Below are 55541 nucleotides of genomic sequence, written 5' to 3' on the forward strand. Positions count from 1 at the left end.
CCCCTATGTCGCGGCACACTTCGTCTGTGGGCCGCTGACCGTCGTGCCCATGGTGACGCAGCGCCAGAGCGGCGCGCTGGCCTTCAGCCTGGTCGGCAACGCGCTCTACGCGTTGGCGCTGGCCGCGATGCTGGGCGCGGGGCGGCCGGTCACCGAAGCCCTGGGCGCGGTGTCGCTCGTGATGCCGCTGTATTTCGCGGCCTATCTGGCCTGGCTGTATCGCGGCGCCGTGCCGTCGACTTCTGCTGCGGAGAACTGATTCTTGAAACTCGTGTTGATCGGCGACGGCGAAAGCCCGCACCTGCTGAAGTGGGCGCGCATGCTGCAGCCGCGTGTGCGGCTGGCGGCCATCTCGTCGCGTGGCTTTGCGCCCGGCTGGGAGCTGCTGCTACCTGACGCCGACCGCCTGGCGCTGAACACCTCGCCCGACCACGGTGGCGGCAATATCGCCCTGGTCAAGATGCTGCCCAAGGTCGGCGCCTGGCTGGCCGATACCAACCCGGACTGGATACACGCCCACTACCTGACTTCGCACGGCACCCTGGCCTGGGCAGCCAAGCTGGGCTGGCGGCTGCGCGCGCAAATCGCCGGCTCGGCCTGGGGCAGCGACATCCTCGTGACGCCCCAGCGCGGAGGCGCCTGGCGCTGGCTGACCAGGAAGGCCCTGCGCAGTTGCGCGATCACGACGTCAGATTCGGTCTACATGGCCGAGCGCATGCGCGAGCTGGGCGCGGGCGAGGTCATGGTCTTCCCCTTTGGCCTGGAAGCCCTGCCCAAGCAGAACGCGAAGAAGCAGCCCTGGCTGTGCTTTGCCAACCGGGGGCTGGAGCCCATCTACCGGCCGCAGCTGGTCATCGAGGCCTTCGCGCGCATCGCGGCGGCGCAGCCCGAGGCGCGCCTGGTCGTCGCCAACGATGGCTCGCTGCGCCAATCGCTGGAAGCTGATGTCGCGATGCGTGGCCTGGCCGACAAGGTCAGCTTCGTCGGCCGCCTTGATGCCCAGGCGCAGGCGGGCCACTACGCCCGCTCGACCTGGTTCCTGAGCCTGCCGGAGAGCGACTCGGTGTCGGTCTCGGTGCTGGAGGCCATGGCCCATGGCTGCGTGCCGCTGCTGTCCGAACTGCCGGCCAATCGCGAGCTGATTGGAGACTCGGCGCGCGGCCTCATCGTCGGCTCGCTGGACGACCTGCCGGCGCGCATGGCGGCGCTGGACACCGCCCGGCTGGGCACGACGAATCGCGACTGGGTGGCCGTGAACGGCCTGTTCGAGCCCCATGTGCAGCGCTTCCTGACCCGTTTGAAGGAGCTGAGCCCGGCATGAGGATCCTGCTGGTCAACCACTACGCCGGCTCTCCTCGCCACGGCATGGAGTTCCGGCCCTACTACCTGGCCCGCGAGTGGGTCAGGCAGGGGCATGAGGTCACCATCGTCGCGGCCAGCCACTCGCATGTGCGCGCCGTGCAGCCCGAGATGGCCGGGCTGCCGCGCGAGGAGATCATCGACGGCATCCGCTACCGCTGGCTGCCCGTGCCCGCCTACCAGGGCAATGGCGTGGGCCGCTTGCGCAACATCCTCTCCTTCCTGCGCCAGCTGCGCGCCGACGCCTGGCGGCTGACGCGCGAGTTCCGGCCCGATGCCGTCATCGCGTCCAGCACCTATCCGATGGACGTCTGGGTCGCGAAGAAGCTGGCCAAACTGGCGAAGGCCAAATTGGTCTACGAGGTGCACGACCTCTGGCCGCTGTCGCTGATCGAGCTGTCCGGCATGTCGCCCCGCCACCCCTTCGCGCTGATGTGCGGCAAGGCCGAGGCGGATGCCTACCGCGATGCCGACGTCGTCGTCTCCATGCTGCCTTGCGTGCATGAACACATGGCCTCCAGGGGCCTGGACCTGAAGCGGCTGCGCATCGTGCCCAACGGTTTTGCGCCGGAAGAATGGCAGGGCGACAGCACGCCGCTGGGTGAGACGCTGAACGCCCATCTCGACGCCGAGCGCGCCGCCGGCCGCGTCATCGTCGGCTATGCCGGCTCGATGGGCCTGCCCAACGCGCTGGACGTACTGCTGGATGCCGCGGCGAGGCTGCGCGACCAGCCCATCAGCTTCGTGCTGGTCGGCAGCGGCCACGAGGCCGCGCGCCTGGCCCAGCGCGCTGAAGCCGAAGGGCTGAAGAACATGCGCTTCTTCGCCCCCATCCCCAAGGCCCAGATCCCGACGCTGCTGGGTCACTTCGACATTGCCTACATCGGCTGGCAGCGCACGCCCATCTACCGCTTCGGCATCGCCCCCAACAAGCTCATCGACTATCTGATGGCCGGCCGCGCGGTGCTGCATTCGGTGGAGGCGGGCAATGACCCGGTCGCTGAAGCCGACGCGGGTCTGACCGTCCCGCCGGAGGACGCCGAGGCCGTGGCCCAGGGCCTGCTGAAGCTGGCGGCACTGTCGCCCGCCGAACGCGCGGACATGGGGCAGCGCGGCCGAGAGTTCGCGATGGCGCATCACGCCTACCCCGTGCTCGCGGCCCGCTTCATCGAGGCCTTGTCATGAATGAGCTCGAACAGATCGCCGAGCGTTACGCGCGCCGTGACGCCGTCGACCGCTACAGCCTGCTGCGCCCCGAGGTCTGGCAGATGTGGCAGGAGCGCCAGCGCGAACTGCTGAAGCTGCTGGCCACCCGCCCGGGCCGTCCCGCCGACTGGCATGCGACGGAAGTCGGCTGCGGTGCCGGTGGCAATCTGCTGGATCTGCTGCGGCTGGGCCTGACGCCGTCTCATCTGAGCGGCGTCGAGCTGCTGCCCGAGCGCCTGGCAGCGGCCCGTGCCAGCCTGCCCGAAGGCGTGCGCCTGATGGCGGGCGACGCCGCGGTGGCCGACGTCGCGCCCGCGAGCCAGGACCTCGTGCTGCAGTCCACCGTCTTCTCATCCATCCTCGACGACGCCCTGCAGCAGCGCGTGGCCGACGCCATGTGGCGTTGGCTGAAGCCTGGCGGCGCCGTCGTCTGGTACGACTTCACCGTGAACAACCCGCGCAACCCCGACGTGCGCGGCGTGCCGCTGCAACGCGTGCGCGAGCTCTTTGCCCTGGGGCGCTTCACGGCCCGCCGCGTGACGCTGGCGCCGCCGCTGGCCCGGGCCCTCCCAACGGCCTACTCGCTCCTCAACCTCGTCCCCTGGCTGCGCACCCATCGCCTGGTGCTGATCGAAAAACCCTGATCGTCGAAAATCCCTTCCCATGAGTGCCCAGCCCTTCCTCCCATTTGCCCTGCCCGACCTCGGCGACGACGAGATCGCCGAAGTCGTCGACACGCTGAAATCCGGCTGGATCACGACCGGTCCCAAGGCCAAGCGCTTCGAGCAGGCCTTCGCCGACTTCCTCGGTGACCCGCAGATCGAATGCATCGCCGTCAACTCGGCCACCGCCGGCCTGCATCTGGCGCTGGAGGCCATTGGCCTCGGCCCCGGCGACGAGGTCATCACGACGACCCACACCTTCACGGCCACCGCCGAGGTCGTGCGCTACCTCGGCGCCGACGTGAAGCTGGTCGACGTCGACCCGGTCACGCTGAACATCGACATCGCCGCCATCGAGGCCGCGATCACGCCCAAGACCCGCGCCATCCTGCCCGTGCACTACGCCGGCCTGGCGGTCGACATGCTGGCCATCCTCGACATCGCCCGCCGCCACGGCCTGCGCGTCATCGAGGACGCCGCCCATGCGCTGCCGACGACGCTGGAGAAGGAGCTGATCGGCACCCTGGGCAGCGACGCCACCGTGTTCAGCTTCTATGCCAACAAGACGATGACGACGGGCGAGGGCGGCATGCTGGTGACGCGCAATGCCGAGCTGGCCAAGCGCGCCCGCGTCATGCGCCTGCACGGCATGAGCCGCGACGCCTTCGACCGCTTCACGGCCAAGGTGCCGTCCTGGTACTACGAGATCATCGCGCCCGGCTTCAAGTACAACCTGACCGACATCGCCGCCGCATTGGGCCTGCACCAACTCAAGCGCCTGCCGGCCTTCCAGGTGCGCCGCGAGCAGATCGCGATGCGCTTCAACGAGGCCCTGGCCGACCTGCCGCTGATCCTGCCGCCGCTGGCGCCCGAAGGCGACACGCATTCCTGGCACCTCTACGTCGTGCGCCTGTCCGACGCGGCCGGCATCACGCGCGACGCCTTCATCGAGGGCATGTATGCCGCCGGCATCGGCTGCAGCGTGCATTACGTGCCCCTGCATCTGCACCCCTATTGGCGCGACCGCTACGGCCTGACGCCAGAGCAGTTCCCGCATTCGCAAAAGGTCTTCGAGCGCACGGTCAGCCTGCCGCTGTACACGGCCATGAGCGATGCGGATGTCGAGCGCGTCATCGCAGCCGTGCGGGGCCTGCTGAGTTGACCAAACGGCTGTTCGATGTAGCGTGCTCGGCGCTGGGCCTGCTGGTTCTGTCGCCGCTGCTGCTGCTGACCGCCATTTGGGTCAAGCTCGACTCGCCCGGCCCGGCGCTGTTCCGCCAGATCCGCGTCGGCCGCCACGGCGTGCCCTTCACCATCCACAAGTTCCGCACCATGCGCGTCGAGCCGGGCGCGGCCATCACGGTCGGCGCCGACCCGCGCATCACCCGCTCGGGCCAACTGCTGCGCCAGACCAAGCTCGACGAGCTGCCCCAACTCTGGGACGTGCTGCGCGGCGCCATGAGCCTGGTCGGCCCGCGGCCGGAACTGCCGCGCTATGTCGAGTTCTATCCGGCCGAGCTGCGTGAGCGCGTGCTGGCGGTGCGGCCTGGGATCACCGACCCTGCCTCGCTCGCTTTCAGCCGCGAAGCCGAACTGCTCGCCGCCGCGGCCGACCCAGAGCGCGAATACCGCGAGGTCGTGATGCCGGCCAAGCTCCGGCTGTCGGCTGACTATGCGGCCAGCGCCAGCCTGGCGACCGACCTGCGGCTGATCTTCGCGACGCTGGCTCGCGTCGTTCGCGGCTGACAAGGCCGAGCGCATGAGCACGATGGACAACAGACTGCAGGCCGCTCGCGAGGCCGGCCTGCGAGGACAGCATCAGCAGGCGGTCGATCTGTGTGTCGCTGTCCTGCAGGAGAAGCCGGGTGACCCGACGGCGGTGGCTTTTCTAGGGCTCTCGCTTTGGCGCGCGTCAGCCTTCGCACAGGCTGTGGATGTGCTGCAGCAGGCCTTGCGGCACTTCACCGCCCAGGAAGAGTTGAACGTGGCTTTGCTGGACTCCTGGCGTGCCTTGGGGCAGCAAGAGCTGGCCTTGCAGTTCGCTGCCAAGCTGTCTGATGAACTTCTGGCGCGCCCGATGTTGAAGTCCTGGAAGGCCGCGCTGAAGCAGGGTGTTGACGCGCTTGGCCCTGGCGTTCTCGTCGAAGATCGGCTGAGCAGGCTGTATGACCATGGCCTGTTCGAACAAGCCGAGCAGGCACTGGCGCCTCAGATTCAGGCGCATCCGCGGTGGGGCAGGGGGCAGGTCCTGCGGGCCTGGCTGATGTTCGGCCGCAGCGGCCGTGGCGTACCGGCAGAGATCCTGCTGTTCCCGAAGGCTACGACGGAGGCTGCCGACGTCGAAGCCCGATGGAGAAGCGCGCTTGCGAATGCCATGTCGGGCTACCGCGGCAAGATCGTGGCGCAGCTTCAGACAGCCCTGAAGCTGTTGCCGGATGACCCGCAGGCCTTGTCGCTGCTGGCTCGCATGCGATTCGAAGAGGGGCAAGGCAAAGCCGAAGGCGCTGTGGTGGCGGCTCAACGTGGGAGCCAACTGCAGGGACCCTTCCCGCTGCGCGCTGCAATCGATCCGAGACTGGCGGGTGTTGCTGCGGTCAAGCTGCTCGAACCGGCCACGACCATGGTGATTCCCGAGCCAAGGAGCGCCGGCGCCCACCTTGATCTGACGGGCGCTGTCGGCCCCGCGTTGACCTGCGCACGCTATGTGGCCGACGCGCTTGATGCCAAGGTGGCCGCAGGCAGTGACGTCGTGTTGTTCAGGGACGGCTCGGCTCTCTGCGACCCCCTGACCCACGCCCTGGGCGAGCTCACCGACTATTTTTCGGACAGTTGGATCGCAGTGGGTTCGACCCGCGAGGTCATGTTGCGCGATCTGCCCGTAGTCGCAGTGTCTGGCACGGCCATCTCCCTGCTGGGCGCCTCGGCCAGGTTCTACGGCCATTGGTTGCTGGACCATCTGCTCAGGTTGCGAGCCATCGACCAGCACCCGGGTGCGACTCAGGCCAGCGTGCTGGTGGAGGACGGCATGCCCGCAAGCCACTACGAGGCGCTTCGGTTGCTGCTGGGGCCTGACGCCGTCATCCGGCGTATTGCGCCCGGCCATTGCGTGCAGGTCGATCGGGTGCTGTTTGCCGGACCGGACGTTTTCTTCCCGCATCTCATGCGCCGCGATCTGCCACCGATGGCGTCCGTGGCTCCGTCGTCTATCGATGGTCTGGCGTATCTGCGGGAGCGCATGCTGGCTGCGCTGGGCAGGCCGGGCCGGCAGGGCCGACGCATCCTGGTCAGGCGTCGCAGTTCGACACGCCGAGTGCTGAACGAAGACGAGGTGTGCCGCATGCTCGTCAGCCGGTGGGGCTTCGAGGAGGTCTATCCGGAGACCCTGGGTTTCGCTGACCAGGTGAGGCGTTTTCATGACGCTGATGTCGTGGTGGGCGCGCAGGGGTCAGCGCTGTCAAACTGCGTCTTCTGCGCGCCGGGAACACGGGTCATCGCGATGTGTTCGGCGTTAGCTGCCAATTTCCCCTCATGGGCGCACGCGCTCCAATCTTTGGGCATGCAGCACTGCTTCGTTGTGGGCGAGGCGCAGCAGAACTCCCACTTCCTGGCGATACAGTGCGACTTCCGCGTCGATCTCGAAGCACTGGGCAACGCCCTCGCTAGCCTTGGCGTGGCTCCTCTGACCGCATGAACTGGCAGTTTCTCGATACCCTGCTGACGCGCCTTCGCCCCCGCCGCGAGGCGCTGGCCCTGGCACTGGACGTCCTGGTCGTTGCCATCGCCTGGCAGGCAACCTATCTCTTTCGCCTGGGATTCGAACGCTGGTTCGCGGCGCGGCCCAATTACGACGGCTGGGTACTGCTGGGCCTGATGGCCATCTACGCTGCCATGCTGTGGCTGCTGCGCGTGCCCAAGGGCATGTGGCGCTTCTCGGGCTTCGGCGAGGTCAAGCGCCTTTCGGCGGCCTGTCTGCTGGCCGGGTTGATCGGTGCGGCAGCTGTGCTGATGGCCCATCTGCATGCCGTGCCGCGTGCCGTTCTGGCCCTGCATCCCCTCTTCACGTTGATGCTGCTGGCGATGATGCGCATGGGCTATCGCATGCTTTACGAGCACATGCGCAGCCGCATCAGCGGCAGCGCGCAGGAGCAGCGTCGCGCGCTGGTCATGGGTGCGGGCGACGCGGGCCGGCTGCTTGTGGCCGGCATCCAGCACAGCCAGGGCTGGGTGGTCGTCGGCTTCCTGGATGACGATGCCGCCAAGCTGGGCGGCCGCGTCGCCGGCCTTGCGGTGTTGGGTGATCTGTCCCAGGCGCGGCGCTTTGCGCAGCTGCATGGTGTCACCCATCTGATCGTGGCCATGCCGGCGGCATCAGTGGTGCAGCGGCGCCGGGCGCTGGACCTGGCCGGCGCCACCGGCCTGCCGGTGCTGACCGTGCCCAGCAGCACCGAGTTGCTGGCCGGTCGTCGCGTCAACGAGGTACGCGACATCGAGCCCGAGGATCTGCTGGGCCGACCGCCAGTGCAGCTTGACGAGGCGGGCATCTCTGAGAGCATCAACTCGCGCGTCGTCATGGTGACCGGCGCGGGCGGCAGTATCGGCAGCGAGCTGTGCCGCCAGATCGCCCGCTATGGCCCGCGGTCCATCGTGCTCTACGAGCTCAGCGAATACGCCCTCTACGCCATCGAGCAGGCCCTGGCCGAAGCCTTCCCGCACTTGCCGCTGGTGCGTGTCATCGGTGACGTCAAGGATCTGTCGCACCTGCGGGCCTGCTTCAAGCGCCACCGGCCTCAGCTCGTTTTCCACGCTGCCGCCTTCAAGCATGTGCCGCTGATGGAGGAGGCCGACAACTCGGCCGCCTGCATCCGCAACAACACGCTGGGCACTTTCAATGCGGCGCTGGCGGCGGCCGAGGTGGGCGCCGAGCGTTTCGTGCTGATCAGCACCGACAAGGCCGTCAACCCGACCAATGTGATGGGCGCCACCAAGCGTGCCGCCGAGATGGCGCTGGCGGCACTGGCCAAGCGGCATCCGGCCACGCGTTTCATGGCGGTGCGCTTCGGCAATGTGCTGGGTTCCAGCGGCAGCGTGATCCCGAAGTTCAAGGAACAGATCGCCCGTGGCGGGCCGGTCACGGTCACGCACCCGGACATCATTCGCTACTTCATGACCATCCCCGAGGCGGCCCGCCTCGTCATCCAGGCGGCCGCCATCGGCGAGAGCGGCCAGGTGCTGGTGCTGGACATGGGCGAGCCGGTACGCATCGCCGACCTGGCGCGGCAGATGATCCGCATGAGCGGGCATTCGACCGACGAGGTCCGCATCGAATACACCGGCCTGCGGCCCGGCGAAAAGCTCTATGAAGAGCTGCTGGCCGACCAGGAGACCAGCCTGCCGACGACCTGCGTCGGCGTGCGCGTGGCGCGGCTGGTGGACGATGGCGCCGGCGAGCGCGTGCTGAGCGACCTGGCCGGTCTCGATACCTCCCAGCCGAGGGCCCTGCTGGGTACCTGGCTTGGTTCTGAATTCCACGCCTCCCATTCGGAGCACTGATGATGTTGATCTCTTCTCGCCGGCCGCATTGGGCTACTCGTTTGCTGGCATCGCTGTCGGTGGTGCTCACGGCTGTCGGTGTCACGCCAGCGAGCGCCGCGCAGACCCAGGCAGGCACCGAGGCGGCGCAACCCAGCCTTCTGCTGCCGGCCAAGCCCAGCGAAATGTTGCGAGCGCCCGCCGCGACCTGGAAACCCTTGCTAGCGAAGGTCGGTGCTGCGCTGGACGAACGTGGCAAGGCGGTGCTCTTGCTGAGCAAACCAGCGTTGATCGAACTGAATGTGCAGCGCACGGTCTATGCGCAAGCGCAGCTGGACTGGCCAGTCGTGTTCGATGCCGTCAAGAAAACGCGCCAACTGCAGGACAGCGTGTCGGGTCGGCAGACGGCGGGCCTGCTCAATGAGCTGCTGGCCCGCCAGGCCGCCAGCCGCGGCGACGCGGCCTGGTTGCAGCGACATTTGCGTGATCAGGTGCTCGCCATGCCTTGGGCGGAAGTCGAGCCCACGATCCGCTCGCTGCGGCAGCAATTGGCCCTGATGAAAGCCGAGGCCGTCGAAACCTATGTGCTCAGCAAGCTGGACCCTTCCGCCGGCGTGGCAGAGAACAAGGCGAACCTCGGTTTTGTGATGCAGTTGATGGCCATGCGCTTCCAGCTGCTGGAGGTGATGCCTCGCCAGGACGCCTTGATCGCGGGCCTGGATGAAGCCATTGCGCAGCGCAGCGCCGCCGCGGCCAGCGCCGCCAGGAAGTGAACTGATGATGGCCTCTCTTCATGCACCCCAGGTGCTGTGGCTGACCGGGCTGTCCGGTGCCGGCAAGTCCACGCTGGCGGCGACCTTGCACCGCCGCTTGGTGGATGCCGGCGTCATGGCGGCTGTGCTGGACGGCGATGCCGTGCGTGCCGGCTTGTGCCGTGGCCTGGGCTTCAGCCCCGAGGACAGGCGCGAGAACATCCGCCGCGTGGCCGAGGTGGCCCGGCTGATGCGAGAGGCCGGCCTCGTCGTCATCTGTGCGCTGATCTCGCCGCTGCGCGAAGACCGCGCGATGGCGCGCGACATCATCGGCGCAGAGAACTTCCGTGAGGTGCATGTGGCGACGCCGCTGGAGGTCTGCGAGCGGCGCGACCCCAAGGGGCTGTATCGCAATGCGCGGGCCAATGCACTGACCCAGTTCACGGGGGTGTCGGCGCCCTACGAGGAGCCGCTGTCGCCCGACTTGCGCATTGACGCCAGCCGCGACGATGCGAGCGAGGCCGTGACGTCGCTCGAGGCCTTGCTCAGGACCTGAGCAGCTGCGCCGCCAGTGCCGCGGCGTGCTCGCGCAGCTCGGGCACGGCGGTCGCTTCCCAGCGCTGGGCGCGCAGGTGGGGGCCGAGGTAGTGGAAGCCGGGCTGGCCCTCGCCAGACGCATCGCGGATGCGATAGCCCTCGTCCACGAGCAGGCCCAGGCCATGAGGGCAGGGTGTCAGGCGCCCTGCCTGCTGCAGTCGCCACAACAGCGGCGACGAGACGCCATCAATGGCCGAGCTGGGCCCCGAGCAGTTGACGACTCGATCCGCATCGAAATGCTCGACTACCGACTTGGCGCGCCCACGCCAGCCGAGCCGCAACTGGTTGTCGAGGGCTTGGACCGACGCGATGCGGCCCGCTACATGGCGCAGGCGTCCGCTGGCGAGGTCTTCTTCCAGCACCGCGCGCGCCTGTGGGGCGGCGCGATGGCGATGCACGTCCCAGTAGGGCAGCAGATGGCGCAGGAACTGGCCGCGGCCGCGTGCGTCCAGCGCCTGCCAGGCCGTGGGCGTCTGGGCGCGAAAAGCCGCCCAGACGTCGCGCCAGTCCACGCCTGCGGCCTGAGCGCGGGCAAGCTCGGCGCGGAACAGGCGCAGTTGCCGGCGCAGGGGTTGACTGTCGGCGATGGCGGGGTCCAACGCCCAGGGCGTGGGCGGGCCCTCGTTGCGGCGGTGCCCCTGCGGCAGCAGGCCGCGACGCGACAGTGCGAGCACAGGACCGTGGTGGCCGCGGGCACGCAGCGTGATCAGCACGTCCAGCATGGTCAGGCCGCTGCCGATCAGCGCGATCGGGGCGTCGGAGGCAAGGTCGTTCAGCGCGCTGCCGGCCCAGGGGTCGGCCACATAGCCAGGTAGACCGGCGAGATCAGCGTGTGGGTGGCGAGGTGGCAGGTGTCCGATGGCGAGGATGACGGCATCGAAAGCCGCCTGTGAGCCATCGATGAAGTTGAGCTGCCAGCCCTGCGGTGTCGGTAGGCAGTCGTCGACCAGGGCGACGAGTTGTCGCAGTTCGACACCTGCGCAAGTGGCCACGCGCTGCTCCAGCGCCGACTGCAGATAGTCGCCATAGCGCTGGCGCGAGACGAACTCATGGCCGTCGATGGCCGCATCGTCACGGCGCAGCCAGTCGACGAAGTGCCCCGGCTGGGCCGGGTCCAGGCTCATGCGCGCCGCCGGCACATTGAGCAGGTGGTCGGCCGAGTGCGTGCCGTAAGCCAGGCCGCGCGCGAAGCGGCCCGAGCCGTTGATCATCGTGATGCTGCTGCCGGTCGGCAGGCGGCCCAGCAGCTGCCAGGCGGTGGCGACGCCGCTGAAGCCGGAGCCGACGACGGCGACGTGCATGCCGGGATCAACCGCCCGTTTCAACCGGCTTCACACACCAGGTAGATGGACGAGCAGAGGTCCGGGTATTGCTGGCCGAGCTGGAAGCAGCCTTCCAGGTAGGCCGGCGTGATGATGTCGGTCTTCAGCAGGCGGTCCCACTGGAAGTTGGCCAGGGCCTTGAAGAAGATGCCCGAGCGGTGGATGACCTTCAGCCCGGCGCGGGTCGCGTCGCGCTCCAGCGTGTCCAGCGCATAGGTGATGCGGTGGCCGTGCTCGGCCTCTGCCGGCGTGACGGCGGCGTTGTGGTCGATGAGGCCCATCTTGACGGCGATCTGGCGCGACGGCGCGTTCGCGTTGGGGCAGGCCAGGAAGAAGCGGCCACCCGGGGCCAGCCATTCGCGATTGATGCGGCCCAGCACGGCGACGGGGTCGTCCAGGTGCTCCAGCACATGCGTCATGACGATGTTGTCGTAGCGGCGCGGCAGCTGCACGTCCTCGAACAGCGAGTTGAAGTACTGCACCTTGTCGCCCAGGCGCTGGCGCGCTTCTTCCATGGCCACATCGGAGGCCTCGACGCAGCTCAGGTCGCTGAAGTGCTCAGTCAGGCGGGCCGTGAAGTCACCCTTGAAGCTGCCCAGCTCCAGCATGCTGCCCGGCCGGAAGAAGGGCGCGAAAGAGCGCACCATCAGCGGATGCATCACGTCGAAGTCGAAGCCGTAGGCGTACTGGCGCGCGTTGTCGACGTGCTCGGCGTTGTAGTCGCGGGAATTGCTCATCAAAGCTCTCGATGCAGAAAGAGGGTGGGGCCGGCGGCGGCCGAGGCCTCGGCACTGAAACCATGCCGGCGGTAGAGCGCCAGCGCGGCCGTATTGTCGGCGTAGACCTCCAGGCGCAGCCGCGGCAGGTCCAGCTCGGCGGCCAGGGCCAGCGTGCGCGTCAGCAGCTTGCCGGCGATGCCTTGGCCTTGGTGGCCGGGCAGCACGCTGACATTGGTGATGAAACCGCCCTGAGCCGCGTCGTTGGCGTACATGGCGATGAGGCCGACGAGGACGTCGTCCTGCCAGGCTTCGACGCGGCGGGCGTGGGCGGCCAGCTTGTCGGCATAGGCGGCGAGGTCGATGCGTGTGCTCAGCGGCGGCGCGAAGCTCGTGTCGGCCGCGCGCAGATGGGCCAGCAACGTACTGGCGTCTGCACTGTCGAGCAGGAAGTTCATGCCTCGAGCACGGCTGCGCCAAAGCCTTCGCGGCCAAAGGCGTTGCCGTTGTAGAGCAGCACGATGCGGCCGTCGATCTCGGTCAGGTGGGGGTAGCAGACCATGTCGCCGTCCCAGGCGCCGGCGTCGCGGTCGAAGCGGGGCAGGTCGTCTGCGCGCGTCCAGGTGCGCAGGTCGTCAGACCAGGCCTGGCCCAGGCGGTAGCCGCGCGACGGGTCGGTGCGAAAGCCCGAGGCCTCGCGATAGCAGAACACCATCAGCCAGCGCTCGCCGACGCGGATGACGGCCGGCAGGGCCTGGCATTCGTCGGGTCCGAGGCGATCGGGCACCAGGGCCTGGCCTTCGTCCTTGCTCCAGTGGATGCCGTCGGCCGAGGTGGCGTGGCCGATCTTGTAAATGCGGTCGGGCGCCGCCTCGCCGGGGAAATGCTTCCAGCCGGTGCCGAACATCGTCCACATGTGGAAGCGGCCGTCGAACTGGCGCACGAAGGCGTCGCCGACGAGGCAAGGCTCATGGACGCTCGGGCCCAGCACCGGACCGGGACCGGCGCGCTCAAACGTCGCGCCACCATCACGGCTGATGACCAGCCCCACGGCCGTCTCGACGGAGACGGCCACGCGGCGGGCCCAGCCGGTGGTGTAGGCCCAGATCTCTTTGCCGACCGGCGTCGGGCTGAAGGGGAAGATGCCGTGCTCGTCGAAGCAGCCCAGGCCGCCGAGGCCCAGCACCGGTTCAGTGTTCACGCGCAGCACCTGTTGCAGGTCCTTGCTGAAGTCGGCGAAGGCGACCTGGCTGAGGAACTTGCCATCGGCGCCCTTGGCGCGGGTGGAGAAGTAGATGCGCACGAAGTCGTCGAAGACGACGGCCTGCGGCGACTGCGCAAACCCGGCGCCCGCCCCGGGCAGTTCGTGCTCGAAGGGGTTGAAGATGCGGCCGAGCTTGCGCCAATGCATCAGAGCTCCCCTTCCAGGCGGGCCAGGCCGAACCCTTCGCGGCCCACGCCGTTGCCCAGATAGCCCATATAGGTCACGCCGTCGACCTTGAAGATGTGCGGGTAGGCAATCATCTCGCTGTCCCAGCCCTCGGCGGACAGATCCAGGCCGGCCTTGGCGTCGTCGCGTGTCCAGTGCTTCATGTCCGTGCTGGACGCATAGCCGATGCGGTAGCCCTTCTCCTTGCCACGGAAGCCCGCGCTGTAGCGGTAGCAGAAGAACATGTGGAAGCGCCCGCCCGACTCGAAGACGTCGGGGCTGGCCTGGGCCTCGTCGGCCTCGATGCGGCTCTCGATGAGGTCGCGGTCTTCGCGCTGCCAGTTCAGGCCGTCATCGGACGTGGCCATGCGGATCTTGTAGACCGGCTCGGCGCGGCCGTCGACCATCTTCCAGCAGCGGCCGGCGATGTAGAAGAGCTGGTACTGGTTGCCGAAGCGGCGGATCTTGGGGCCGCTGATGACGAAGGGTTCGTTCAGGCTGGCGGCCAGCACCGGGCCGTCGCCCTCGCGCTCGAAGTGCTTGCCGCCGTCGCGGCTGATGGCCGTGCCGATGGCGGTGTCGAAAGGCACGGACTCGCAGCGTGTCCAGCCCGCGTAGTAGGCGCGCAGCACGTCGCCCTGCTGGATCACCGACACCGGGTAGGTGCCGAACTCGTCGAAGCAGCCCAGGCCGCCGAGAGACAGGATGGGCTCGGTGGCCATGTCCAGCACGCGCATGGGGTCGCGGCGGTCCAGGTCCACCCAGGCCGAGTAGCTGACGAACTGGCCGCGCGCATCGGGTTCGGGCCGGCAGGAGAAGTAGACGCGGATGCGGTCGTCCAGCAGCAGGGTGTGGGGCGCCTGCGCGAAGCTGCGCAACCAGGGGCGGCCCTCGACTTGCTGGGGCACGAAGGGGCGGCCCAGCTTGGTCCAGCGATAAGAGGTCACAGCAGGTCGAACTGGTGGCGCACGGCGTCGTCGACGACCGCGGCGGGGTTGAACATCAGCACGTCGAGGATGGACAGCCAGGGCACGAAGGCGGCGCCGAACTGGGCGTACTCGAAGGGGCGGGCCTTGTGGAAGCGCAGTTCCACGCCTTCGGCCGCAAAGGCCTCGCGCTCGTAGAGCTCCATGCCGCCGATGGCGTTGACATAGGTCGTGGCGCCGAGTGCCTTGCAGATGGCCAGTACCTTGTCCTGGGCCTTGAGGTCTTCGTCATGCGGCACTTCGGACGACACGATCAGCCGCGTCGTCAGGCCGAGATGGTCGCGCGTCTTGACGATGGACTGCCAGAGGTAGTCGAACAGGTTGTTGGCCGGGTCCAGTACGACGTTCTGAAGCCACGGGCGCAGCGTCTCGTACTGCGGCGCCTTGCGGTAGCAGCCGTCGAACTGCGCCAGCAGCTTGCGGCGGTCGAAGGTCGACGCCAGATCCCGTTCGCAGACCATGAGCTGGTCGGACCCCGCCGCCAGCGGCAGCGAGAACATGGCCGCATCGCCGTTTTGCAGCATGCGGTTGCGGTTGATCCAGCCCTTCTTGGTGTACTTGATGCGGTCGTAGACGACGAAGGCATCCACCGCCCCCATCAGCTGCCAGTAGCCGATGTAGGGCAGGAAGTAGGGCTGCATGATGGCCAGCCGCATGGACGCTTACTTCCGCTGCGAGCGGATCATGTCGACGATCTGGTCCTGCTGCTCCGGCGTCAGGCCGGGGTAGATGGGCAGGCACAGCACCTGCTCGGCCGCGCGCGAGGCCACCGGCAGGTTGGCCGGTGCCGCCGATGGCAGGGCGCGGTACATCGGGAAGCTGCTGATCAGCGGATAGAAGTAGCGGCGTGCGTAGATATTCTTGGTGCGCATGGCCGAGTACAGCTCGTCACGCGTGGCGCCGTATTCCGGCTTCACCAGGACGGGGAAGTAGGAGTAGTTGTGCTTGCTGCCGGGGCTGGGCGGCAGGCATTCGATGCCGGGGACGTCGGCCAGCATGGCGCGGTAGCGCACGTCCACTTCGCCGCGCTGGCGCAGGGCTTCGTCGACATGGTTGAGCTGCAGCAGGCCGAGGGCGGCGTTGAACTCGCTCATCTTGCCGTTGATACCGGGTGCGACGACGGTGGTCTCGTCGACGAAGCCGAAGTTCTTCAGCTGGTCGATGCGTAGCTTGGTCTTGGCGTCCTTGCAGACGATGGCGCCGCCTTCGAAGGTGTTGAAGACCTTGGTGGCGTGGAAGCTCAGCACCGACAGGTCACCGGCATTCAGCACGCTCTGGCCGTCGGACTCGACGCCGAAGGAATGCGCCGCGTCGTAGATGACCTTGAGGTTGTAGTTCTCGGCGATCTTCTCGATGGCCGCCACATCGCAGGGGTGGCCATAGCAGTGCACCGGCATGATGGCCGTGGTCTGCGGCGTGATGGCGGCTTCGATCTTGGCCGGGTCCAGGTTCAGGTTGACCGGGTCCACGTCGACGAAGACGGGCTTGATGCCGTTCCACAGCAGCGAGTGGGCCGTCGCGACGAAGGAATAGGGCGTCGTGATGACTTCACCCGTGATGCGCAGCGACTGCAGCGCCGTCAGCAGCGCCAGCGTGCCGTTGGAGAACAGCGCGATCTCGGGCACGCCCAGGTATTCGCACAGCGCCCGCTCGAACTTCTGGTGCATCGGCCCGCCGTTGGTGAGGAACTTGCTGTCCCACACCTCCTTCAGATAGGGCAGGAATTCCTCCAGCGGCGGCAGGTGGGGCTGGGTGACGTAGATGGGTTTCTGGCTCATGGGATTCAGGCGGGGATGGGCTCGCCGACCTTCAGCAGATGCTGCGAGCTGGCCTGCAGGGCTTCGTGGTTCTGGTACATCCAGTCGAAGGCGTCGACGAATTCGGTCGCGTCTTCGGGGCTCGGCGGCTGGAAGAGCTTGGCCTTGACGTTGGTGGCCTTCAACTGATCAACGATGGCCTGGCGGGCCTCGTCATCGTGGATCACCTTCATGGCGGCCTGGAAGTAGGCCTCATCGTTGTCCGACACCAGCCAGGTAGGCAGGCCGACCATGCGCATCACGTCGCGGTCGCCAATGCTGAGCACCTCGTTGGCGTAGTAGGCCACCGTGGGCACGCCCAGCAAGCAGGTGTCGACGGTGCTGTTGGTGTTGCCGAAGGGGAAGGCGGCCAGAGCCAGGTCGCAGCGCTTGAGCTGGTGCAAGAACGACGCGTATGGGCGCGAGGGCTCCAGGGTGAAGCTTCTGAAACGGCGCTCGAACACCTGCCGGATGCGGTCATACATGACACCCGCAGCACTGGCAAAGAAATGGAAATGGATGGGTCGGGTGGATTCCTTTTCCAGGCGTTCGCACAAGGCCAGGAATCTGGGCGACAACTTCATCAAGGAGCTGTTGACGGCGATATGGAGGGCGCCATCATCAAACGGCAGCTTTTCGATGCCGAAGTCGATGTCTTCGCTATAGGGCGCAAAACTGCCCCAGGCCTTGCGTTCCAGCACCTTGGCACCGAATTCCAGGGATGCCTCGCCGTGGCCGGCTTGCACGAGGGTGTAGTCCATCGTGTCCATCATCGCTGGCGCCGGATGTCCCAGTGTCATGACCTGAATCGGCGCATATCGCAGGTTGGCGACCATCTGCGTCCATTCCGACATGCCCAGACTCGGGTAGTAAATGATGTCCGGCGCGATTTTTACGATGTGCGCGCCGATGTCTTTCATATTGGTGCCCTGTTCGAGCAGGATGACATCGTCGAACAAATCAAACGCGGATTCCGAGACAAATCCCTTCACCGCCATGCAGACCGTGTTGTAGCGCGTCTTCAACTGGCGGATGCTGGCCGCATAGCTGCGATACATCGCATGGCCGGTGGACATCCGCTCCGCCGCAACCAAGACGGTGGGCCGGTCAACGATCCTGTAGTTGCTGCTTCGGGATTTGAGCCCGCCCGTCTTGTCGATTCGCAACCAGACGGCGTTGAGGGATTTCTTGAGATTGTGCTTGTGCGCGTGATCGGCATAGCTGCAGTGCATCCAGGCCGACGTCAATGCCTGGATGATGCCCTGCGTCGGCACCGCCTCCTCGATGAGGGTCGAGTTGTCGATCAGCAGGCCGCGGTTCGTTTCGCCCTGGGCGTTGTGGACGAACGGAGCGGTAAACCACCCCAGCATCAGCGGCAGGAGTTGATCCGGCGGCAGTTTGAGCACCCCCGACATCAACTCCGCCGGCATATCGTCCAATGAATAAAACAGCGACAGCACGAAGACCTGATTGGGCTTCAGCGTCAGGCTGCCATTGGCATTTCGAATGCCGTGATAGCGCAGCAAATGGAACGGGCCCTCGTAGCCACTGAGCTCAAAAATGGCTTCGAGTGCGGGCTTGCGGCCCGCCAGAAATTCGATTTGCCCGAGATCAATTTGAAAGTCCGGGCTGCACAGCAATGCCGAGATCATCGCGGCGATCCGCGTGTACGCGGCGCGACGCTGCTCTGGCGTGCAGGTGGGGGCAAGAATCCCGAAGGGGTTGCGTGTCTGGCTGATGTAGCTCAGCAGGTTCAGCAGCAGCGCAACGCCCTCCCGTGTCTGACGTTGAAATACGGCTCGTTCCAGCTTGTCGAGGGTCTCGTCGACCAGGACGGGGTTATCTGCAGTGGTCATATCGCGAGGAAGAGCGTGAGCTGTAGCGGGGAAGCGGTGACTTGACGCTTCAGGTGCGGGGTGGGCGACGCGCCGGGCTGGCCAGATCGCTCAAGTGAGCCTAGGATTCTAAAGGGCGGGTCAGGCCGGATCTGTCTGTGGTGCGGTCAGGTCAGTGCTGCCGACGCGGCATTGACTGAGCCAAACGGGCGAGGGGAAAGCGCCGTCATAGGCGCTGACTACTGATGTGAACAAGCAACGCATCTGGGGCAAACCCCGACCCGCGACCGATGCCGGACGGACAAACGCCTGTAATCGTCTGCTATGCTGCCGGACAACCTGCTGAGCTGGAGGGTATTGAGCCGTGCCAGTCATAGTAGGGGAGGCGAAGCATGAGCGCTTTGTGTCGACGCAGTGGTCGCCGCGTTGGTGGCTGCGGCGGTCCGGAAACGGGCCGAGGCAATCGACCCAATGCGGTGTCTGAGTGTTCAGCTTCGCTTGTGTTCGGTTAATTTGTTGCAACAACGATCCGGAAGGTTCATTTAATGAAGAACTTCACCTACAAGGCCCTGGCCGTCGCGACCGCTGCGGTTTGTGGTGCTGGTGCTCAGGCAGGCTCGGTGTCCTCGACGACGGCGAAGTATGCTGTCGAGGCCATCACTTCGAGCAGCCCCATCACCCTGTCTCCCGTCATCTACACGATGGGCGTCTCCCGCGTGGTGTCGCAGCCCTTCACCATCATCGTGCGTGAGCCTGCTGGCGCCACGACGACCCTGAGCTGCGGCGCTGTGCCGACGGTTTCGGGTGGCGGTGCTGCCAACATCACCGTCAAGCGCACCTCGGCTACCGAGTGCGTGTGGGACGTGAACGTCACGACCGACATCAACGTCGGTGGCAACATCACCTTCCCCAACCTGGCCATCAACGCTCACAGCCTGGCGACGGTCGGTGCGATTGAGAAGCTGAACGTTGCGCTGTATGACACGGGTGAAACCGCCCGCGTCGACAACTCCAACGACATCACCGCCACGGTTGCTACGTCTGCCCGCGCTATCACGCTGACGGCTACGCAAGACACCGGCACCAAGGCCGACGTCAACTTCAACGCCGGTAACCAGCCGCTGTTCGGTTTCGTCGCTCAGAACGACGACACGACCACCAACGCCAGCGCCAACTTCACCATTGGTATCAATGGCTCGTTGCTGAATTCCAGCGGCATCGCCGTGACGGCCAACAGCATCCTGACGAACATCGTCGTGACCGTTGCTGGTGACTTCTCCGGCCTGATCACGAGCTTCAACGGCGCTGGCAACAGCTCCGTGATCGTCAGCAATGGTGCCGTCGGCGCTCCTGCCGTGACGTACAACGCCACCGCTGGTACCGCCGTGTTCACGGTGACCGGCCCGCAACTGAACCAGACCGGCAATACCGCCGTTCAGGTCAGCCTGAGCTCCGCTCTGACGCAGTCGCTGGGTACCGCCCGTACCTTCGGCGTGTCCGCTGTTGCGAACCCGGCTCTGGCTGGCGTTGGTGCCCAGGCCCTGGCTGGCAACGCCAGCTGGTGGGTGTGGGGCGCGAACGGCATCGAGCTGCGTTCGGCGTTCTTCAACAACGACAACACCAACGGCAACCTGACCCGCTTCTTCTTCCAGAACACGGGTTCGCAGATGGCCGACTACTCGGCAACCTGCCAGGCTGAAACCGGCGTCACCGTGACGTACGGCACCGCCAAGTCGGGCAAGCTGGCGACCGGCACGACCGCTCTGAACGCTGCTGACATCTGCACGTTCAGCACCGGCAAGCGTGGTTCGATCACCTTCACGATCAACGCCAACATCGGCGTCGTCAAGGGCGTGTACCAGCAAGCCATCAACGGCGCTGCTGCTGGCTACATCCCCCTGGAGCGTCCGTACGGCGCCAACACGTACTAAGCAAAAGCGCTTTCGCGCCGAGCAAAAAGGGCACCTTCGGGTGCCCTTTTTTCATGGCCAAGGCCATCACTTACACTGCCGACCTCTTGCGAAACTGCACCCCCATGGTCCGCTCCAATTCTGATTCTCAGCTGCGTTCGCGCGGTTTCACTCTGCTTGAAATGCTGGTGGTGCTCGCCATCATCGGTTTGATTGCAGGCTTGGTGGGTCCGCGGCTTTTCAGGAAGGTTGATCAGTCGCGCATAACGGCGGCGACGATCCAGATCAAGCAGTTGCGTGGGGCGGTCGAGAATCTGCGCTTGGACATCGGTCGCTATCCAACCGCTCAGGAAGGTTTGGCCCTGCTGAACAAGCCGCCCGCCGATCCCGCCTTGGCTTCACGCTGGCGCGGCCCCTACCTTGAAGAAACCGTGCCGCTGGACCCCTGGTCCAAGGCCTACCAATATTCGCTGCCCGGCCGTGATGGTCAGCCTTTTGCCCTGTATTCGCTGGGTGCCGACGGCCAGCCCGGTGGCGAGGGCGATGCTCAGGATCTCGGCGTTCTGCCGGCCAACTGAGCTATCCATCCATGGGCCGTGCCAAGCCGTCGATGACGGTCCCGGCATCAATGACATGAGCCTCAGCCGCCACCGTGGTTTCACGCTGCTGGAGATGCTGGTCGTCCTGGCGCTTATGGCACTGGCAACGGGCATCGTGCTGCCGCGGGCGGCGGGGTGGCTGGACAGCGTGCAGGAGCGCGGCTGGCGTGCCGACCTGCGCGCCTACATCGAAGCCATGCCCGTTCGCGCCTTCCTGTCCGGGGAAGAAAAACGGCTGGATGCGGCCGCCATCCTGGCTGCCGTCCCGGGAGGCCCACCGGGACTTGAGCTGCAATTGCCTGAACCTCTGACCTATGACCCGACCGGCGCTGCAAGCGGCGGCCGCATGCAGTTCAAGCGTGGCGGCGTGCGCGAAGTGTGGGTGGTCGAGCCTTTCAGTGGCCGTGTCGTCGAGGGACCCTGACGCGATGTCGAGCAGGCCTCGCTTCCGTCGAAGCTGCCGCGTCGGGGCCCGGCCGCGCGGATTCACCCTGCTCGAGGTGATCGTTGCGCTGGTCATCCTGTCCACCGCCGGGCTGGTGCTTTTCGGCTGGATCAACCAGAACCTGGCGACGGCCACACGGCTGCGTGAGTCGCAGGCCCGCTCCCAATTGCAGATCGAAGGCGTGTCCTGGCTGGCGACGATCAACCCTGTCGCCGAGCCTGAAGGGGAGCGAGAAATGGGCGGCTTGCGTCTGACCTGGCGTGCGACCCTGCTGGAACCGATGCGTCCCGAGTTCGATTTTGGCGGTGCCATCGTGCCGCGCTGGATGATCGGGCTGTACCGCGTGAACGCAAGCATCACACGCGTGGACGGCGGCATGCGGACCGAATGGGAGCAAGTCTCCACCGGCTGGAGGTCCGTCTTTGCCGCTCCGGCGACCGCGCCGAAGATTGGCGTTCCATGAAGAAGCCTGCTGGGTTCAAGCTTGAGCGCGCCCGACGCGGCTTCACGCTGGTCGAGATGCTCGTGACGCTGGCGTTGATGGCCATGATCTCGTCGCTGCTCTGGGGGGCCCTGCAACAGGTGCTGAGAGTGGAGCAACTGCTGCAGCGGTCGGGCGTTGACGGGCAACTGGACGTCGTGCGCCGCGAATGGTTGCGCGGCTTGATTCAGGCCAGCTTGGTGGAGCAGACCGGTGCACCGCGGCAATTGGAAGGTGACAACCAACAACTCACCATCGCCAGCGCCGAAGCTCAACGCCTGCCGGGTATGCGGGCCACAAAGTTGTTGATCCGCTTTGAGTCCGATCCCAGCTCGGGGCGACAGCGGTTGATGCTTTCCGAGGCCCCTGCTACCGACGCTTTCGCCCAGGGTTTGCGAACCCCTGCCGCGCCGGTTGAAGTGCTCGCCTGGCAGGGCAAGCCTGGCGCCATCCGCTTTCTTGATGCGAGCGGGCAATGGCTCGATCAGTGGCCTCCGCCACTCTCGACGCGCCTGGCCGCCGCGGGAGGCGAAGACGACGACATGCGGGCGGCACGAGCCGGCGTGCCGCGCCTGCCACGGGCCGTGTGGCTGGAGATGGGTGGCGACGTCGGCGGAGCGCTGGTGACGGCCTTGAGCGTCACCGAGCCTGGCCGCATGCGCCGGGCTCAATGGGAGCGGCAGTGAGAGCCATGCAGTCCGGTGCGAGGGGCCAGCGGGGCTACGTGTTGTTGATGGTGCTGGCAGCTCTCGCGGTGATGGCATTTGTGGCGCAGCGCTTCGCCCTGCGCAACGACGAACTGCGTCGCAATGCGCTGGACTTCAGCCAATACGCACAGGCCCGCGCGGCAACGGCGAGCGCGTTGTCGGCCACGCTGTACTGGAATGCCACGCGCCAGCTGATGCCGGCAGGTCGCGGCGTGCTGGACAACCAACTGCGACACGACGGGCGGCGCTACACCACGACTGAAGGCGCTTTCGTCGCCGTGCAGGATTTCCGCGGGCTGCTTGCGATCAACGGCGTGAGCCGCCCGCTGCTGAGCAACCTGTTGGTCCAGGACGGCGTGCCGCTGCCGCGTGCGCAGGCCATGATCGATGTGCTGGACGACTACATCGACACTGACAACCTCAAGCGGCTCAACGGCGCGGAGCGGCCGGAATACAAGGCGCTCGACTTGCCTGGGCCACGCAACGACTGGTTGGTCACCCCACGCGAGTTGGAAGCCATGCCGCTATGGCGCGATGATCCAGCCCAGTTGGCGCGATGGATGCGGGTGTTCAGCGGCGATATCGGCCACTCGATCAATCCCTCAACCGCACCACTGGCCGTGTTGAAGGCCGTGCTGCCCACCGCCAACCCTGCCCAGCTCGAACTGGTGCAGACGCTGAGCCACTCCGACCAGTTGCGGGACGGGCGCGCCGCCCAGGCCCTGACGGGCCTGCCTTTTGACAGCGACGACTTCGTTTTCTCGCCGGGCTACGAGAGTCGCATCACCATCTGGGCGCCCGGGCTGCCAAGGGCCCTTGAGTACAATGTCCGGTTGATACCTGCAGGGGAGCTTGGCCCGTGGGTGATCACAGAACAGCACAGCATCTCGCGGCTTACATTCACTGATGAAGCTCCCCCAGCTCTCCCTTTCCCCCTTGCGCTCGGTACTCGGCCCCAGGCCGCAAGCAGTCCTGCGCCTTGAGGGCTTGGACGCGGCGCCGCGTGCAAGTTGGTGGGCCCGCACCACCGTCATCGTTTCCCGAAGCCGCTGCCGCCTGCGCTGGTTTCGCCTGACAGGTCTTCAGTCGGCCGAGAGGCTGGCCGCGTTGCGGCTGCAGGTCGAAGCTTGGCGACCGTTCGAGAACACCGCGGCTCGACTCGTGCTGCTCGGCGAAGACGGCCTGGCCGTCGCCTGGGATGCCACGTCTGCCCACCAGCAACTGCTGGGTGACGGCATGCAGCCCGAGCGCTGCCAGTTCATTCCCGAAACCCTGATGCAACCTGTTGGCCCGGATGGGCTGCGCCTGCTGCGGGGCGCCGAAGGCTTCGAGGCGCAATGCTGGCGAGACGGATTCCTGCGCGCCAGCCGCTGGTGGGCCGAGCCGCTCACGGCACAAGACTGGCAGGAGTTCGTCCACGCCAGCGGCGCGGGGCCAGACGCCGGCGGTGCACTGCCGCAACCGCAGCAACTCGCGCTGGACAGCGCGTGGATCAAGCACTACCCCTTGCATGCCGCCGCGGAAGGGGCCGAGGGCGTGGAACAGCGTCTGGTGTTCGTCGGCGCCTTGGCGCTCACGCTGGCGGGCGGCGTGCTGGCGCATCAGCTCTGGGATGCGCGCCAGCAAGGCCAGGCGCTGGCCCGGCAGATTGCCGATATCAGGACTGCAACGGCGCCAGTGCTCACGGCGCGTGACGCCACCATCGCCGCCGTCGACGAAGTCGAGAAGCTTGCCGCCTGGTTTGCGCTGCCACTGCCCGTGGATGTGATCGGCTATCTGAATGACACGCTGGGCAGGTCCGGCGTGCAGGTCAAGGACCTGGACCTTGAAGGCAACAAGCTGCGCCTCGGCCTGCAGCTCACGCCCAGCGCGACGCGCGCCGGCATCGTGAAGGACCTTCAATCCGGCGGCTGGTTTGTCGACGTGAACGAAGTGCGCGCCGATAACGCGCGCGGCCTGTTGACGATGGAGATGCGCATCGTCGGCTTGCGTCCGCCGGCGGCTGGCAGCGCTGAAGCCACGGTGACTGCCGCAGTTGCCGCACCGCAACCCGCGCCAGCAACGGCTGCGCCAGCGCCGATCGCGCAGGCGCCCATGCCCGCCCCGGCGCAGGTCTCGCCCGCGCCGGCGCGACCGCAGCCCGTCCCGCAGGGACCAGCCAAGCCCATCATCGCCAAGCCGGATGCGAACGGTCTGCCGCCCCCGGATGTTTTCAATGCCATACCGAACCGCTGATGAGTCGTGACGCTGTGCTGACGCCATGGGCGCAATTGCGCGAGCAGTGGCAGGAATCCCGCCTGGTCCGCCTGGGTGCCTGGCTGGGCGTCGCGCTGCTGAGCGTCTACCTGCTGCTTGCCGGCTTTGATGAGGTCGATGCGCTGCTCGAGCGCAACCGTGGCTCGGTGGTTGAGCTGGCCCGCCTGCAGGCGCTGGCCAAGGAAAAGGACTGGCCCGAGCGCCGTCGCGAGGCCACGGCCCTCAAGGTCGCCTACGACACGGCCGTCTGGATGGAGCCGGACATCGCGCTGTCCGAAGCCGGCCTGCAGGACTGGTTGCGCAACGTGACGCAGCGCCTGGGCCTGAAGGTGCGCGAGATCACTCTCGTACGCGCCGAACCTTCTGCCAAGCCCGCGGGGAATGTGCCGGCGGGCTATGTCGAGCTGCATGCTCGCGTCAGCGTCGAGCTGCAGCGCACGCCGCTGTTCGTGCTGCTGGCCGAAATGGCCAACCAGGAGCGGCGCATCGTCGTCGAGCGACTGTCCATCCGCAGCCAGAGTCAGCCGGCGGTCGCTGACATGGACCTGCGCATCCTTGCCAGGCCGGGGGGTAAGCCATGAAGGCCATGCCCTGGGTCTTGTTGGCGGTGGCACTCGGCCTGGGTTGGCTGATCGCGCCGGCGCCCGAGGCCGATCCTTCGCTCATCCAGGCTCGCAAGGAAAGTTGGAGGCTGCCCGACCTGCCGCAGCGCCCCGACCAGGCAAGCCGCGCGATGGCCTTGGCTGCCTCGCCCATCTTCGAACCCGAAGCGGCTGTTTTGGCGGCCGCTGCGGCCGACGCAGCAGCCAAGGCCGAAGACAAGCGTTGGCGTGTCGCCGGCGTGTTCGGGCGTGGGCAGGAGCGCAAGGTGCTCATCAGCTTTGTCACTGCCGGCAAGGCGCCGCTGCGACTGGCCGTGGGTGACAAGGTTCCCAGCGGTGAGCGCATCACCCTGATCCGCGACGGCGAGGTGCTGATCCGCGTCGGCAACAAGCAGGTTCCGTTGGGAGCTGATTACCGTGAGTGAAAACAAAATGTTCCTGACGCTGCGACCGATCGCCCTCGCGGCCGGTGCCATGGTCGCCCTGAGCGGCTGTGCACCCATCGTGCCCGTATTGCCCAAGCCGCTGCCCGTGGCCAGCCTGGCCCCCAATTCCGCTACGCAAGGGGAGACTGGCGGCCGTGATGCAACGCGCGTTGTCCCCGGCCCCAAGGCGCCCGAGGTCGACACGCCCAGCCTGGCAGTCACGGCCCCGGTGGCCCAGCCCCGGGACGAGGTCGTTGCTGCGGTCAACCTGCAGCAGGTGGCCCTGCCCACCTTCATCCAGGTCGTGTACGCCGATGTGCTGAAGAAGAACGTCAGCGTCGACCCGGCCGTGATTGCCCGGCCTGATCTCGTCACGTTCAAGGCCGGTGGCGGCCAGACGGCGGCTCAGGTCGAGACCGCGGTGCGCCTGCTACTCAAGAGCTACGGCCTCTCGGTGATCGAGGTGGGCGGACTCGTGCGCGTGGTGCCTGACAACGCCAACCAGGGCGGCGACCTGCCGGGCATCCGTTATGGCGCCGCACTTCCGGAAGTTCCGCCGTCGCTGCGTCCGGTCTTTCAGCTGATTCCGTTGGAGTCGGTCCGCCAGGTCGACGTGACGGGCTGGCTGCGCACGCTGTTTGGTGACCGCATCAGGGTGCAGGAAGACTCGACCCGCAATGCGGTGCTGATCAGCGGCAACCCCGACAACGTCAAGGCGGCCATCGAAGCCCTCGCGGTGCTTGACCAACCCGCGCTCAAGGGACGCACCAGCCTGACGCTGACGCCCGCCTTCTGGTCCGCCGAGGAACTGGCCCGTCGTCTTGGCGAGGTGCTGTCGGCGGAGGGCTATGCGGTCCACCCGGTAGGCTCTGCGATCACCCAGGGGGGCTTGCGCAGTCCGATCATCCTGCTGCCGATCTCGAGCCTGAACCAGGTCTTCGTCTTCGCCGCCGGTGACAAGGTGGCCGCCCATATCGCCGAATGGGCCAAGACCCTGGACCGACCCAACGAGCGCGGTGTCGGCAAGAACCTGTTCACCTACCCCGTCAAGCACAAGGACGCCGAGCAGCTCGCAGTGACTCTGGAGCGGGTGCTGGGCGGCGGTGGGTCGGTCGCCAGCACCACCCAGGCAGCTGGCGGCACATCCCCCACTGGCAGCACCGCCACCACGACGACGACGGCCAGCCGCTTGTCCAACGTCGTGGTCGACAAGGCCAGCAACACGCTGATCTTCCAGGTCAACCCTGAAGAGTTCGGGCAGGTCTCGGCCCTGCTGCAGACTCTGGACAAGCCGACCAAGTCCGCACTGATCGAAGTGACGGTCGCCGAGCTGAAGCTCGAGGATGGTGCGCAGCTGGGCGTGCAGTGGCTCACCAGTCATCTGGAAGGCAAGGCGGGCTTCACGGCCAATGCTGGCAGCGGTTCGGGCGCCGTCGGCGGCTTCAACATTTCTGTCCTCAATTCGCTGGGCGGCCAGCGCGTGGCCATCGATGCATTGGCCAGCAACTCTCGCGCCACCATCCTCTCCAGCCCGCGCCTGATGGCCCGCAACGGCGAGACGGCTTTGATCCAGGTCGGTGACGAGGTGCCGGTGCTGAGCCAGCAGATCGCTACGCCCAGCACCACGGGCGGCTCCGCCGGCAATCTGCTGGCGACCTACCAGTACCGCTCGACGGGCGTCATCCTGAAGATCAGGCCCGTCATCCACTCGGGCGACCAGATCGACATCGATCTTTCCCAGGAAGTCAGTCAACCCGTGCAGACGACCTCGGGGATCACCACGACGCCGACCATTTCCACCCGCCGCGTCGAGACCAAGCTCACGCTGCGCAACGGCGCGACCATGCTGCTGGCGGGCCTGATCGACGGCACCTCCTCCGATGGCAACGGCGGCGTGCCCTTCCTCAAGGACATCCCCATCCTGGGCAGCCTGTTTCGCAACCAGACGGTCAAGAAGACACGTCGCGAGATGATCATCCTGATCACGCCCTACATCGCCAACGACTCCACCGAGGCCGAGGCGATCACCGAGAGCTTCCGCAAGAGCCTGGGCGACTGGGCCCGTGTGCCGGCGCCTGAAGCCGGAAGCTCTGCGCCGAAGCCATGACCGAATCCGTCGCTCCGCGCCTGATCGGCGAGCTGCTGCTCGCCCGGGAGCAGATCCGCCCCGACGATCTGAACGCGGCGCTGCGCTTCCAGGCGGAGCAGGGCGGTCGCATCGGCGCGGTGCTGCTGCGCATGGGCGCGATCACCGCCGAGCGGCTGTACGCCGCGCTGTCCGAGCAGCTCGGCATGGGCTGGCTGAGCTTTGACGAACTCGACGAGGCGGCCCTGCGCCTGGGGCTGCAGGAGCTGCAGAGCAGCTCGGCGCAACTGCTCAGGCTGGGCGTGCTGCCCTGGCTCGACGAGGCGGGCTGGCAGCTTGCCTGTGCCGATCCTCTGGAGGCCGAGGTGCGCGAGTTTGCGCAACAGCAGCCGGCGCTCAAAGCGGCGCGATGGTGGCTGATCGCCCCTGATGACGCCCAGCGCTGGGTCCAGCGCCTGCAGCAAGGCGACCTCGCCATGCAGATGCTGGACGAGCGGACCCTGCGCGAGATGGCCGAGGACGCGCCCGTCATCGCCTGGGTCAACAACCTCATCGCCCAGGCCGTCGAGTCGCGCGCCTCGGACATCCACCTGGAGCCCGGCGAGCGCGAGTTCGAGGTCAGGCTGCGCATCGACGGCCAGCTGCACACGCGACTGGCCCTGGGCATGGACCGCTATCCGGCCGTCGCCTCGCGCATCAAGCTGATCGCCGGCGTCGACATCGCCGAGCGCCGCCTGCCGCAGGACGGCCGCATCTCCACGCGCGCCGCCGGCGCCGAGATGGACGTGCGGGTCTCGTCCATCCCGGCCGTCTATGGCGAGTCCATCGTCATGCGCCTGCTGCCCAAGAAGCGCGCCGACCTGACGCTGGAGCGGCTGGGCCTGCGGCCCTCGCAGTTGCGCCAGTTCAAGCGCTGGCTGGGCCTGGCCAACGGCCTGGTGCTGGTGACGGGCCCGACCGGCGCGGGCAAGAGCACGACGCTGTATTCCGCGCTGGCCGCCACCAACGACCAGACGCGCAAGATCCTCACCGTCGAGGACCCGGTCGAGTTCCGCCTGCCGCAGGTCATCCAGGTGCAGGCCCAGCCCGAGATCGGCTACACCTTTGCGCGGGCCCTGCGCGCCTTCCTGCGCCACGACCCGGACATCATCATGGTCGGCGAAATCCGCGACCGCGAGACGGCCGAGATCGCCATCCAGTCCGCGCTGACCGGCCACCTGGTGCTGGCGACGCTGCACACCAACGACGCGCCCTCGGCCGTGACGCGGCTGGTGGACATGGGCGTCGAGCCCTTCCTTGTCGGCGCCTCGCTGCGCGCCGTCATGGCCCAGCGCCTGGTGCGACGCCTCTGCGAGGTCTGCGCCGTTCCCACCGACGAAACCCCGGCGCTGGGTGATGCCGACCTGACACGGGCAATCGCCGATGCACGCGCCGAGGACGGCGCCGCGGAGCTGCCGCGCTGGCGCCGCCATGTCGGCTGCCCGGCCTGCCAGAACACCGGCTTCAAGGGCCGCGTCGGCATCTACGAGATGCTGGATGTGGGCGCCGAGATGCAGCACGCGATCGCCCGCGAAGTGGGCCTGCCCGAGCTGGTCGCTATGGCGCGCCAGACCGGCTACCGCTCGCTCGCCCAGGAAGGCGCGCTCAAGGTCGTGCAGGGCGTGACGACGCTGGATGAAGTGCTGCGCGCCACCGGCACGGCTGACGCCTGATGCGCTTCGACTACACCGCACGCGACGTCGCGGGCCAGCCCCACAGTGGCCAGCTCGAAGCGACCGACCAGGCCGACGCCATGGCGCGCCTGACGGCCCAGGGCATGACGCCCGTCAGCCTGCAGGCGCGCACGGCCGTACCGGTGCGGTCCAAGGCACGCGGCAGCATCAAGCTGGCCGATCAGGTCGTGCTGCTGCGCGAGCTGGCCACGCTGCTCACCGCTGGCGTGACGCTCGGCGATGCATTGCCCAGCCTTTCCGAGGCCTACGAAGGCCAACCACTGGGGGTGCCGCTCGCGCAGATGGAGACCCTGGTGCGCGGTGGTGGCCGGCTGTCGGACGCCTTGCGCATCACGTCGCTGCGCATGCCGGTCTATGTGATTGCGCTGGCCCAGGCCGGCGAGGCCAGCGGCGACATCGCCCGCGCGCTGCAGGAATCAGCCGAGCAGATGGAGCTCGCCCGCAAGGCCAACGAGGACCTGCGCAGCGCCCTCATCTATCCGAGCGTGCTCGTCGGTGCCGGCTCGCTGGCCGTGTTCTTCATCTTCGTCGGCGTCGTGCCGCGCTTTGCCAACCTGATCAAGGGCAGCCGCCAGGTGCCCGAGCTGTCGCGCTGGGTCATCGAATCGGGCGTCTACGTCCGCGGCCATCTCTTCGAGTCGGCCCTCATCATTGCGGCGCTGGTCGGCATCATCGTGACCAGCCTGTCGCGCGAGTCGACGCGCCAGGCCCTGCTGCAGAGCCTGGCGCGCCTGCCGGTCGTCGGCCCCTGGCTGGTGCAGGCCGAGATCGGCCGCTGGGCCACGGTGCTGGGCAGCCTGCTGTCCAACCGCGTGCCGGTCCTGACGGCCATGGAACTGGCCCAGGGCGTCATCCGCCTCGGCATGCTGCGCTCGGGCCTGGAGCGTGCCACCAAGGGCCTGCAGCAGGGCCAGTCGCTCAGCGCCGGCCTGGAGACCCAGGCCTGGTTCCCGCGCACACGGCTCAACCTCATCCGCGTCGGTGAGCGGTCGGGCGAACTGCCCAAGATGCTGCTGGCCCTGGGCCACAGCCAGCGTGACGCGGCCGCCGTGCTTCAGCGCCGCATGCTGGGCCTGATCGAACCCATCGCCATCATCCTCATTGGCGCCGTCATCGGCGTCGTCATGGTGGCCGTCATGATGGCCATCACGAGCTTCGATACGCTCGTCTGAGATCAGCCGCGTTGCGCGGCATCCAGCGCCGCGACGCCTGGTGCTGCGGGAGGTGGAACGGGTTGTTCGTAGTGCTCGATACGCCCCTGGCGGACTCGACCCAGTGCCGCCGCCAGCGCCGCCTCGGGGCCCGCCTGCAGGCCCAGCTGTTGCATCACCCGGGCCACCGTGGCCCGAGGGTCGGCCGCCAGTGCGGTCTGCTCGACGCTGATCCAGCGCCCCGGCGGCAGCTCAGCCTGAAGTTGCTGCAGCACCTGGGCGCAGCCTTGCAGCGCCGTGCCCAGAAAGGCATCCAGCCCGTCAGCGGCGCCCGGCGTCAACCGGTGCTCGGCAAACATCGCCTGCCACATCTTGCGATTGGAGTGGAAGACGGTCGCCGCATCGCGCACCATCCAGACGACCTGGGCCTCGGGGAAGCGTTTCAGCAGCGCCGGCAGGCGAAAGCTGTGGTTGGGCGACTTGAGGATCAGTCGTCGGCCGGGTTGGCCGCCGGACGCGAGCACGCCAGCCATGAAGCGCTCGAAGCGCGGCAGCCATTCGGCCTCATGGGCGTTCCAGTAGCCGGGGTCCAGCGTGTGCAGCAGCGTCGGCAGGCGCTCCGGCATCAGGAAGCCGCGGTAGGCCGAATCGACGCCCAGCGTCAGCAGCGCGAACTCGTCCTCCTGCGGCGACAGCGCGCTGATCTCCAACCCGTCCATTGGCCGGGCGACGCCACTGCGCTCAGGGGGCGCCGGTAGCAACTGGAAGGCGGTGGCGTTCATGCACTGCCAGGTCAGCGGCGTGGGCCAGCCCGTCGCGGCCGTCAACAGTTCGTGCATGACCGTCGTGCCGCTGCGCCAGGGGCCGACGATGAAGAGGGGCGGTGCGAGGGGCTGCGCATCCGCGACGCGGGCTTCGCTCAGCTTGCGGTTCAGCGTCGCCCAGGCAGAGCGCCAACGCAGCTGGGCGCGCGTGCCCAAGGCCAGCGACGACCAGCCGGCGCCCGCCCGCAGCCACTTCAGCAGCTCGGCATCGAAGCTGTGCAGGGGGCTGGTACTCATCGCGGGTCGAACTGCGCGGCGCGGCGCTTCTCGACAGCAGCGAGCTGCTGGTCCAGCAGCGTGCGCAGGCGCCTGGCCGTGTCGGCGTCGGTCTTGCTCAGGTCGTGGAGTTCGTGCGGGTCGGCAGCCAGGTCGAACAGCTCGGCCTGGTTCTCGCCGAGGTCCAGCACCAGCTTGTGCGAGCCGTCGATGACAGCGTAGTGCCCGTGCTGGATCGGCTGGAAGCGGCTCTGGCGCTCCATGGCCATCGCATACACGGGCTGCGCTGGCAGGGCCTCGCCCAGCAAGGCGGGCTTGAGGCTGCGGCCGTCGGCCTGCGGCAGGGGCGCCAGACCCAGCACGTCGGCGATGGTCGGCGCCACGTCGTCCAGGCCGACCGGCGTGTGCACCACGCGCGCCGTGCGCTGGCCCGGCAGCTTGATGACCAGGGGCACGCGGATGACCGCCTCGTGCAGCCATTGGCCGGCATGGCCGATATAGCCGCGCTCGAAGGACTCGCCGTGGTCAGAGGTGACGACGACCAGGGCGCTGTCCAGCTTGCCCTGGCGCTCGAGTTCGTCGAAGAAGCGGCCCAGCGCCTCGTCGGCACCCATGATGGCCTCGCGGTAGCGGAGCCGGTGCTTGTCGATCAGCGCCTGCTGCGGCGGGTTATAGCGCGTCATGCCCAGCATCTGCGACCAGTGGTCCAGCTCGCCCTCGGGCAGCAGCTTGTGCTTGGTGCTGGGCGGCGGCAGATAGGGATCGTGCGGCGGCAGCGTGTGCAGCCACATGAATTGCGGGCGCTGGTTCTGCTGGGCGCGCGCGAGCAGCGGCCGGGCGGCGTCGTAGGTCTGCTCGGGCGCGAACGGGCTGCGCTCGGGGAAGAGGCGCACGTCCAGCGTGTCCAGCAGCGGGATCAGGCCGGACAGCCAGAAGGGCAGCGTCGTGTCGGGGAAGGCGCTCAGCGCGACGCGCGGCTTCAGGCCCAGCGACGGCGAGGGCGCGATGGCCTGCGTCGTGTACTCGTCGTAGCTGCCATGGTGGCGCGGGCTGGCCATCAGGTTGGCGCTGATGGAGTGGGCTTCATAGCCCTGGGCGCGCAGCTGGCTGGCCAGCGTCTGGCCGCGCATGGCCGGCGCCATCTTGGCGACGATCTGTACGCCCCAGTGCGACCAGGGCAGGGCGCCGGTTTCCATGGTGGCCGTGCTGGGCGTCGTGAAGTTGCCCGAGGCGTAGTGGCGGTCGAAGCAGCTCGCGCGGCCGGCGAACTCGCGCAGCCGCGGCATCGTCGTCGGGCCGCCAGGCGCGTCTGCGCAGACGGCCGCGTCCTCCGCGGCCAGCGTGTCGATGGTGATCAGGTAGACATCGGGCAACTGGGCGCGCACCGGCGCCGAGTCGGGGGGGGGCGTCAGGCCCGTCATGCGCGGCGGGTGCAGCAGCAGCCAGACCACCGACACGAACAGCAGCAGCAGTGCCGGCGCCTGCAGGCTGCGCAGCGGCGGCACGAGGCGAGCTAGCACATAGGACAGGCGCCGGCCGCGCAGCATCAGCCCCGAGGCCAGCAGCAGCAGCGCCACGGCGACCAGCCGCGCATTGGCGGACAGCGCGAAGTCGCCTTCCGTCACCAGTTTCAACCAGGCCCAGCTGGCCGAGCCGAACTGCCACAGGCAGATCCAGCAAACCGGCAGCAGCGTCGCGGCCCAGCCCACGACATGGGCACTGGCGGCGGAGGCGCCCAGGCGCCGCAGCAGTCCCGCCAAGGCGACGGAGAGGCCGGCCAGCAACAGGGCCGGCAGCGTCAGCAGCAGCAGCGCCAGCGCGACGTCGCGCGCGAGCTCGGCCGTGGTCTGGAAGGCCAGGAATGCGTCGACCTGGCGCAGCAGCACCCAGGGCATCCACAGCAGGCCCAGCGCCGCGAAGGCAACGCCGAAACAGGCGCGAAACTGCGCCGGCGGCAACTCAGGATGGGAGCGTTCGGCGCTCGCGCCGAGCTTCATTCAGCGCCGCGTCCGGTCAGTCGGCGCCACAGGCGGCGCGCCAGCGCGCTGATCCATTGGCGCAGGAACAGCCAGACACCCACAAGGCCCGCGAACACCGGGGCCAGCAGCTGGAACAGCATGCCGCCGGCATTGGGGTCGATGTAGGCCTGCGCCGGCAGGCTCACCAGTGCCAGGTACAGCGCCACGCACAGCAGAAGAGGGGACGGCTTCATGTCGGGATCTTGAACGGCCCGGATCAGCCGGGCGCTAAGCCACCCGACACTCGCGGACGGCCAAAACCTCCATTTTATCGGGCTGACCAAGGTATCGATTTGTGAAGCCGGCGGCCGGGCTCGCGGGCGGGGGGGCTCCTTACAATCCGCGCCCCTTCTCCCCCTTCGCCGGCCCCTCCTTCTTGAAGCTCGCCAAGCACACGCTCCTCAACCTGTTCGGCCTTGGCGCACCGCTGCTGCTGGCGCTGTTCTCCATCCCGGCGCTGATGCATGGCCTGGGCGTCGAGCGTTTCGGCCTGCTGACCCTGGTCTGGGCCGTGACCAGCTACTTCGGTCTCTTCGACCTGGGCCTGGGGCGGGCGCTGACGCAGCAACTGGCCATCCTGATCGACCGCAAGCAAGACGAGCGCATCGGCCCGCTCAGCGCCTCGGCGCTGCTGCTGATGGCGGCCCTGGGTGCCGTCGCTGGCGCGCTGATGATCCTGCTGGCCCCCTGGGGCGTGGACCTCATCAAGGCCTTGCCGAATCGCGGCGAGGCCATCGCCGCCTGCTGGGCCATGGGCCTGGCCGTGCCCTTCATCGTCGTGACCGCCGGCCTGCGCGGCATGCTCGAGGCCTGCCATGCCTTCGAGGTGCTGAACTATGTGCGCCTGCCCATGGGGCTGTGGACCTTCGCCGGGCCCTGGATCGTGCTGCACTGGGTCGGTCCCAACCTGCTCCTCATCACCGTCGCGCTGGCGTTGGGCCGCGTCGTCGGCTTTGCCGTGCATGGCTGGCTGGCCTGGCGGGCCCTGCCGCAGTTGCGCGGCCGGCTGCACTGGCAGGCAGCGTGGCTGCGCCCGCTGCTGGTGTCGGGCGGCTGGCTGACGCTGAGCAACATCGTCAGCCCCTTCATGGGCTACGTGGACCGCTTCATGATCGGTGCCACCGTGTCGGCCGCGGCCGTCGCCTATTACGCGACACCCCAGGAGATCGTCACCAAGCTCTGGATCATCCCGGGCGCGCTGACGGCGGTGCTGTTCCCCGCCTTCGCGGCCCAGGCCGCCCGCAAGGACGCCGACGCCTGGGCCCTCTACGACAAGGCCGTGCGCATCCTGTTCGCCGTGCTGCTGCCGATCTGCGCGGTGCTGGGCCTGTTCGCCAGCCCCATCCTGACGCTATGGATAGGGCCTGAGCTGGCGGCGCACAGCGCGCCCATCCTGCGCGTGTTCTCCGTGGGCATCCTCATCAACTGCCTGGCCCACGTACCGCTGACCTGGCTGCACGGCGCCGGACGCTTCCGAGCGCCGGCCCTGCTGCATTGCGCCGAGCTGCCGCTATTCCTGCTGGCGCTGTGGATGCTGAGCGCCCAATGGGGCCTGATGGGCGCGGCCACGGCCTGGCTGCTGCGCATGGTGGGTGACGCCGCGGCCCTGTTCTGGCTGTGCCGCCTGGAGCGACGCAGCCAGTAAGGCGCGTCGCACCGGCTGCCTACAATCGCCGCGCCTCTCCAGCCGACCCATGTCCCAGCCCCTCGTCACCCTCGTCACTCCCGTCTACAACCAGGCCGAATACCTGGCGGCGACCATCGAAAGCGTGCTGGCCCAGGACTATGCGGCGCTGGAATACATCGTCATCGACGACGGCTCCAGCGATGAATCGCTGGCCCTGGCGCGGCGCTACGAGGCCTCTCACCCGGGCCGCCTCACCGTGCTGACCCAGGCCAACAGCGGCCAGGCCGCCACGCTGAACCGCGGCTGGGGCATGGCCAGGGGCGAGATCCTGGCCTATCTGAGCTCCGACGACTGCCTGGTGCCGGGCGCCGTGCGGCGCATGGTCGAGGTGTTGCAGGCCAAGCCGGCGACCGTCGTGGCCTATTGCGACTTCTGGCTCATCGATGCGCAGGGCAGTCGCCTGCGCGAGTCCCGAACCGAGGAGTTCGATGCCGAGCGGCTCAGCGTGGATCTGGTCTGCCAGCCGGGCCCGGGGGCGTTTTTCCGCCGCGGCGTGTTCGAGGCAAGCGGTGGCTGGCGGCCTGACCTGCGCCAGGTGCCGGACTACGAGTTCTGGCTGCGCGCCGCGGGGCAGGGCGGTTTTGTCCGCGTGCCCGAAGTGCTGGCCGAATACCGCATCCACGAGGGCTCGGCGTCGTTTCGCGTGATGCCCGAAGCCCGCGCTGAGGAGATCGTGCGGGTCATGCAGGCCTACTGGGCCGCGCGACCGGGGCAGGCCGGTGCGCAGCGGTCGATTGCGCGCGCCTACAGCCTGGCGGCCAAGAACCATGGCCAGTCCGGCCGCATCGGCGCGGCGCTGCGCTGCTTTGCCCAGGCGCTCAAGCGCCGCCCGGGTCTGCTGTTCGATCTGGGTATCTGGCGGCAATTGCTGGTCGGTTTCCTGCGCCGCGGCTGGTACCAGCTGCGCGCGTCGACGCGAGTCGCCTGAAGTGAAGGGCAAGCTGTTCTGGCTCGGGCTGCTGCCGGCCATGATCGTGCTGGCCGGGGTGGCCGACGCGACCGTTGGCCATGGCCCGCTGCTGTGGGCGCTCACGGCGGTCAGCATCGGCCTGCTGGTGCTGATGAAGTGCACGACCGTGTCCTGGTTCTACAGCTTCATGGCCGTGTTCTATGTGCTGGGCTGCTGGTTCAAGGTCATGGCCCACCACATCACCGACATTCCCTATGTCGAGCCTTCCGGCAACTTTTCCGGTGCCCCGTCGGAGTGGGTGGAGTACTACGAGTTCGCGCTGGCCATCGGCGTGGCGCTGCTGCTCGGGCGGCTGCTCAGTCTGGCCTTCTGGGACCGGCGCCCGCCGCACGAGCGCCGTATCCGATTCATGGCCGGCCCTGTCAGTGCCAAGGAATGGGGTGGACTGATCGGTGTGGCGGCGGTGTTCTACCTGATCAACAACCTGGCCGCCTTCTTCGTGACTGGGGTGAACGCCCGGGTCACGCTGCCCTTCGCTTTGAACGCCCCGCTCGCTTTCATGGCGCTGATCGGTTTTGCCATGGTGCTGGCCACCTATGTGTCGCGCGACGTCGCCGAGCGCGGCCGGCTGACGATAGGCGCAGCGGTCGCGGTGCTGATGGTCACGTCCATCGCCTCCATCTCCATGGCCAGCCGCGCGGCCGTCATCATGCAGTCCGTCCCCATCCTGCTGGGCGCCTACTACCTGCAGTCGCGCTGGGGGCGTTATCGCTTCAGCAAGCTGCCGGTGCTGTTGTTCGCGCTCTTCCTGGTCGTCGTGCTGGGGGTGGTGTCGATCTACCGCGTGCAGGTGTTCTCGGGCATCGGCAGCGTCGACCGGGAGATGTTGTCCTTCTTTCTTGTTGAAAGCAGCCTGCTGGCGCTGGACCGCTGGGTCGGCGCCGAGGCCTTGATGGTGGCGGTGGCCGAGCCGGGTCGCTCGACCGAACTCTTCTGGCGGCTGATGGGCGAGGATCCGGCCATCGGCGTCGACTCCATCTACCAGCAGCTTTCCGGCGGCAAGTACGAGTTCCTGCAAGGCCTGACCTTCTTGACCCTGCCGGGTTATTTCGGCGTCATCAGCCTGACCGGGCAGATGGTGCTGATCTTTGGCCTGACGCTGCTGATGATGGTGCTGGGCCTGGCCTACGAAATGCTGATCCGGCGCCTGTTGCACCACCAGATGGTGCCCGTGGCGTTGATCTGCGTCGCGGTCGCTAACGCATTGACACAGTTGAGCTTCCCAAGATTGCTCACGCCCTTCCTGTTGCAGATGACAGTACTGGCTTTGCTGCTGGGCTGGTTCATGCGTCGGCGCATGGGTGTGGTCCAGGTCGAAGAGCCAGCACCTGCAGCCGAACTGCGGGTGGCCTAAGGCCTTTGACCCGGCCAGCGTCCTCGGCCGGCATTGGCTGAGTGACAATGGAGTCAGTTGTACGGGAGAGCTAGATGATCGCCGACCGGCGCAGCCCCAGAGAGGGCCGCTGGAGGCCCACTCCGCTTCATATCGTCTGGATCGGCTTGCTGGCGCCTGCGCTCACGGCCGGCGTTTCCACCAGCGTTGGCCCGCAGGTCGCCCTGTTCGTGTTGCTGGCCGGATGGCTTTCGATCTTCGACGGGCGTGCGACCTGGCAGGGGCTGGTGCTGGGTTTCAGCGTGGCGGCGCTGCTGCTGTGCCACACCGTGGTTGCCGAGAGCCTGGACACCTGCCGCGACCTGATGCTCAAGTCGGTCGCATCGCAAGTGCTGCTCATCCTGGTGATCGCCTCGCTCTGTCTGCTGGCGAGTGCGGGGCGCAGCACGCCTTCCCAGCGCGGCATCGCGCGATTGGTCACCGCGCTGGTGGCGGCGGTGGTGGTCGAGAAGATCTATCTTGTGGCGACCGGTGCCCGCGAGACGATCCGGCCGAGCGGCTTTTTCTCCGAACCCAGCCATTTCGCGCTGACCATTGCGCCGCTGCTGATCTATCTGATCCTCGACGAGAACCCGCGTTGGCGGCGCCATGGCGTGGTGGGCGCGGTGCTCAGCCTGTGGTTGGCAGCCTCGGCCACCCTGTTCCTGCTGCTGGCCGTCGGTCTGGCTGTGATGTGGCTGGCGCAGCATGGCCGGCGCCTGGGCCTGTTCAAGATCCTTCAGGTCATGGTGCTGTCGGTCGTGTTTGCCGGTGTGGCCTATGTGTCGCCGTTCTGGTCTGACTTCATGGACCGGGTCACCAGCCTGGGCAACCAGAGCACGGACGCCAACGTCTCCAGCGTGGTCTATGTGATGGGCTGGGAACTGGCGATCGAAAACCTGCACAACTCCGGTGGCTGGGGGCTGGGCTTCAACCGCATGGGCTGCGAGCCCAGGCCGGTCACCGACGGCGTGGAGGTGCTCGATTTGCTGGGCCTGGAGGATGGCAACTACAACGACGGTTCCTTCCTCGCTTCCAAGGCCCTGAGCGAAATGGGTTACTTCGCCGCGCTGCTGTGGCTGTGGTGCGCCTGGCGGGCGTGGCGCTTTCGGCATTTGCTGCATGGGCAGGACGGATTGCAAACGGAACAGACACGCCTGATGCTGAGCCTGCTGCTTTGCGGCCTGGTCGGCCTGCTGCTGCGTGGGACGGGCTATTTCTCCGGGCCGGTGCTGCTGGCGGCCTATGGCTACTTCTGGCTGCGGGGGGCCAGCCGCCAGCCGGCCGGGCCAACCCCAGTGCCTACAATGCCGGCGCCCAGCCGTGACCTCTCCCCGCGGGGATGAGTGCAGGCGGCTGGCGCCTTGTCCTCATTGAATTGCGCCCTTGCCGATGGCATCGGGGTGCCTCGCATCTGACCATGTCCTCATCCCTACCGTCCAAAGCCGAGCTGACCGACCTGATCTGCGCGCGGCTGGAGTCATCCCTGGCCCAGTTGACCGCGGATTTCGAGGCCTCGGGTCGGCAGGTGGGGGTGCGCCATGCCGTGGTGGACGATCTGCTGCCGACCGATGTGGCGGAGCGCATCGCCGCGGCCTTCCCGGCTCCTTCGCAGATGCGGCTGATGGACAGCTTTCGCGAGTGCAAGTACACGTCCAAGGACTTCGACCGCTTCGACCCCGTGCTGGCCGACATCACGTTCGCGATCCAGGATCCGCGCGTCATCGAGATCGTCGGGCGCATCACCGGCATCCAGGATCAGATCCCGGACGCCAGCCTCTACGCCGGTGGCCTGAGCGCGATGGTCAAGGGCCACCACCTGGGCCCCCACATCGACAACTCGCACGAGGCGTCGCGCCGCTACTACCGCACCCTCAACCTGCTGTACTACGTGACACCGGGCTGGGCGCTGGAGAACGGCGGCAACCTGGAGCTCTGGGACCAGCGCGTGCGCGACAACGTCACCATCGTCAGCCGCTTCAACCGCCTGGCCATCATGGAGACGACGCCGACCTCCTGGCATTCGGTCAGCCCCGTCGTCGCCGAGGGCACGCGCTGCTGCGTCTCCAACTACTACTTCTCGCCCCGCTCACCGACTGGCGAAGACTATTTCAACGTCACATCGTTCAGTGCCCGGCCCGAGCAGCCGCTGCTGCGCCTGCTGGCCCGCGTCGACAACGGGCTGCGCCAGGGCGTGCGTGCGCTGGTGCCGCAGGGCCTGGGCAAGAAGGACGTCTACCAAGGCCCCAAGCCGTGACGCTGCAGGCCGGGCGCCTGTTGCTGTACGCGCCCAATGTCCACACGGGTGGCGGCCTTGTGCTGCTGCAGGCCTTGCTGGCAGCCTGGCCGACGGAGCGGCCCCTGGTCGCCTGGCTCGATGCGCGTGCGCGCGAGCGGCTGGCGGTGCCTGCAGGGGCTGCCGTGCAATGGGTGCAGGCATCGGCCGGGTCGCGCCTGGGTGCCGAGGTTTCGCTCGCGTCCGCCGGCACCGCGAAGGACCGGCTGCTGTGCTTCCACGGCCTGCCGCCGCTGATGCGCAATGCCGCGCCGGTGTGGCTGTTCCAGCAGAACCGCAACTACCTCGGCCAGGTGCCGCTCGCAGCCTTCGGCTGGAAGACGCGCCAGCGCCTGCGCTTCGAGCAGGCCATCAGCCGCTGGCTGCGCTACCGCGTGGCGCGCTACTGGGTGCAGACGCCATCGATGGCGCGCGCCGTGCAGGACTGGTACGGGCCGGAAAAGGCTGACATCCGCGTGCTGCCTTTCGCGCCGCCGGCACCGGAGTCGCTGCCCGCCGCTGGCAAGGCCTGGGACTTCATCTTCGTCGCCGATGGCGAGGCCCACAAGAACCATCGCAGCCTCGTCGAGGCCTGGCGGCTGCTGGCCGAGCAGGGCCTGCACCCGACGCTGGCGCTGACTCTGTCTGACCGCGACGCCGGCCTCGCAGCCTGGGTACAGTCGCAGGCGGGAGAGCATGGCCTGAAGATCAGCAACCTCGGCCCTCGCTCGCACGAGGAAGTGCTGGCGCTGTATCGCAGCGCCAAGGCCCTGGTCTTCCCGTCCAAGGGTGAATCCTTCGGACTGCCGCTGATCGAGGCGCGTCAGGCCGGCCTGCCCATCCTGGCGGGCGAGCTCGACTTCGTGCGTGACGTCTGCGAACCGGTGCAGACCTTCGATCCGGCCTCCGCCGTGTCCATCGCCCGCGCCGTGAAGCGCTTTCTGGGCCAGGGCGAAGCGCCTTTGCAGCCGGCCCGCGCGGCGGACTTCCTGCAGGCTCTGTTCGACGCATGAAGGTCTTGCTGCTGAGCCAGCACTTCTGGCCCGAGTCCTTTCGCATCAACGAGGTGGCCCAGTCCCTCGTCGAGCAGGGCTGCGAGGTCACGGTGCTGACCGGCAAGCCCAACTACCCGGAAGGTCAGCTGTTCCCGGGCTATCGCGTCGGCGGCATCCAGCGCGAGCGCCACGAGGGCTATGACATCGTGCGCGTGCCGCTGCTGCCGCGCGGCGTGGGCGGCGCCAAGCGCCTGGTGCTGAACTACCTGTCCTTCCTGTTCTGCGCCTCCGTGATGGGGCCCTGGGCCCTGCGCGGGCGGCGCTTCGACGCCATCTTTGTCTACGGCACCAGCCCCATCCTGCAGGCCATCGCAGCCATCGTGCTGAAGTGGCTCAAGGGCGCCGCCCTGGTCGTCTGGGTGCAGGACCTGTGGCCGGACAGCCTGCAGATCACCGGTTTCGTGAAGAGCCCGCGGCTGCTGGCGGCCGTCGCCACGGTGGTGCGCTGGATCTACCGGCACAGTGATCTGCTGCTGGTGCAGTCGCCCGCCTTCGTGGCGCCGGTCGAGGCGATGGCGGGTGGCACGCCGGTGCAGGTGCACGAGAACCCCGGCGACCGCGCCTCGTCGGCGCCGCGCGTGCCCACGGCGCTGCAGCTCGACCCGGCTGAATTCAATATCGTCTTTGCCGGCAACCTGGGCACGGTGCAGTCGCTGGACTGCGTGCTCGACGCCGCCGAGCAACTGGGCGCGCACAGCGGGGTGCGCTGGGTGCTGGTCGGCAGCGGCGCGCGCGACGCCTGGTTGGCCGAGCAGGTGGCCCGTCGCGGCCTGACGCAGGTGAGGCTGGCTGGGCGCCTGCCGCCCGAGCAGATGCCGGCCGTCTTCGAACAGGCCGGCGCGTTGCTGGTCAGCCTGACCGGCGGCCCGGCCTTGAGCCGGACGGTTCCGAGCAAAATACAGGCTTATCTGGCCGCCGGCCGACCCATCCTCGCCTCCATGGACGGCGAAGGGGCCCGGGTCGTGCAGGCCGCCGGTGCGGGCCTGGCCAGTGCGGCGGAGGATGCTGAAGGGCTGGCCAAAGCGGCGCGAGCCTTGCAGGCCATGCAGCCCGAGCAGCGGCAAGGGATGGGCGAGGCCGGCCGGCGCTACTACGCCGAGCATTACGAGCCCGAGCGTCTGGCCCAGGCCCTGGTAGGACATTTCGAGCGCGCCGTCGCGGCGCGCCGCTGATGAAAGAAGAAGTTGCGATGAGTCAGAACAAGCGGCGCCTGCTGGTGCTGGGCGCCAGCGGCATGCTGGGCAACGCGGTGCTGCGCGTCTTTGCGGCCGATCCGGCCTTCGAGGTGTTCGGCTCCGTGCGCAGCCCCGGCGTCATCGCGACGCTGCAGGCCAAGGCGCCCGCGGCGCAGTTCGTCGCCGGCGTCGACGTCGAGAGCCTGGACAGCCTGACGCGGGTCTTCGGCCAGGTGCGCCCCGACCTCGTCATCAACTGCATCGGCGTCGTCAAGCAGCTCGCCGAGGCCGACGATCCGCTGACGGCCATTCCGATCAATGCGCTGCTGCCGCACCGCCTCGCGCGCCTGGCGCAAGTGGCCGGCGCCCGCCTCATCCACGTCAGCACCGACTGCGTGTTCTCGGGCAAGAAGGGCGGCTACCTGGAAACCGACCCATCTGACGCCTACGACCTCTACGGCCGCAGCAAGCTGATGGGTGAGGTCGACTACGAGAATGCCGTCACGCTGCGCACCTCCATCATCGGCCACGAGCTGGCCAGCGCCCACGGCCTGATCGGCTGGTTCCTGGCGCAAAACGGGCCGGTGCGCGGCTTCACCAAGGCGGTGTTCTCGGGCTTCCCGACTGTCGAGCTCGCCCGCATCATGAAGGACTTCGTCGTGCCGCACCCCGAGCTGCGCGGCACCTGGCATGTGTCGGCCGAGCCCATCGACAAGTACAGCCTGCTCAAGCTGGCCGCCGCCGAATACGGCCGCGACAACGACATCGCCCCCGACGACAAGCTGGTCATCGACCGCTCGCTGGATTCCAGCCGCTTCCGTGCGGCCACCGGCTATGCGCCGCCCTCCTGGCCCGAGCTGGTGCGCGAGATGCGCGCCTTCGGCTGAGCCCTTTTTCGAGAGATCCCATGTTCAAAGACAAAGTCCTGCTGATCACCGGCGGCACCGGCAGCTTCGGCAACGCGGTGCTGCAGCGCTTCCTGAAATCCGACTTCGCCGAGATCCGCATCTTCAGCCGCGACGAGAAGAAGCAGGAGGACATGCGCATCGCCCTGAAGAGCGACAAGGTCAAGTTCTACATCGGCGACGTGCGCGACTACGACAGCGTGCATGACGCGCTGAACGGCGTCGACTACGTCTTCCATGCGGCTGCGCTCAAGCAGGTGCCGTCCTGCGAGTTCTATCCGATGGAGGCGGTGAAGACCAATGTCGTCGGCGCCGAGAACGTCATGCGCGCGGCCATCGCCCAGGGCGTCAGCCGCGTCGTCGTGCTGTCCACCGACAAGGCCGTCTACCCCATCAATGCGATGGGCATGTCCAAGGCCATGATGGAGAAGGTCATGGTCGCCAAGTCGCGTCTGTGCGACCCGGCCAAGACGGTGCTGTCGGCGACGCGCTACGGCAACGTGATGGCCTCGCGCGGCTCGGTCATCCCGCTGTTCCTGCAGCAGCTGCAGGACGGCAAGCCGCTGACCATCACCGACCCGACGATGACGCGCTTCCTGATGTCGCTGGAGGAGTCGGTCGACCTGGTGCTGTACGCCTTCGAGCATGCCCACCCCGGCGACATCTTCGTGCAGAAGGCGCCGGCCTCCACCGTCGGCGACCTGGCCGAGGCGATGCGCCAGTTGCTGAAGAAGAGCAACGACATCAACATCATCGGCACCCGCCACGGCGAGAAGCTCTACGAGTCCCTGGTCTCGCGTGAGGAGATGGCCCGCTCCGAGGACCTGGGCGGCTACTACCGCATCCCGGCCGACTCGCGCGATCTGAACTACGCCAAGTACTTCGTCGAGGGTGAGACGGCGATCTCCGAGATCGACGACTACACCTCGCACAACACCCAGCGGCTGAGCGTCGAAGAGGTCAAGCAGGTGCTGCTGCAGCTGGACCTCATCAAGGAGGCCGTGAATGCTTAAGGTCATGACCGTCGTGGGCACGCGGCCGGAGATCATCCGGCTGTCCCGCGTCATCGCCCAGCTCGACCGCCACTGCGAGCATGTGCTGGTGCACACCGGCCAGAACTACGACTACGAGCTCAACGAGGTCTTCTTCAGCGACCTCGGCATCCGCAAGCCCGACCACTTCCTGGAAGCCGCCGGCGCCACCGCCGCCGAGACCATCGCCCAGGTCATCCAGAACGTCGACAAGGTGCTGGAGCTGACCCAGCCCGACGCGCTGCTCATCCTCGGCGACACCAACTCATGCCTGGCGGCCATCGCCGCCAAGCGCCGCAAGGTGCCGATCTTCCACATGGAGGCCGGCAACCGCTGCTTCGACTTCCGCGTGCCGGAAGAGATCAACCGCCGCATCGTCGACCACACCTCGGACATCAACCTCAGCTACAGCCAGATCGCCCGCGACTACCTGCTGCGCGAGGGTTTTCCGCCCGACCAGGTCATCGTCACCGGCAGCCCGATGCGCGAGGTCATAGAGCATTACCGCCCCGGTATCGACGCCTCCGATGTGCTGCAGCGACAGGGCCTGGAGCCCGGCAAGTACTTCGTCGTCAGCTCGCACCGCGAGGAGAACGTCGACGCGCCGGAAAGCCTGCAACGCCTGCTGGTGGTGCTGAACACGCTGGCCGAGCGCTATGACGAGCCCGTCATCGTCTCGACCCACCCGCGCACCCGCAAGCGCCTGGAGACGCTACTGGCCACGCAGGCCATGCACCCCCAGGTGCAGTTCATGAAGCCCTTCGGTTTCCTGGACTACATCAAGCTGCAGAGCGGCGCGCGCGCCGTGCTGTCGGACAGCGGCACCATCACCGAAGAGTCTTCCATCCTGAACTTCCCGGCGCTGAACCTGCGCGAGGTGCACGAGCGCCCCGAAGGCTTCGAGGAAGCGGCCGTCATGATGGTGGGCTTCGACGTCGAGCGCGTGCTGGACGGCCTGCGCATCCTGGAGACCCAGCCGCGTGGCGACGAGCGCTTGCTGCGGCTCGTCAACGACTACGCGCCGGCCAATGTCTCCGACAAGATCCTGCGCATCATCGTCAGCTACACCGGCTTCGTGAACCGCAAGGTCTGGCGCAAGCCCGGGGCCTGACAGGCACACGCCAACAAAATGGCCGCTCAAACCGAGCGGCCTTTTTGTTGTCTGAACGATTGCTCAGCCCAGGCGACCCTTTTCCTTGTACTCGCGGCGCAGCACCAGGCCGGCGCAGGCCAGGAAGGCCAGCATGAAGGCCACCAGCATGTAGGTGCTGCGCTTGGGCTTGGTCTTGCGCTCGGGGATCTCGGCCTTGTCCACCACCTGCAGCTGGCCGCCGTCGCGGCTCTCGTCGATGCGGGCAACCTCGAACTGGCGCGAGATCTGCTCGAACAGCGCTTCCTGGTACTTGAACTCCCGGTAGGCGGAGATGTAGCTGCCCTGGGTGGACGGGGCCTCGTTCTGCCCCAGCTTGTCCATCTCGGCGCGCAGGGCCGACACCTGGGCCGACACCGCCATGACCTCGGCCGCGCTGTCGGACATGGCCCGGCGCAGCACCTGCAGCTTGACCTCGGCGGTCGTCAGCTCGGCCTTGAGCTTGGCGACACCCTCGGCGGTGGCCTTGGGCTCGGCCTTCAATGCGCCGATGCTGATGCCGGTGGCCGCCAGGGCCTGCTGGGCCGCCGTCAGCTTGTCCTTCACCAAGCCCAGCTGCTTCTCGAAGAAGATGCGGCGCTGCTGGGCTTCCGTCAGGGCCAGCCTGGCCGTCAGCGCGCGCAGCTCCTCGATATAGGCCGTGGCCATGTCGGCCGCGACCTTGGGATCGTGGTCGTCGACCTCCAGCGTGATCAGGCCATCCTTGCGGCCCAGCGTGACGCGCGTGTTCTCGCCCAGTTCCTTGCGCGCGTCGACCTTGAACTTGCGCTCGTATTTGTTGACCAGGTCGAAGCGCTCGACCATGCGGTCGGCGACGGTGACGCTCTGCACCAGGGCCAGGTATTGATCGCCGTTGTTCTTGATGCCGCCACCGGCCCCGGCGAGGCTCGCCAGCGCGCCCAGCGAGGCCAGGGCGCCGGCCGCGCCGCTTTGCTGCTGCTGGGGCGGCAGGAAGCTGACGCGCGCCGCATAGGTGGGTGGCACCAGGTAGCTGCCACCCAGGGCCAGCGCGCTGACCAGCAGGGGCACACCCACCATCAGCAGGCGGCGCCGCCACAGCGCGCCAACGATGGCACCGATGGGGAACTCTTCAGGCGCCGCGAGGGTGGCCTGCGGGGTGCTGGAACTGTTCATCGCTTAGTTCTTCAGGGAGTTCAGGGCCGCAGCACCCAGGCCGAACTGGTACAGGATCTGCGTCCACTCCTTCGCCTCCTGGCTGAAGGTGACCTTGGTCAGGTCCTCAGGCACGTAGATCGTGTCGCCCGGCTGCGCGCCGACGGCCGACAGGCCCGTCCCCGAACTGAACCAGCCGCTGCTCTGCTGTCGCGAGCTGACCACATTGCCGTTGGCGCGGATGACGAAGGCGCTGCCGGCGTCGGCGCCGCGCGTCGGGCCGCCGGCCAGGCGCAGCATGTCGTCGACGCTGGCGCCCTGGCTGTAGACATAGCTGCCGGTGTTGTAGACGCTGCCGAACACGCCCACTGTCGTGGGGCGAGCCGGGACGGTGAGGCGGTCACCGTCCTCGACGGCCAGTTCGGGCAGGTTGTTCGCCGTCGGGGAGATCTGCATCACGATGCGGCCCGTCAGTTTGACGCCGCGCAGGCGGTCGATCAGGCGGCCGGAAGCCTGGCCGCGGTTGCTCTGCGTGGTGGGATCGTCGGGCGTCGTCGTTGCGCGCGGCTTGACCATGACGCGGGCGAATTCGCCTTCGAGGTCGCGCAGCGCGCGGTCGTACTGGGCCTGCTGCGCGACGCGCACGCTTTCCCGGCTGAGCTCGGAGCCGTAGATGAAGGCGGCCGGCGTCAGGCCGCCTGCGGCCTTGATCACGTCGGCCAGCGTGCTGCTGGGCGGCAAGATGTATTCGCCCGGCCGCTGCACTTCGCCATCGACGCGGACACGCTTGTTCTGCTTGTACTGGGGCAGCACCGTGTCGAGGGCGTTGAAGGCGCGCACGACGTCGCCACCCTGCAACGCCAGGTTGCCCTGCTGCGGCAGCTTGACCTCGGCGACGCGGCCTTCGTTGCGCGTGGCCATGCTCTCGATGGCCAGGCGCCCGCGCTCCGCTGCGGCGCTCAGGCCGCCGCCCATCAGCATCAGGTCGTTGACGGTCTCTCCGGGCTTGAGCTCGAAGATGGCCTGGCGGTTGACGCTGCCAATCAGCGCCGCCTGCTGGCCGATGGGGCCGATGTGGACGACGTCGTCGGCCTGCAGCAGGCGGTCGCCGCTGCGGTCGCCGCGCAGCAGCAGGTCATAGAGGTCGAAGCTGCTGACCAGCTTGCCGCCGCGGCGCAGTTCCAGATTGCGGAAGCTCCCCGAGGCCGAGGGCCCGCCGGCCTGGATCATCGCGTTGACGATGGTCGACAGGCTGCTGACGGTGTAGGCGCCGGGGCGCTGGGTGAAACCCGTCACATAGATGCGGATGCCTCGCAACTTGCCCAGCGCGGCGCTGAGCTTGTAGTTGCGGAACACCTGGCCGACGCGCTGCTCCAGCGTGGTGTTGAGGTCGGCATAGCGCACGCCGGCCACCAGCACGGGGCCCACGCGCGGGATGGTGATGCGGCCGCCGCGGTCGACGGTCAGGCGCAGATCGGCCTCGACCGCGCCCCAGATGTTGACGAGCACCTCGTCGCCGACGCTGATCACATAGTCCGACGGGATCTGGCTCGAGGTCTCGCCCAGCAAGGCCGGGCCCGAGCGCTGCTGCTGGAGCTGCTGCTGCGGCTGCTGCAGTTCATAGGGTTGGGGCAGGCCCGGCGTCATCAGCTCGGAGCCGAAGCGCTTGATCTCGACGTCGTCGCCCACCGCGCGCTGCACATAGCGCTCGAACTCGGTCTGCTGGGCGGCGCGGGCCGCCAGCTGTTCGCGGGTCAGGGGCTGGCCGGGGATGGGTTGCAGCAGCATCTGCAGCTGCAGCAGCATCTGTTGCTGCTGCTGGAGCACGGTCTCACGCTGCGAGGGCGCCAGCGGTGCCGCGTTCTGCTGGTCGGCGCTGCTGTTCGCGCCCTGCTTGTTCGGCACCAGCAGGCGCACGGGGCCGACCGGATTGGCGTCGTTGTTGTCGTCTGCCGCCATCGCCACGCCGTGCAGGCCCAGGCTGGCCGCCATGGCCAGCGCCGCCGTTCCCTTGAGCAACCCGGTCAAAAACGGTGTTCGGTCCCTGGGCACGCTGATATTCATTGACGAGGCTCGTATGGATTGACGGTTCGCGCACTCGCCCCATGGAGAGGGCAAAGGCGGCGCGGATTCTAGCCAGCGCCACGGGCCGTGCTGCGGCGCGCAAAAGTCACTGGCTACACTTCCGTCCTCGGGTCTACAGGCGGGCTGACCGCCGGGGTACCCCCCGCCCATGGCCCGCGGAACTGCATGCTTCCCATCCTCGCCCTGAGTTTTGCCATTGCGGCAGCCGCGACGCTGCTCATCATCCGCTCGTCGCACTTGCATGGCGCGCTGTCGGCCGACCATGACCTGTCGGGGCCCCAGAAATTCCATTCGCGGCCGGTGCCGCGCATTGGCGGCCTGGCCATCTTCAGCGGCTTCACCGTCGGTACCGCCTTGCTGGCCTGGCGCTATCCGGCCATGCGCACCATGGCGGCCCTGCTGCTGGCCTGCAGCGTGCCGGCCTTCATCTCCGGCGTCATTGAGGACCTGACCAAGCGCGTCAGCCCGCTGCGCCGCATGCTGGCCACGCTGCTCGCCGCGGCGTTGGGGGCCTGGCTGCTGGGCGCGCAGATCAAGGAGACCGCCATCCCGGGGCTGGACCTGATCGCGGCCACGACGGTCGGCGGCTATGTGCTTGCCCTGCTCGTCGTCAGCGGCGTCGCCAATTCGATCAACATCATCGACGGCATGAACGGCCTGGCCTCGATGTGCGCGGCCATCATGCTGGCGGGCCTGGCCTATGTCGCCCTGCAGGCGGGCGACCAGTTCGTCGCGGCCATGGCCATCGCCGTCATCGGTGCCGTGCTCGGCTTCTTCATGTGGAACTACCCCTTCGGGCTGATCTTCCTCGGCGACGGCGGCGCCTATTTCCTCGGCTTCATCCTGTCGGAGCTCGCCATCCTGCTGCTGGTGCGCAACCCCGAGGTCTCGCCGATGTTCCCGCTGCTGCTGTGCGCCTATCCGGTCTGGGAGACGGTGTTCTCCATGTACCGCCGCAAGGTCGTGCGCGGCCGGCCGGTCGGCATGCCCGACGGCATCCATCTGCACAGCCTGATCTACCGCCGCCTGATGCGCTGGGCCATCGGCAGCAAAGACGCTGCCGTGCTGACGCGCCGCAATGCGCTGACGGCGCCCTATCTGTGGGTGCTGTGCAGCCTGTCCGTCGTGCCGGCCACGATCTGGTGGGACGACACCGTCATGCTGCAGATCATCCTGGGGCTGTTTGTCGTCTTCTATGTGCTGCTGTACTGGCGCATCGTGCGCTTCCGCACGCCACGCTGGATGGTGCTCCATCCGCGGGCCGAAACCCGGCCGCCGATGGCCCGGCCGGAGTAGGGCGGGCGCAGTTTTCCTGCATCCGGGATAATCAGCGGATGCAAGAAACCCCCGAGTCCGCTGACGCGGCGCCCGTTGAAGCGGCGCCCGCCCGCTTCGACACCCTTCCCCTCGACGCCAAACTGCTGCGCGCGGTGGCCGATTCCGGCTACATGACGATGACGCCCATCCAGGCCAAGGCGATTCCCATCGTGCTGGACGGCAAGGACGTGATGGGCGCGGCGCAGACTGGCACCGGCAAGACGGCCGCCTTCTCCATCCCGCTGCTGCAGCGCATGCTCAAGCACGAGAACCCCAGCGTCTCGCCCGCGCGCCACCCGGTGCGAGCCCTGGTGCTGGCCCCGACGCGCGAGCTGGCCGACCAGGTCGCCGAGAACGTCAAGAAGTACGCCAAGCACACGCATCTGCGCTCCGTCGTCGTCTTCGGTGGCATCGACATGAAGCCGCAGACGGCCGCGCTCAAGGCCGGTGTCGAGGTGCTGATCGCCACACCGGGCCGCCTGCTGGACCACATCGAGGCGAAGAACTGCGTGCTCAACCAGGTCGAGTACGTCGTGCTCGACGAGGCCGACCGCATGCTGGACATCGGCTTCCTGCCCGATCTGCAGCGCATCCTCAGCTACCTGCCCAAGGCGCGTCAGACGCTGCTGTTCTCGGCCACCTTCTCGCCCGAGATCAAGCGCCTGGCCCAAAGCTATCTGCAGGACCCCATCCTCGTCGAGACGGCCCGCCCGAATCAGGCGGCCACGACCGTCGAGCAGCGCTTCATCGCCTGCACGGACGACGACAAGCGTGCCGTCGTGAAGCAGATCCTGAAGGAGCGTTCTCTTCGCCAGGCCATCGTCTTCGGCAATTCCAAGCTGGGCGTCGCCCGTCTGGCGCGTTCCTTCGAGCGTGACGGCCTGCGCACAGCGGCCCTGCATGGCGACAAGTCGCAGGATGAGCGCCTGAAGTCGTTGGACGCCTTCAAGCGTGGCGAAGTGGACGTGCTGGTCGCGACCGACGTGGCCGCGCGCGGCCTGGACATCGCCGATCTGCCGGCCGTGTTCAATTTCGACGTGCCCTTCAACGCCGAGGATTACGTCCACCGCATTGGCCGCACCGGCCGCGCGGGCGCTTCGGGACTGGCCGTCACGCTGGTCACCAAGTCCGATGCGCGCCTGGTGGCCGACATCGAGAAACTGCTCAAGCGCAAGATTGACCTCGACCCCTTCGAACTGCAGGACAGCCGCCCGCCGCGCTTCGAGCGTCCTCGCGAGGAAAGAGAAGCTTCTTTCGAGGCCCGACCTGCGGCACGGCCTTCGTACCGCCCGCCGGCACCGCCCAAGGACCCCTTCTTCGACAAGCCCTATGAGGCGAGCGCAGGCGGCGCCGAGCCGGCGGCCTGGGAGAAGGCCAAGGCTGCAGCGCCCACCACCGCCAAGGGCCTGTCCAGCTACATCAAGCCCAAGAAGCAGGTCGCCGCGCTGTTCGGCGCCAAGCGCGCCGCGGAACCGGCCGAGTCCTAAGCCAGGATCGCAAACACGGCCGGGATGCGGTCGGGCAGTTTGCTGCCGTTGGAGCGCCAGTCCGCCACCGTGGCGGTCTGTGTCCAGCCGCCGGGCAGCGTCAGGCCGACGCTGATCGACAGCCGCGTGCCCGGCTTCAGCGCCGCCAGCAGGGCCTGGCGCAAGGCCTCGTTGCGGTAGGGCGTCTCGATCAGCAACTGGGTTTGCTGGGCCTTGGCGGACAGGGCCTCCAGCTCGCGGATGCGCGCGGTGCGTGGCCCGGCGTCCACCGGCAGATAGCCGACGAAGGCGAAGCTCTGGCCATTGAGCCCGCTCGCCGCCAGCGCGAGCAGCAAGGAACTGGGCCCGGACAGGGCCACGACCTCGATGCCGGCTTCGTGCGCCAGGGCTACCAGGCGTGCGCCCGGGTCGGCCACCGCGGGCAGGCCGGCTTCCGAAATCAGGCCGAGGTCGTGTCCAGCCTGCGTCGGGTCCAGCAAGGCCAGCCAGGCGGCCGCGTCGTCGCCACCGCCCCTGCCACCTTTGGGCGGGCGGGGCAGTTCGGCAATCTGCATGGCCTGCAGCGGCTGAGCCAGAGGCGCAATCGCATCCACGCGCTTGAGCAGCGAGCGCGTCGTCTTGGCGTTCTCGGCGGCCCAGTGCGTGAGCTTTGCCGCCTGCTCGATGACGCGCTGGGGCAGCACCTCGCGCAGGTCCAGAGAATCGTCCACGCCGAAGTCCAGCGTGTTGGGCATCAGGATGAGTCGGCCTTTGTTCATGCGAGAGGCTCCAGGCCGGCGCGACGCAGCAGGGCACAGGTGCGGATCAGCGGCAGGCCGATCAGCGCCGTCGGATCGTCGGATTCCACCGCATCGAGCAGCGCGATGCCCAGGCTCTCGACCTTGGCGCTGCCGGCGCAGTCGTAGGGTTCATCGGCGCGCAGATAGGCCTCGATGGCCGCGTCGCTGAGTTCGCGCAGGCGAACCCGCACCTCGGCGCGCTCGATGGCCGCCAGGCCCGGTGCCACGACGGCGACGGCGGTCTGGAACACGACCTCGCGGCCGCTCATGCGCCGCAACTGCGCGGTGGCGGCCTCGTGAGTGCCGGGTTTGCCGATTGCCTCGCCGGCCAGATCGGCCACCTGGTCGGAGCCGATGACGATGGCGCCGGGGAATCTTGCTGCGACCACGCGCGCCTTGGCCAGGGCCAGGCGCTCCGCCAGGGCCGCTGGGGCTTCGCCGGGCAGGGCGGTCTCGTCGACCTCGGGTGCGACGGCCTCGAAGGGCAGGCGCAGCCGGGCCAGCAATTCCTGTCGATAGCGTGAGGTCGAGGCAAGGATCAGCTGAGGCATCGCGGCATTCTCCCCCGCCTAAACTCTCACCCATGAAATCGCGCGCCTTTGTTCCCGAGAAGCTCGACGTCGCAGCCCTGGCCCATGACGATGCCAGCCTGACCGGGGAATGGCCGGCGGCCTCGCTGCCGCGCCTGGCCGACTCGGCTGCCCCCGAGGCCCCCGCCAGCGGCTGGCCGGCAGTGCAGTGGGCCCTGCACGGCGAGATCCGCCATCCCAAGGGCGGCAAGGCCCAGACCTGGTTGCATCTCACCTCGTCCGGCCAGGTCGCCTTGACCTGCCAGCGCTGCCTGCAGCCGGTGCATGAAGACATCGACATCGACCGCTGGATCCGCTTTGTCGACACCGAGGCCGAAGCGGCGGCGCTGGACGTCGACAGCGACGACGATGTGCTGGCCTTGCCGCGCCACCTGGATGCACGCGAACTGATCGAGGACGAATTGCTGCTGGCCCTGCCGCTGGTGCCGCGCCACGAGGTCTGCCCCGAGCCGTTGGCCCACACGGATGAGCTGCCCGAAGCGGAAGAGGACGAGCGCCCCAACCCCTTTGCCAAGCTCGCAGCCCTGAAGCGGGGCGGTAGCGCCTGAAACCATGGCCCGCGCCGCTTTGCCCAGGTCTCCCACCCACGCAATTTGGCGGATCCTGCATCCGGTGCTACACTCATGGGCTTTTCTGCGGCCTGGAGCTCGAGCTTTGATCTCGCTCCCCGGGGTCGCGTCCCCAAGTTCCGCAGAGTCTGGAGAATTTCATGGCCGTTCAGCAAAACAAGAAGTCGCCTTCCAAGCGCGGCATGCACCGTTCCCACAATGCCCTGGTCACCCCGGGCACGGCCATCGAGCCGACGACGGGCGAAGTGCATCTGCGTCACCACATCAGCCCGACCGGTTTCTACCGTGGTCGCAAGGTGCTGAAGAGCAAGGCCGACGCGGCCTGATGGTGCCGGGTGCCGCCTGGCGCGGCGCCGAACCATTGATGAATCTGCCGACCCGGCCTGCGTACCGCGCAGGGCCGGGTTTGGTCTTTGTGGCTCACGAAAACCACTGAAATGACCGCCGCTCCCCTGCCCGAACCGATCCGGCTGGCCGTCGACTGCATGGGCGGTGACCACGGCCCCTCGGTCACGTTGCCGGCTTGCCGCGCCTTTCTCGACAAGCACCCCGGCGCCGAACTCATCCTCGTCGGCAAGCCCGAGGAGCTGACCGCCGCCGCGGCATGGCCGCGTTGCCGCGTCGTCGGTGCCAGCGAGGTCGTCACGATGGACGACCCCATCGAGGTGGCGTTGCGGCGCAAGCGCGACTCGTCGATGCGCGTCGCCATCCAGCAGCTCAAGGCCGACCGCGACGGCAACCCGGCCCTGGCCCACGCCTGCGTGTCGGCCGGCAACACCGGCGCGTTGATGGCGGTGGCCCGCTATCTGCTGAAGACGCTGGACGGCATCGACCGACCGGCCATCGCCACCGTCATGCCCAACCAGCGCGGCCGCTTCACGACGGTGCTGGACCTCGGCGCCAACGTGGACTGCAGCGCCGAACACCTGCTGCAGTTCGCCGTCATGGGCAGCGCCCTGGTGTCGGCGGTCGAAGGCAACGAGGAGCCCAGCGTCGGCCTGCTCAATATCGGCGAGGAAGCCATCAAGGGCAGCGAGACCATCAAGCAGGCTGGCGAACTGCTGCGCGCCGCCGGGGCGGCTGGCCAGCTGAACTTCTTCGGCAATGTCGAAGGCAATGACATCTACAAGGGCACGACGGACATCGTCGTCTGCGACGGCTTCGTCGGCAATGTCATGCTCAAGACCTCCGAGGGCTTGGCCACCATGATCGGCGCCTTCATCAAGGAAGAGTTCAGCCGCAACCTGCTGACCAAGCTGGTCGCCGTGCTGGCCCTGCCCATCCTCAAGGCCTTCAAGCACCGCGTCGACCACCGCCGCTTCAACGGCGCGGCCCTGCTGGGCCTGCGCGGCCTGGTGTTCAAGAGCCATGGCTCGGCCGATGCCTTTGCCTTCGAGCAGGCTTTGGCCCGCGCTTATGATGCCGCCCGCAACCGGCTGCTTGACCGGGTCCACGACCGCATCGTCGCCGCGCTGTAAGCCAAGGCGACTGATGCTGGAGACAACGCGGCGAACTCCGTCGCGCAGGCTGCATGAGCCCTACTGGAATCCACACCCCCCGTTATTCCCGCATCCTCGGCACCGGCAGCTTCCTGCCGGCCGACCGCGTGACCAACCAGGCCCTGGCTGACCGCCTGGCGGCCGACGGCGTCGAGACCTCGGACGACTGGATCGTCGAGCGCACGGGCATCCGCGCCCGCCATTTCGCGGCAGCCGATCAGGGCGCCAGCGACCTGGCCTTTCCTGCTGCTCAAGCCGCGTTGGAAGCCGCCGGCATCGCCGCCGAAGAGATCGACCTCATCATCGTCGCCACGTCCACGCCGGACATGGTGTTCCCGTCCACCGCCTGCCTGCTGCAGAAGAAGCTGGGCGTGCATGGCTGCGCCGCCTTCGACGTGCAGGCCGTCTGCTCGGGCTTCGTCTACGCGCTGAGCGTGGCCGACTCGATGATCAAGAGCGGCGCTGCCAACAAGGCGCTCATCGTCGGTGCCGAGGTGTTCTCGCGCATCCTCGACTTCAAGGACCGCACCACCTGCGTGCTGTTCGGCGACGGCGCAGGTGCCGTCGTGCTGGGTGCCAGCGCCGAGCCCGGCATCCTCGCGACCGAGTTGCATGCCGATTCGCGCCACGTCGACGTGCTGTGCACGCCCGGCACCGTCGCTGGCGGCCAGGTGCTCGGCAGCCCCTTCCTGAAGATGGACGGCCAGGCCGTGTTCAAGCTCGCCGTCGGCGTGCTGGAGAAGGTCGCCCGCTCCGTGCTCGACAAGGCCGGCCTGACCGAGGCCGATCTGGACTGGCTGATCCCCCACCAGGCCAATATCCGCATCATGCAGGGCACGG

53 protein-coding genes (1 of these 53 running past the window's edge) are annotated in these 55541 nt (G+C 67.7%); 38 read left to right on the plus strand and 15 right to left on the minus strand.

Features of this window, described 5'->3' with window-relative positions; all coding sequences use genetic code 11:
* The 10 genes from AC1DW3_RS22625 to cysC all read left to right on the plus strand — a co-directional run.
* Positions 1–259, plus strand: a 259-nt coding sequence (locus tag AC1DW3_RS22625; RefSeq protein WP_477935116.1) for a hypothetical protein, incomplete at its 5' end; no start/stop codon positions are given.
* A gap of 12 nt (positions 260–271) precedes the next feature.
* Complete coding sequence (locus AC1DW3_RS22630; protein WP_477935249.1) at positions 272–1321, plus strand: glycosyltransferase; 1050 nt, start codon at positions 272–274, stop codon at positions 1319–1321.
* Positions 1318–2544 (plus strand): glycosyltransferase family 4 protein, encoded by a 1227-nt coding sequence (locus tag AC1DW3_RS22635; protein WP_477935118.1) that lies wholly within the window; start codon positions 1318–1320, stop codon positions 2542–2544. Before AC1DW3_RS22630 ends, AC1DW3_RS22635 begins: the two co-directional genes overlap by 4 nt.
* Positions 2541–3209 carry a methyltransferase domain-containing protein gene (locus tag AC1DW3_RS22640; protein ID WP_477935120.1) on the plus strand — a complete coding sequence of 223 codons (669 nt, stop codon included), beginning with the start codon at positions 2541–2543 and terminating at the stop codon, positions 3207–3209. The genes AC1DW3_RS22635 and AC1DW3_RS22640 overlap by 4 nt, the downstream gene beginning before the upstream one ends.
* Before the next feature lie 19 nt (positions 3210–3228).
* Complete coding sequence (locus AC1DW3_RS22645) at positions 3229–4389, plus strand: DegT/DnrJ/EryC1/StrS family aminotransferase (RefSeq protein ID WP_477935122.1); 1161 nt, start codon at positions 3229–3231, stop codon at positions 4387–4389.
* Positions 4386–4973: a sugar transferase gene (locus AC1DW3_RS22650; protein ID WP_477935124.1), complete on the plus strand. Its 588-nt coding sequence runs from the start codon at positions 4386–4388 to the stop codon at positions 4971–4973. Before AC1DW3_RS22645 ends, AC1DW3_RS22650 begins: the two co-directional genes overlap by 4 nt.
* A gap of 13 nt (positions 4974–4986) precedes the next feature.
* Positions 4987–6918 (plus strand): glycosyltransferase family 61 protein, encoded by a 1932-nt coding sequence (locus AC1DW3_RS22655; RefSeq protein ID WP_477935126.1) that lies wholly within the window; start codon positions 4987–4989, stop codon positions 6916–6918.
* Positions 6915–8777 carry a polysaccharide biosynthesis protein gene (locus AC1DW3_RS22660; protein ID WP_477935128.1) on the plus strand — a complete coding sequence of 621 codons (1863 nt, stop codon included), beginning with the start codon at positions 6915–6917 and terminating at the stop codon, positions 8775–8777. The genes AC1DW3_RS22655 and AC1DW3_RS22660 overlap by 4 nt, the downstream gene beginning before the upstream one ends.
* 2 nt (positions 8778–8779) lie before the next feature.
* Entirely contained in the window at positions 8780–9529 is a 750-nt protein-coding gene (locus AC1DW3_RS22665; RefSeq protein WP_477935130.1) for a hypothetical protein, read from the plus strand.
* Entirely contained in the window at positions 9477–10064 is a 588-nt protein-coding gene (gene cysC, locus AC1DW3_RS22670; RefSeq protein WP_477935132.1) for an adenylyl-sulfate kinase, read from the plus strand. The genes AC1DW3_RS22665 and cysC overlap by 53 nt, the downstream gene beginning before the upstream one ends.
* Here cysC and AC1DW3_RS22675 read toward each other — a convergent pair.
* Genes AC1DW3_RS22675 through AC1DW3_RS22710 form a run of 8 tightly spaced genes read right to left on the minus strand, consistent with a single transcriptional unit; the run spans position 10054 to position 18210 of the window.
* Positions 10054–11406: an FAD/NAD(P)-binding protein gene (locus AC1DW3_RS22675; protein ID WP_477935134.1), complete on the minus strand. Its 1353-nt coding sequence runs from the start codon at positions 11404–11406 to the stop codon at positions 10054–10056. The two genes, cysC and AC1DW3_RS22675, sit on opposite strands and share 11 nt — an antisense overlap.
* Positions 11407–11426: 20 nt before the next feature.
* Positions 11427–12164 carry a class I SAM-dependent methyltransferase gene (locus AC1DW3_RS22680; RefSeq protein ID WP_477935136.1) on the minus strand — a complete coding sequence of 246 codons (738 nt, stop codon included), beginning with the start codon at positions 12162–12164 and terminating at the stop codon, positions 11427–11429.
* Positions 12164–12601, minus strand: coding sequence for a GNAT family N-acetyltransferase (locus tag AC1DW3_RS22685; protein ID WP_477935138.1), 438 nt, complete (start codon positions 12599–12601; stop codon positions 12164–12166). Before AC1DW3_RS22685 ends, AC1DW3_RS22680 begins: the two co-directional genes overlap by 1 nt.
* A complete protein-coding gene (locus AC1DW3_RS22690) occupies positions 12598–13554 on the minus strand; it encodes a glycoside hydrolase family protein (protein ID WP_477935140.1) in 957 nt (318 codons plus the stop codon). Before AC1DW3_RS22690 ends, AC1DW3_RS22685 begins: the two co-directional genes overlap by 4 nt.
* Positions 13554–14519, minus strand: coding sequence for a glycoside hydrolase family protein (locus tag AC1DW3_RS22695; RefSeq protein WP_477935142.1), 966 nt, complete (start codon positions 14517–14519; stop codon positions 13554–13556). Before AC1DW3_RS22695 ends, AC1DW3_RS22690 begins: the two co-directional genes overlap by 1 nt.
* Positions 14516–15214, minus strand: coding sequence for a WbqC family protein (locus AC1DW3_RS22700; RefSeq protein ID WP_477935144.1), 699 nt, complete (start codon positions 15212–15214; stop codon positions 14516–14518). Before AC1DW3_RS22700 ends, AC1DW3_RS22695 begins: the two co-directional genes overlap by 4 nt.
* A 6-nt stretch (positions 15215–15220) precedes the next feature.
* Complete coding sequence (locus tag AC1DW3_RS22705; protein WP_477935146.1) at positions 15221–16336, minus strand: DegT/DnrJ/EryC1/StrS family aminotransferase; 1116 nt, start codon at positions 16334–16336, stop codon at positions 15221–15223.
* 5 nt (positions 16337–16341) lie between these two features.
* Complete coding sequence (locus tag AC1DW3_RS22710; protein ID WP_477935148.1) at positions 16342–18210, minus strand: tetratricopeptide repeat protein; 1869 nt, start codon at positions 18208–18210, stop codon at positions 16342–16344.
* A 524-nt stretch (positions 18211–18734) separates the two neighbouring features.
* Here AC1DW3_RS22710 and AC1DW3_RS22715 point away from each other — a divergent pair.
* From AC1DW3_RS22715 to AC1DW3_RS22770, 12 genes are read left to right on the plus strand one after another with little or no spacing between them, the layout of a single operon-like run.
* Positions 18735–20120: a hypothetical protein gene (locus AC1DW3_RS22715; protein ID WP_477935150.1), complete on the plus strand. Its 1386-nt coding sequence runs from the start codon at positions 18735–18737 to the stop codon at positions 20118–20120.
* A 53-nt stretch (positions 20121–20173) separates the two neighbouring features.
* Complete coding sequence (gene gspG, locus AC1DW3_RS22720; RefSeq protein ID WP_477935152.1) at positions 20174–20677, plus strand: type II secretion system major pseudopilin GspG; 504 nt, start codon at positions 20174–20176, stop codon at positions 20675–20677.
* A 55-nt stretch (positions 20678–20732) separates the two neighbouring features.
* A complete protein-coding gene (locus tag AC1DW3_RS22725) occupies positions 20733–21122 on the plus strand; it encodes a prepilin-type N-terminal cleavage/methylation domain-containing protein (RefSeq protein WP_477935154.1) in 390 nt (129 codons plus the stop codon).
* A gap of 4 nt (positions 21123–21126) precedes the next feature.
* Positions 21127–21606 (plus strand): type II secretion system protein, encoded by a 480-nt coding sequence (locus AC1DW3_RS22730; protein WP_477935156.1) that lies wholly within the window; start codon positions 21127–21129, stop codon positions 21604–21606.
* Complete coding sequence (locus AC1DW3_RS22735) at positions 21603–22310, plus strand: PulJ/GspJ family protein (protein WP_477935158.1); 708 nt, start codon at positions 21603–21605, stop codon at positions 22308–22310. The genes AC1DW3_RS22730 and AC1DW3_RS22735 overlap by 4 nt, the downstream gene beginning before the upstream one ends.
* Positions 22311–22315: 5 nt before the next feature.
* Positions 22316–23314 carry a hypothetical protein gene (locus AC1DW3_RS22740; protein ID WP_477935160.1) on the plus strand — a complete coding sequence of 333 codons (999 nt, stop codon included), beginning with the start codon at positions 22316–22318 and terminating at the stop codon, positions 23312–23314.
* Positions 23238–24566 carry a hypothetical protein gene (locus AC1DW3_RS22745; RefSeq protein WP_477935162.1) on the plus strand — a complete coding sequence of 443 codons (1329 nt, stop codon included), beginning with the start codon at positions 23238–23240 and terminating at the stop codon, positions 24564–24566. The genes AC1DW3_RS22740 and AC1DW3_RS22745 overlap by 77 nt, the downstream gene beginning before the upstream one ends.
* Positions 24566–25168, plus strand: a complete 603-nt coding sequence (locus AC1DW3_RS22750; protein ID WP_477935164.1) for a GspMb/PilO family protein — start codon at positions 24566–24568, stop codon at positions 25166–25168. Before AC1DW3_RS22745 ends, AC1DW3_RS22750 begins: the two co-directional genes overlap by 1 nt.
* Positions 25165–25614: a hypothetical protein gene (locus tag AC1DW3_RS22755; protein WP_477935166.1), complete on the plus strand. Its 450-nt coding sequence runs from the start codon at positions 25165–25167 to the stop codon at positions 25612–25614. Before AC1DW3_RS22750 ends, AC1DW3_RS22755 begins: the two co-directional genes overlap by 4 nt.
* Complete coding sequence (locus AC1DW3_RS22760) at positions 25607–27721, plus strand: secretin N-terminal domain-containing protein (RefSeq protein WP_477935168.1); 2115 nt, start codon at positions 25607–25609, stop codon at positions 27719–27721. The genes AC1DW3_RS22755 and AC1DW3_RS22760 overlap by 8 nt, the downstream gene beginning before the upstream one ends.
* On the plus strand, positions 27718–29412 hold the full coding sequence (locus tag AC1DW3_RS22765) for a GspE/PulE family protein (RefSeq protein ID WP_477935170.1): 1695 nt from the start codon (positions 27718–27720) through the stop codon (positions 29410–29412). The genes AC1DW3_RS22760 and AC1DW3_RS22765 overlap by 4 nt, the downstream gene beginning before the upstream one ends.
* Positions 29412–30605: a type II secretion system F family protein gene (locus AC1DW3_RS22770; protein ID WP_477935172.1), complete on the plus strand. Its 1194-nt coding sequence runs from the start codon at positions 29412–29414 to the stop codon at positions 30603–30605. Before AC1DW3_RS22765 ends, AC1DW3_RS22770 begins: the two co-directional genes overlap by 1 nt.
* Positions 30606–30607: 2 nt before the next feature.
* On the opposite strand, the gene AC1DW3_RS22775 is transcribed toward AC1DW3_RS22770, so the two are convergent.
* From AC1DW3_RS22775 to AC1DW3_RS22785, 3 genes are read right to left on the minus strand one after another with little or no spacing between them, the layout of a single operon-like run.
* Complete coding sequence (locus tag AC1DW3_RS22775; RefSeq protein ID WP_477935174.1) at positions 30608–31645, minus strand: sulfotransferase family protein; 1038 nt, start codon at positions 31643–31645, stop codon at positions 30608–30610.
* A complete protein-coding gene (locus AC1DW3_RS22780; protein WP_477935176.1) occupies positions 31642–33621 on the minus strand; it encodes a sulfatase-like hydrolase/transferase in 1980 nt (659 codons plus the stop codon). Before AC1DW3_RS22780 ends, AC1DW3_RS22775 begins: the two co-directional genes overlap by 4 nt.
* Positions 33618–33836: a hypothetical protein gene (locus AC1DW3_RS22785; RefSeq protein WP_477935178.1), complete on the minus strand. Its 219-nt coding sequence runs from the start codon at positions 33834–33836 to the stop codon at positions 33618–33620. The genes AC1DW3_RS22780 and AC1DW3_RS22785 overlap by 4 nt, the downstream gene beginning before the upstream one ends.
* Before the next feature lie 182 nt (positions 33837–34018).
* Between AC1DW3_RS22785 and AC1DW3_RS22790 the strand changes: the two genes are divergently transcribed.
* The 10 genes from AC1DW3_RS22790 to wecB all read left to right on the plus strand — a co-directional run bounded on the left by AC1DW3_RS22790 (position 34019) and on the right by wecB (position 45223).
* The gene (locus tag AC1DW3_RS22790) at positions 34019–35287 is read left to right on the plus strand and encodes a flippase (RefSeq protein WP_477935180.1); all 1269 of its coding nucleotides are present in this window, start codon (positions 34019–34021) and stop codon (positions 35285–35287) included.
* 49 nt (positions 35288–35336) lie between these two features.
* A complete protein-coding gene (locus tag AC1DW3_RS22795) occupies positions 35337–36257 on the plus strand; it encodes a glycosyltransferase family 2 protein (protein ID WP_477935182.1) in 921 nt (306 codons plus the stop codon).
* 1 nt (position 36258) lies between these two features.
* On the plus strand, positions 36259–37653 hold the full coding sequence (locus tag AC1DW3_RS22800; RefSeq protein WP_477935184.1) for a hypothetical protein: 1395 nt from the start codon (positions 36259–36261) through the stop codon (positions 37651–37653).
* 74 nt (positions 37654–37727) lie between these two features.
* Positions 37728–39017: a hypothetical protein gene (locus AC1DW3_RS22805; protein WP_477935186.1), complete on the plus strand. Its 1290-nt coding sequence runs from the start codon at positions 37728–37730 to the stop codon at positions 39015–39017.
* A 74-nt stretch (positions 39018–39091) separates the two neighbouring features.
* Complete coding sequence (locus tag AC1DW3_RS22810) at positions 39092–39928, plus strand: 2OG-Fe(II) oxygenase (protein WP_477935188.1); 837 nt, start codon at positions 39092–39094, stop codon at positions 39926–39928.
* Positions 39925–40959 carry a glycosyltransferase gene (locus tag AC1DW3_RS22815; RefSeq protein ID WP_477935190.1) on the plus strand — a complete coding sequence of 345 codons (1035 nt, stop codon included), beginning with the start codon at positions 39925–39927 and terminating at the stop codon, positions 40957–40959. The genes AC1DW3_RS22810 and AC1DW3_RS22815 overlap by 4 nt, the downstream gene beginning before the upstream one ends.
* Positions 40956–42173, plus strand: a complete 1218-nt coding sequence (locus AC1DW3_RS22820; protein ID WP_477935192.1) for a glycosyltransferase family 4 protein — start codon at positions 40956–40958, stop codon at positions 42171–42173. The genes AC1DW3_RS22815 and AC1DW3_RS22820 overlap by 4 nt, the downstream gene beginning before the upstream one ends.
* Positions 42174–42190: 17 nt before the next feature.
* Entirely contained in the window at positions 42191–43063 is an 873-nt protein-coding gene (locus AC1DW3_RS22825) for a dTDP-4-dehydrorhamnose reductase family protein (RefSeq protein ID WP_477935194.1), read from the plus strand.
* Between the two features lie 20 nt (positions 43064–43083).
* Positions 43084–44094 (plus strand): SDR family NAD(P)-dependent oxidoreductase, encoded by a 1011-nt coding sequence (locus tag AC1DW3_RS22830; protein ID WP_477935196.1) that lies wholly within the window; start codon positions 43084–43086, stop codon positions 44092–44094.
* Positions 44087–45223: a non-hydrolyzing UDP-N-acetylglucosamine 2-epimerase gene (gene wecB / locus AC1DW3_RS22835; RefSeq protein ID WP_477935198.1), complete on the plus strand. Its 1137-nt coding sequence runs from the start codon at positions 44087–44089 to the stop codon at positions 45221–45223. Before AC1DW3_RS22830 ends, wecB begins: the two co-directional genes overlap by 8 nt.
* Positions 45224–45286: 63 nt before the next feature.
* Here wecB and AC1DW3_RS22840 read toward each other — a convergent pair whose 3' ends face one another.
* Both AC1DW3_RS22840 and AC1DW3_RS22845 read right to left on the minus strand, forming a co-directional pair.
* The gene (locus AC1DW3_RS22840; protein ID WP_477935200.1) at positions 45287–46396 is read right to left on the minus strand and encodes a Wzz/FepE/Etk N-terminal domain-containing protein; all 1110 of its coding nucleotides are present in this window, start codon (positions 46394–46396) and stop codon (positions 45287–45289) included.
* Between the two features lie 3 nt (positions 46397–46399).
* Complete coding sequence (locus AC1DW3_RS22845; RefSeq protein ID WP_477935202.1) at positions 46400–48427, minus strand: SLBB domain-containing protein; 2028 nt, start codon at positions 48425–48427, stop codon at positions 46400–46402.
* A gap of 198 nt (positions 48428–48625) precedes the next feature.
* On the opposite strand from AC1DW3_RS22845, the gene AC1DW3_RS22850 reads away from it, so the two are divergent.
* Entirely contained in the window at positions 48626–49756 is a 1131-nt protein-coding gene (locus AC1DW3_RS22850) for an MraY family glycosyltransferase (protein ID WP_477935204.1), read from the plus strand.
* Between the two features lie 38 nt (positions 49757–49794).
* Positions 49795–51264: a DEAD/DEAH box helicase gene (locus AC1DW3_RS22855; protein ID WP_477935206.1), complete on the plus strand. Its 1470-nt coding sequence runs from the start codon at positions 49795–49797 to the stop codon at positions 51262–51264.
* Here AC1DW3_RS22855 and AC1DW3_RS22860 read toward each other — a convergent pair.
* Both AC1DW3_RS22860 and AC1DW3_RS22865 read right to left on the minus strand, forming a co-directional pair.
* Positions 51261–52022: an SAM-dependent methyltransferase gene (locus tag AC1DW3_RS22860; protein ID WP_477935208.1), complete on the minus strand. Its 762-nt coding sequence runs from the start codon at positions 52020–52022 to the stop codon at positions 51261–51263. The genes AC1DW3_RS22855 and AC1DW3_RS22860 overlap by 4 nt on opposite strands.
* Entirely contained in the window at positions 52019–52594 is a 576-nt protein-coding gene (locus AC1DW3_RS22865; RefSeq protein ID WP_477935210.1) for a Maf family nucleotide pyrophosphatase, read from the minus strand. The genes AC1DW3_RS22860 and AC1DW3_RS22865 overlap by 4 nt, the downstream gene beginning before the upstream one ends.
* A gap of 32 nt (positions 52595–52626) precedes the next feature.
* On the opposite strand from AC1DW3_RS22865, the gene AC1DW3_RS22870 reads away from it, so the two are divergent.
* From AC1DW3_RS22870 to AC1DW3_RS22885, 4 genes are all read left to right on the plus strand, one after another.
* Positions 52627–53181, plus strand: a complete 555-nt coding sequence (locus AC1DW3_RS22870) for a YceD family protein (protein WP_477935212.1) — start codon at positions 52627–52629, stop codon at positions 53179–53181.
* Between the two features lie 161 nt (positions 53182–53342).
* Positions 53343–53528 carry a 50S ribosomal protein L32 gene (gene rpmF, locus AC1DW3_RS22875; RefSeq protein ID WP_056876082.1) on the plus strand — a complete coding sequence of 62 codons (186 nt, stop codon included), beginning with the start codon at positions 53343–53345 and terminating at the stop codon, positions 53526–53528.
* A 111-nt stretch (positions 53529–53639) separates the two neighbouring features.
* Positions 53640–54680, plus strand: coding sequence for a phosphate acyltransferase PlsX (plsX, locus tag AC1DW3_RS22880; RefSeq protein ID WP_477935213.1), 1041 nt, complete (start codon positions 53640–53642; stop codon positions 54678–54680).
* 53 nt (positions 54681–54733) lie between these two features.
* Positions 54734–55541: the 5' portion of a beta-ketoacyl-ACP synthase III gene (locus AC1DW3_RS22885; RefSeq protein ID WP_477935214.1), read on the plus strand. It continues 191 nt past the right edge of the window; the window shows 808 of its 999 coding nt (coding positions 1–808); the start codon lies at positions 54734–54736; the stop codon falls past the right edge of the window.

The sequence above is a fragment of the Roseateles sp. P2_H4 genome, assembly GCF_056403315.1.

Excerpts from the sequence above, each read along its gene's own strand:
- AC1DW3_RS22680 (WP_477935136.1), bottom strand. The coding sequence starts at position 12,164 with ATGAGCAATTCCCGCGACTACAACGCCGAGCACGTCGACAACGCGCGC.
- AC1DW3_RS22660 (WP_477935128.1), top strand. The coding sequence starts at position 6,915 with ATGAACTGGCAGTTTCTCGATACCCTGCTGACGCGCCTTCGCCCCCGC.
- AC1DW3_RS22780 (WP_477935176.1), bottom strand. The coding sequence starts at position 33,621 with ATGAAGCTCGGCGCGAGCGCCGAACGCTCCCATCCTGAGTTGCCGCCG.
- AC1DW3_RS22685 (WP_477935138.1), bottom strand. The coding sequence starts at position 12,601 with ATGAACTTCCTGCTCGACAGTGCAGACGCCAGTACGTTGCTGGCCCAT.
- AC1DW3_RS22640 (WP_477935120.1), top strand. The coding sequence starts at position 2,541 with ATGAATGAGCTCGAACAGATCGCCGAGCGTTACGCGCGCCGTGACGCC.
- AC1DW3_RS22865 (WP_477935210.1), bottom strand. The coding sequence starts at position 52,594 with ATGCCTCAGCTGATCCTTGCCTCGACCTCACGCTATCGACAGGAATTG.
- AC1DW3_RS22820 (WP_477935192.1), top strand. The coding sequence starts at position 40,956 with ATGAAGGTCTTGCTGCTGAGCCAGCACTTCTGGCCCGAGTCCTTTCGC.
- AC1DW3_RS22805 (WP_477935186.1), top strand. The coding sequence starts at position 37,728 with ATGATCGCCGACCGGCGCAGCCCCAGAGAGGGCCGCTGGAGGCCCACT.
- AC1DW3_RS22855 (WP_477935206.1), top strand. The coding sequence starts at position 49,795 with ATGCAAGAAACCCCCGAGTCCGCTGACGCGGCGCCCGTTGAAGCGGCG.
- AC1DW3_RS22785 (WP_477935178.1), bottom strand. The coding sequence starts at position 33,836 with ATGAAGCCGTCCCCTCTTCTGCTGTGCGTGGCGCTGTACCTGGCACTG.
- AC1DW3_RS22810 (WP_477935188.1), top strand. The coding sequence starts at position 39,092 with ATGTCCTCATCCCTACCGTCCAAAGCCGAGCTGACCGACCTGATCTGC.
- AC1DW3_RS22750 (WP_477935164.1), top strand. The coding sequence starts at position 24,566 with ATGAGTCGTGACGCTGTGCTGACGCCATGGGCGCAATTGCGCGAGCAG.
- AC1DW3_RS22765 (WP_477935170.1), top strand. The coding sequence starts at position 27,718 with ATGACCGAATCCGTCGCTCCGCGCCTGATCGGCGAGCTGCTGCTCGCC.
- AC1DW3_RS22860 (WP_477935208.1), bottom strand. The coding sequence starts at position 52,022 with ATGAACAAAGGCCGACTCATCCTGATGCCCAACACGCTGGACTTCGGC.
- AC1DW3_RS22690 (WP_477935140.1), bottom strand. The coding sequence starts at position 13,554 with ATGCATTGGCGCAAGCTCGGCCGCATCTTCAACCCCTTCGAGCACGAA.
- AC1DW3_RS22675 (WP_477935134.1), bottom strand. The coding sequence starts at position 11,406 with ATGCACGTCGCCGTCGTCGGCTCCGGCTTCAGCGGCGTCGCCACCGCC.
- plsX (WP_477935213.1), top strand. The coding sequence starts at position 53,640 with ATGACCGCCGCTCCCCTGCCCGAACCGATCCGGCTGGCCGTCGACTGC.
- AC1DW3_RS22665 (WP_477935130.1), top strand. The coding sequence starts at position 8,780 with ATGTTGATCTCTTCTCGCCGGCCGCATTGGGCTACTCGTTTGCTGGCA.
- AC1DW3_RS22795 (WP_477935182.1), top strand. The coding sequence starts at position 35,337 with ATGTCCCAGCCCCTCGTCACCCTCGTCACTCCCGTCTACAACCAGGCC.
- AC1DW3_RS22730 (WP_477935156.1), top strand. The coding sequence starts at position 21,127 with ATGTCGAGCAGGCCTCGCTTCCGTCGAAGCTGCCGCGTCGGGGCCCGG.
- AC1DW3_RS22745 (WP_477935162.1), top strand. The coding sequence starts at position 23,238 with ATGAAGCTCCCCCAGCTCTCCCTTTCCCCCTTGCGCTCGGTACTCGGC.
- AC1DW3_RS22735 (WP_477935158.1), top strand. The coding sequence starts at position 21,603 with ATGAAGAAGCCTGCTGGGTTCAAGCTTGAGCGCGCCCGACGCGGCTTC.
- AC1DW3_RS22655 (WP_477935126.1), top strand. The coding sequence starts at position 4,987 with ATGAGCACGATGGACAACAGACTGCAGGCCGCTCGCGAGGCCGGCCTG.
- AC1DW3_RS22755 (WP_477935166.1), top strand. The coding sequence starts at position 25,165 with ATGAAGGCCATGCCCTGGGTCTTGTTGGCGGTGGCACTCGGCCTGGGT.
- AC1DW3_RS22725 (WP_477935154.1), top strand. The coding sequence starts at position 20,733 with ATGAGCCTCAGCCGCCACCGTGGTTTCACGCTGCTGGAGATGCTGGTC.
- AC1DW3_RS22825 (WP_477935194.1), top strand. The coding sequence starts at position 42,191 with ATGAGTCAGAACAAGCGGCGCCTGCTGGTGCTGGGCGCCAGCGGCATG.
- AC1DW3_RS22645 (WP_477935122.1), top strand. The coding sequence starts at position 3,229 with ATGAGTGCCCAGCCCTTCCTCCCATTTGCCCTGCCCGACCTCGGCGAC.
- AC1DW3_RS22870 (WP_477935212.1), top strand. The coding sequence starts at position 52,627 with ATGAAATCGCGCGCCTTTGTTCCCGAGAAGCTCGACGTCGCAGCCCTG.
- AC1DW3_RS22705 (WP_477935146.1), bottom strand. The coding sequence starts at position 16,336 with ATGAGCCAGAAACCCATCTACGTCACCCAGCCCCACCTGCCGCCGCTG.
- AC1DW3_RS22740 (WP_477935160.1), top strand. The coding sequence starts at position 22,316 with ATGCAGTCCGGTGCGAGGGGCCAGCGGGGCTACGTGTTGTTGATGGTG.
- AC1DW3_RS22715 (WP_477935150.1), top strand. The coding sequence starts at position 18,735 with ATGAAGAACTTCACCTACAAGGCCCTGGCCGTCGCGACCGCTGCGGTT.
- AC1DW3_RS22850 (WP_477935204.1), top strand. The coding sequence starts at position 48,626 with ATGCTTCCCATCCTCGCCCTGAGTTTTGCCATTGCGGCAGCCGCGACG.
- AC1DW3_RS22840 (WP_477935200.1), bottom strand. The coding sequence starts at position 46,396 with ATGAACAGTTCCAGCACCCCGCAGGCCACCCTCGCGGCGCCTGAAGAG.
- AC1DW3_RS22635 (WP_477935118.1), top strand. The coding sequence starts at position 1,318 with ATGAGGATCCTGCTGGTCAACCACTACGCCGGCTCTCCTCGCCACGGC.
- AC1DW3_RS22710 (WP_477935148.1), bottom strand. The coding sequence starts at position 18,210 with ATGACCACTGCAGATAACCCCGTCCTGGTCGACGAGACCCTCGACAAG.
- AC1DW3_RS22770 (WP_477935172.1), top strand. The coding sequence starts at position 29,412 with ATGCGCTTCGACTACACCGCACGCGACGTCGCGGGCCAGCCCCACAGT.
- AC1DW3_RS22830 (WP_477935196.1), top strand. The coding sequence starts at position 43,084 with ATGTTCAAAGACAAAGTCCTGCTGATCACCGGCGGCACCGGCAGCTTC.
- cysC (WP_477935132.1), top strand. The coding sequence starts at position 9,477 with ATGAAGCCATTGCGCAGCGCAGCGCCGCCGCGGCCAGCGCCGCCAGGA.
- rpmF (WP_056876082.1), top strand. The coding sequence starts at position 53,343 with ATGGCCGTTCAGCAAAACAAGAAGTCGCCTTCCAAGCGCGGCATGCAC.
- gspG (WP_477935152.1), top strand. The coding sequence starts at position 20,174 with ATGGCCAAGGCCATCACTTACACTGCCGACCTCTTGCGAAACTGCACC.
- AC1DW3_RS22700 (WP_477935144.1), bottom strand. The coding sequence starts at position 15,214 with ATGCGGCTGGCCATCATGCAGCCCTACTTCCTGCCCTACATCGGCTAC.
- wecB (WP_477935198.1), top strand. The coding sequence starts at position 44,087 with ATGCTTAAGGTCATGACCGTCGTGGGCACGCGGCCGGAGATCATCCGG.
- AC1DW3_RS22775 (WP_477935174.1), bottom strand. The coding sequence starts at position 31,645 with ATGAGTACCAGCCCCCTGCACAGCTTCGATGCCGAGCTGCTGAAGTGG.